Source organism: Streptomyces sp. NPDC048172 (assembly GCF_043202595.1).
Taxonomy (GTDB): domain Bacteria; phylum Actinomycetota; class Actinomycetes; order Streptomycetales; family Streptomycetaceae; genus Streptomyces.
Genome location: NZ_JBIDAT010000005.1, coordinates 736538 through 792104, shown reverse-complemented (window position 1 = coordinate 792104; position 55567 = coordinate 736538). Strand labels below are relative to the sequence as shown.

The 55567-nt window shown below is 73.6% G+C and carries 51 protein-coding genes (1 of these 51 only partly in view); 29 read left to right on the top strand and 22 right to left on the bottom strand.

The genetic code is table 11. The features are described 5' to 3' along the window. A protein-coding gene (locus ACGF3A_RS25315; RefSeq protein WP_393732565.1) for a cytochrome P450 crosses the window boundary here: on the bottom strand, positions 1-458 show its 5' end (the start). It extends 835 nt beyond the left edge of the window; only the first 458 of its 1293 coding nucleotides appear in the window; it begins with the start codon at positions 456-458; its stop codon lies beyond the left edge, outside the window. Between the two features lie 355 nt (positions 459-813). Between ACGF3A_RS25315 and ACGF3A_RS25310 the strand changes: the two genes are divergently transcribed. Continuing rightward, entirely contained in the window at positions 814-1512 is a 699-nt protein-coding gene (locus ACGF3A_RS25310) for a hypothetical protein (RefSeq protein WP_393732564.1), read from the top strand. Here ACGF3A_RS25310 and ACGF3A_RS25305 read toward each other — a convergent pair. Together ACGF3A_RS25305 and ACGF3A_RS25300 are read right to left on the bottom strand one after the other, a co-directional pair. Beyond that, entirely contained in the window at positions 1488-1928 is a 441-nt protein-coding gene (locus ACGF3A_RS25305; RefSeq protein WP_393732563.1) for a dihydrofolate reductase family protein, read from the bottom strand. The two genes, ACGF3A_RS25310 and ACGF3A_RS25305, sit on opposite strands and share 25 nt — an antisense overlap. Positions 1929-2009: 81 nt before the next feature. Next, complete coding sequence (locus ACGF3A_RS25300) at positions 2010-2432, bottom strand: hypothetical protein (protein WP_393732562.1); 423 nt, start codon at positions 2430-2432, stop codon at positions 2010-2012. A 317-nt stretch (positions 2433-2749) separates the two neighbouring features. Here ACGF3A_RS25300 and ACGF3A_RS25295 point away from each other — a divergent pair, with 317 nt between their 5' ends. Continuing rightward, entirely contained in the window at positions 2750-3292 is a 543-nt protein-coding gene (locus ACGF3A_RS25295) for a DUF6083 domain-containing protein (RefSeq protein ID WP_393732561.1), read from the top strand. A 94-nt stretch (positions 3293-3386) separates the two neighbouring features. On the opposite strand, the gene ACGF3A_RS25290 is transcribed toward ACGF3A_RS25295, so the two are convergent. The 3 genes from ACGF3A_RS25290 to ACGF3A_RS25280 all read right to left on the bottom strand — a co-directional run bounded on the left by ACGF3A_RS25290 (position 3387) and on the right by ACGF3A_RS25280 (position 6208). Next, positions 3387-4787, bottom strand: a complete 1401-nt coding sequence (locus ACGF3A_RS25290) for an NADP-dependent succinic semialdehyde dehydrogenase (RefSeq protein WP_393732560.1) — start codon at positions 4785-4787, stop codon at positions 3387-3389. 65 nt (positions 4788-4852) lie between these two features. Further along, positions 4853-5110 (bottom strand): DEAD/DEAH box helicase, encoded by a 258-nt coding sequence (locus tag ACGF3A_RS25285; RefSeq protein WP_393732559.1) that lies wholly within the window; start codon positions 5108-5110, stop codon positions 4853-4855. Positions 5111-5167: 57 nt separating this feature from the next. Next, positions 5168-6208, bottom strand: coding sequence for a hypothetical protein (locus ACGF3A_RS25280; protein WP_393732558.1), 1041 nt, complete (start codon positions 6206-6208; stop codon positions 5168-5170). 198 nt (positions 6209-6406) lie between these two features. Here ACGF3A_RS25280 and ACGF3A_RS25275 point away from each other — a divergent pair, with 198 nt between their 5' ends. After that, on the top strand, positions 6407-7195 hold the full coding sequence (locus tag ACGF3A_RS25275; protein ID WP_393732557.1) for an SAM-dependent methyltransferase: 789 nt from the start codon (positions 6407-6409) through the stop codon (positions 7193-7195). A gap of 132 nt (positions 7196-7327) precedes the next feature. On the opposite strand, the gene ACGF3A_RS25270 is transcribed toward ACGF3A_RS25275, so the two are convergent. After that, complete coding sequence (locus tag ACGF3A_RS25270) at positions 7328-8752, bottom strand: DHA2 family efflux MFS transporter permease subunit (RefSeq protein WP_393732556.1); 1425 nt, start codon at positions 8750-8752, stop codon at positions 7328-7330. 107 nt (positions 8753-8859) lie between these two features. Between ACGF3A_RS25270 and ACGF3A_RS25265 the strand changes: the two genes are divergently transcribed. Beyond that, positions 8860-9486: a TetR/AcrR family transcriptional regulator gene (locus ACGF3A_RS25265; RefSeq protein ID WP_393732555.1), complete on the top strand. Its 627-nt coding sequence runs from the start codon at positions 8860-8862 to the stop codon at positions 9484-9486. Here the strand turns inward: ACGF3A_RS25265 and ACGF3A_RS25260 are convergent. From ACGF3A_RS25260 to ACGF3A_RS25245, 4 genes are all read right to left on the bottom strand, one after another. Beyond that, the gene (locus tag ACGF3A_RS25260; RefSeq protein ID WP_393732553.1) at positions 9473-11293 is read right to left on the bottom strand and encodes a bifunctional metallophosphatase/5'-nucleotidase; all 1821 of its coding nucleotides are present in this window, start codon (positions 11291-11293) and stop codon (positions 9473-9475) included. The two genes, ACGF3A_RS25265 and ACGF3A_RS25260, sit on opposite strands and share 14 nt — an antisense overlap. A 142-nt stretch (positions 11294-11435) precedes the next feature. After that, positions 11436-12245 (bottom strand): SAM-dependent methyltransferase, encoded by an 810-nt coding sequence (locus tag ACGF3A_RS25255; RefSeq protein ID WP_393732552.1) that lies wholly within the window; start codon positions 12243-12245, stop codon positions 11436-11438. Beyond that, the gene (locus ACGF3A_RS25250; protein WP_393732551.1) at positions 12242-12532 is read right to left on the bottom strand and encodes a DUF397 domain-containing protein; all 291 of its coding nucleotides are present in this window, start codon (positions 12530-12532) and stop codon (positions 12242-12244) included. The genes ACGF3A_RS25255 and ACGF3A_RS25250 overlap by 4 nt, the downstream gene beginning before the upstream one ends. Then, positions 12529-13362 (bottom strand): helix-turn-helix domain-containing protein, encoded by an 834-nt coding sequence (locus tag ACGF3A_RS25245; RefSeq protein WP_393732658.1) that lies wholly within the window; start codon positions 13360-13362, stop codon positions 12529-12531. The genes ACGF3A_RS25250 and ACGF3A_RS25245 overlap by 4 nt, the downstream gene beginning before the upstream one ends. Positions 13363-13587: 225 nt before the next feature. On the opposite strand from ACGF3A_RS25245, the gene ACGF3A_RS25240 reads away from it, so the two are divergent. Next, complete coding sequence (locus ACGF3A_RS25240) at positions 13588-15123, top strand: alpha/beta hydrolase (protein WP_393732550.1); 1536 nt, start codon at positions 13588-13590, stop codon at positions 15121-15123. 411 nt (positions 15124-15534) lie between these two features. Here ACGF3A_RS25240 and ACGF3A_RS25235 read toward each other — a convergent pair whose 3' ends face one another. Beyond that, a complete protein-coding gene (locus ACGF3A_RS25235) occupies positions 15535-16470 on the bottom strand; it encodes a dihydrodipicolinate synthase family protein (protein ID WP_393732549.1) in 936 nt (311 codons plus the stop codon). Positions 16471-16597: 127 nt separating this feature from the next. Here ACGF3A_RS25235 and ACGF3A_RS25230 point away from each other — a divergent pair, with 127 nt between their 5' ends. After that, positions 16598-17518, top strand: coding sequence for a LysR family transcriptional regulator (locus tag ACGF3A_RS25230; protein WP_393732548.1), 921 nt, complete (start codon positions 16598-16600; stop codon positions 17516-17518). A gap of 124 nt (positions 17519-17642) precedes the next feature. On the opposite strand, the gene ACGF3A_RS25225 is transcribed toward ACGF3A_RS25230, so the two are convergent. Next, entirely contained in the window at positions 17643-17834 is a 192-nt protein-coding gene (locus tag ACGF3A_RS25225; RefSeq protein WP_393732547.1) for a hypothetical protein, read from the bottom strand. A 128-nt stretch (positions 17835-17962) separates the two neighbouring features. Here ACGF3A_RS25225 and ACGF3A_RS25220 point away from each other — a divergent pair, with 128 nt between their 5' ends. The 13 genes from ACGF3A_RS25220 (at position 17963) to ACGF3A_RS25160 (ending at position 31881) form a co-directional block, all read left to right on the top strand. Further along, complete coding sequence (locus tag ACGF3A_RS25220) at positions 17963-18784, top strand: Scr1 family TA system antitoxin-like transcriptional regulator (RefSeq protein WP_393732546.1); 822 nt, start codon at positions 17963-17965, stop codon at positions 18782-18784. Then, a complete protein-coding gene (locus ACGF3A_RS25215; protein ID WP_393732545.1) occupies positions 18781-18960 on the top strand; it encodes a DUF397 domain-containing protein in 180 nt (59 codons plus the stop codon). Before ACGF3A_RS25220 ends, ACGF3A_RS25215 begins: the two co-directional genes overlap by 4 nt. Before the next feature lie 124 nt (positions 18961-19084). After that, positions 19085-20488 carry an extracellular solute-binding protein gene (locus tag ACGF3A_RS25210; protein ID WP_393732544.1) on the top strand — a complete coding sequence of 468 codons (1404 nt, stop codon included), beginning with the start codon at positions 19085-19087 and terminating at the stop codon, positions 20486-20488. After that, positions 20463-21452 (top strand): carbohydrate ABC transporter permease, encoded by a 990-nt coding sequence (locus ACGF3A_RS25205; RefSeq protein ID WP_393732543.1) that lies wholly within the window; start codon positions 20463-20465, stop codon positions 21450-21452. The genes ACGF3A_RS25210 and ACGF3A_RS25205 overlap by 26 nt, the downstream gene beginning before the upstream one ends. Further along, positions 21449-22285 (top strand): carbohydrate ABC transporter permease, encoded by an 837-nt coding sequence (locus ACGF3A_RS25200; RefSeq protein WP_393732542.1) that lies wholly within the window; start codon positions 21449-21451, stop codon positions 22283-22285. Before ACGF3A_RS25205 ends, ACGF3A_RS25200 begins: the two co-directional genes overlap by 4 nt. Beyond that, positions 22285-23364, top strand: coding sequence for an ABC transporter ATP-binding protein (locus tag ACGF3A_RS25195; protein WP_393732541.1), 1080 nt, complete (start codon positions 22285-22287; stop codon positions 23362-23364). The genes ACGF3A_RS25200 and ACGF3A_RS25195 overlap by 1 nt, the downstream gene beginning before the upstream one ends. Further along, the gene (locus tag ACGF3A_RS25190; RefSeq protein WP_393732540.1) at positions 23361-24581 is read left to right on the top strand and encodes a CehA/McbA family metallohydrolase; all 1221 of its coding nucleotides are present in this window, start codon (positions 23361-23363) and stop codon (positions 24579-24581) included. Before ACGF3A_RS25195 ends, ACGF3A_RS25190 begins: the two co-directional genes overlap by 4 nt. A gap of 311 nt (positions 24582-24892) precedes the next feature. Next, positions 24893-25801, top strand: a complete 909-nt coding sequence (locus ACGF3A_RS25185) for a TIM barrel protein (RefSeq protein ID WP_393732539.1) — start codon at positions 24893-24895, stop codon at positions 25799-25801. After that, positions 25798-26952, top strand: coding sequence for a Gfo/Idh/MocA family protein (locus ACGF3A_RS25180; protein ID WP_393732538.1), 1155 nt, complete (start codon positions 25798-25800; stop codon positions 26950-26952). The genes ACGF3A_RS25185 and ACGF3A_RS25180 overlap by 4 nt, the downstream gene beginning before the upstream one ends. After that, positions 26949-29687, top strand: coding sequence for an alpha-mannosidase (locus ACGF3A_RS25175; RefSeq protein WP_393732537.1), 2739 nt, complete (start codon positions 26949-26951; stop codon positions 29685-29687). The genes ACGF3A_RS25180 and ACGF3A_RS25175 overlap by 4 nt, the downstream gene beginning before the upstream one ends. Positions 29688-29758: 71 nt before the next feature. Further along, positions 29759-30136, top strand: coding sequence for a hydroxyphenylacetyl-CoA thioesterase PaaI (paaI, locus tag ACGF3A_RS25170; RefSeq protein WP_393732536.1), 378 nt, complete (start codon positions 29759-29761; stop codon positions 30134-30136). 47 nt (positions 30137-30183) lie between these two features. Then, complete coding sequence (locus ACGF3A_RS25165; protein WP_393732535.1) at positions 30184-30999, top strand: maleylpyruvate isomerase family mycothiol-dependent enzyme; 816 nt, start codon at positions 30184-30186, stop codon at positions 30997-30999. Between the two features lie 78 nt (positions 31000-31077). Beyond that, positions 31078-31881, top strand: a complete 804-nt coding sequence (locus ACGF3A_RS25160; protein WP_393732534.1) for an SAM-dependent methyltransferase — start codon at positions 31078-31080, stop codon at positions 31879-31881. A gap of 341 nt (positions 31882-32222) precedes the next feature. On the opposite strand, the gene ACGF3A_RS25155 is transcribed toward ACGF3A_RS25160, so the two are convergent. Next, complete coding sequence (locus tag ACGF3A_RS25155) at positions 32223-33146, bottom strand: LysR family transcriptional regulator (protein WP_393732657.1); 924 nt, start codon at positions 33144-33146, stop codon at positions 32223-32225. Positions 33147-33251: 105 nt separating this feature from the next. Between ACGF3A_RS25155 and ACGF3A_RS25150 the strand changes: the two genes are divergently transcribed. The 3 genes from ACGF3A_RS25150 (at position 33252) to ACGF3A_RS25140 (ending at position 35252) form a co-directional block, all read left to right on the top strand. Then, a complete protein-coding gene (locus ACGF3A_RS25150; RefSeq protein ID WP_393732533.1) occupies positions 33252-34115 on the top strand; it encodes an alpha/beta hydrolase in 864 nt (287 codons plus the stop codon). 92 nt (positions 34116-34207) lie between these two features. Continuing rightward, positions 34208-35020 (top strand): SAM-dependent methyltransferase, encoded by an 813-nt coding sequence (locus ACGF3A_RS25145; protein ID WP_393732532.1) that lies wholly within the window; start codon positions 34208-34210, stop codon positions 35018-35020. A 10-nt stretch (positions 35021-35030) separates the two neighbouring features. Continuing rightward, positions 35031-35252: a hypothetical protein gene (locus ACGF3A_RS25140; protein WP_393732531.1), complete on the top strand. Its 222-nt coding sequence runs from the start codon at positions 35031-35033 to the stop codon at positions 35250-35252. A gap of 21 nt (positions 35253-35273) precedes the next feature. Here ACGF3A_RS25140 and galE read toward each other — a convergent pair whose 3' ends face one another. The 8 genes from galE to ACGF3A_RS25100 form a co-directional block, all read right to left on the bottom strand. Then, complete coding sequence (gene galE / locus ACGF3A_RS25135) at positions 35274-36278, bottom strand: UDP-glucose 4-epimerase GalE (RefSeq protein ID WP_393732530.1); 1005 nt, start codon at positions 36276-36278, stop codon at positions 35274-35276. Positions 36279-36374: 96 nt separating this feature from the next. Beyond that, complete coding sequence (locus tag ACGF3A_RS25130) at positions 36375-37565, bottom strand: hypothetical protein (RefSeq protein WP_393732529.1); 1191 nt, start codon at positions 37563-37565, stop codon at positions 36375-36377. A 31-nt stretch (positions 37566-37596) separates the two neighbouring features. Beyond that, positions 37597-37980, bottom strand: a complete 384-nt coding sequence (locus ACGF3A_RS25125; RefSeq protein WP_393732528.1) for a rhodanese-like domain-containing protein — start codon at positions 37978-37980, stop codon at positions 37597-37599. A gap of 2 nt (positions 37981-37982) precedes the next feature. Then, positions 37983-38492 carry a cysteine dioxygenase gene (locus ACGF3A_RS25120; RefSeq protein ID WP_393732527.1) on the bottom strand — a complete coding sequence of 170 codons (510 nt, stop codon included), beginning with the start codon at positions 38490-38492 and terminating at the stop codon, positions 37983-37985. Between the two features lie 81 nt (positions 38493-38573). After that, entirely contained in the window at positions 38574-38663 is a 90-nt protein-coding gene (locus ACGF3A_RS25115) for a putative leader peptide (RefSeq protein WP_393732526.1), read from the bottom strand. Between the two features lie 44 nt (positions 38664-38707). Further along, positions 38708-39088, bottom strand: coding sequence for a hypothetical protein (locus tag ACGF3A_RS25110; RefSeq protein ID WP_393732525.1), 381 nt, complete (start codon positions 39086-39088; stop codon positions 38708-38710). Continuing rightward, positions 39040-39627, bottom strand: coding sequence for a hypothetical protein (locus tag ACGF3A_RS25105; protein ID WP_393732524.1), 588 nt, complete (start codon positions 39625-39627; stop codon positions 39040-39042). The genes ACGF3A_RS25110 and ACGF3A_RS25105 overlap by 49 nt, the downstream gene beginning before the upstream one ends. Positions 39628-39928: 301 nt before the next feature. Then, positions 39929-40912, bottom strand: a complete 984-nt coding sequence (locus ACGF3A_RS25100; protein WP_393732523.1) for an acetylxylan esterase — start codon at positions 40910-40912, stop codon at positions 39929-39931. A gap of 360 nt (positions 40913-41272) precedes the next feature. Here ACGF3A_RS25100 and ACGF3A_RS25095 point away from each other — a divergent pair, with 360 nt between their 5' ends. The 7 genes from ACGF3A_RS25095 (at position 41273) to ACGF3A_RS25065 (ending at position 55372) form a co-directional block, all read left to right on the top strand. Continuing rightward, complete coding sequence (locus ACGF3A_RS25095; RefSeq protein WP_393732522.1) at positions 41273-42583, top strand: MFS transporter; 1311 nt, start codon at positions 41273-41275, stop codon at positions 42581-42583. Positions 42584-42707: 124 nt separating this feature from the next. Then, positions 42708-44084 carry a non-ribosomal peptide synthetase gene (locus ACGF3A_RS25090; protein WP_393732521.1) on the top strand — a complete coding sequence of 459 codons (1377 nt, stop codon included), beginning with the start codon at positions 42708-42710 and terminating at the stop codon, positions 44082-44084. A gap of 68 nt (positions 44085-44152) precedes the next feature. Continuing rightward, positions 44153-47332 carry an amino acid adenylation domain-containing protein gene (locus ACGF3A_RS25085; protein ID WP_393732520.1) on the top strand — a complete coding sequence of 1060 codons (3180 nt, stop codon included), beginning with the start codon at positions 44153-44155 and terminating at the stop codon, positions 47330-47332. Continuing rightward, positions 47329-48486, top strand: coding sequence for an acyl-CoA dehydrogenase family protein (locus ACGF3A_RS25080; RefSeq protein ID WP_393732519.1), 1158 nt, complete (start codon positions 47329-47331; stop codon positions 48484-48486). The genes ACGF3A_RS25085 and ACGF3A_RS25080 overlap by 4 nt, the downstream gene beginning before the upstream one ends. A 228-nt stretch (positions 48487-48714) precedes the next feature. After that, positions 48715-50592 (top strand): amino acid adenylation domain-containing protein, encoded by a 1878-nt coding sequence (locus tag ACGF3A_RS25075; RefSeq protein WP_393732518.1) that lies wholly within the window; start codon positions 48715-48717, stop codon positions 50590-50592. Next, positions 50589-52568, top strand: a complete 1980-nt coding sequence (locus tag ACGF3A_RS25070) for an amino acid adenylation domain-containing protein (RefSeq protein ID WP_393732517.1) — start codon at positions 50589-50591, stop codon at positions 52566-52568. The genes ACGF3A_RS25075 and ACGF3A_RS25070 overlap by 4 nt, the downstream gene beginning before the upstream one ends. Continuing rightward, positions 52565-55372, top strand: coding sequence for a condensation domain-containing protein (locus tag ACGF3A_RS25065; RefSeq protein ID WP_393732516.1), 2808 nt, complete (start codon positions 52565-52567; stop codon positions 55370-55372). The genes ACGF3A_RS25070 and ACGF3A_RS25065 overlap by 4 nt, the downstream gene beginning before the upstream one ends. Positions 55373-55567 lie beyond the last annotated feature (195 nt).

Here is a 55567-nt window from a genome sequence, read left to right as displayed (position 1 = left end):
ATCATCCGTTCCAGGTCGTCGACCGCGGCGCGGACCTCGCCCTGCCGGGCCCACCGGTCCGCGAGCTCCCCGGTCTGCTCCGCGAGCCACTGCCGGTGCTCGGTGAAGAGGTCGGTGGCCATGGCGGCCTGCATGCGCCGCCGTCCGTCCATCCACTCCTCAAGGACCGGATCCCCCTTCTGGGTCTCCATGTCCTCCAGCATGAGGTTGGCCGCGGTCAGGAAGTCCGTGTTGGTGCGCCGCAGCACTTCGTGGGCGGCGTTCGGCTCGGCCACGAGCACCGTGCCGGGGGAGAGTTCGACCACCGGACCGTGCTCCTCGAAGGCCGCGCGCAGATGGCCGAGTCGGTCGCGTTCGTACGCCTCCACCATGCGGGCGGGGGAGTGGCCGGTCGACGGCGGTCGCCGCGTCCGTGCCGCGCCGTCCGTCTCCACCTCGGTGCTTGTGCCGCTGCTCATGCCGTCACCTCTCCCGTTCCGCCCCGGCGCAGATCGTCGGGCCGGCTCGCGGACGAACCAGCCCGACGGCAAAGAGGTCCTACGTCACTTCTTCTCGGCCCAGGGCCACGGGTAGTACCCGCTGACACCCTTCTGAACGAAGCCGAGCTTGTGCGCGATGACGAAGTACGTGCGCTTAGCCATGACAAACCTCCTTATCCGTTGCCCTTGTGGGGCAGATGAGAGGGACGGGAAGAGTCTTGCCCAGAGGTGTGCACGGGGTCAACACTGCGTCATGCGCGGGTAGTTGGGGACGAGGCCCGTGTTGTGGGACGGACCGGACTTACGACCTGCACGAGCGACGGAGAGGGATCCCATGACCTGGGTCACCGGCAGCACCCTGATCAGGACCGCCGACGACATGCTGCCCGGCAGCGAGCTGGAGCGGCTGACGGAGGCCGTGCGCAGGGCGACGGAACCCGAGCGCGTCGCCGGGGGAAGCTCGTACCACACGACGTTCTGGTACGAGACGGGGAGCGAGCCCGGAAATGCCGTCGAGAACGTGATCGCCACCTTTCTCCGGCCACGGATCCCGGAATCCGTGGAATCCGCCCTGGTCGGCACCGAATGGTGGCTGGGGAGGCTCTCCGCGCCCTACAGCGAGAATTTCGAGTTCGGCGCGCACCACGACGTCGGCCGGAACCCGGATACCGGCGAGTTCGAGAACCCGCTGCTCAGCAGCGTCTTCTATCTGACCTCCGTCGACGACGGCGCGCTCGCGGTCTTCTCCGGCGAGCCGGATCTCGCGGCTCCGGACCGGGAATTCGTCTTTCCCCGGGCCAATATGTTCGCCATGTTCCCCGGGGCGCAGTGGCACGCCGTCGCCAGCCGCGACGACGTGCTGCGGGACGACACCCCGCACCCCTCGCCCTCACCCGGGGGAAGTGACGAACTCCGGCTGACGGTCACCGTCAACTGGTGGCATTTCCGCCCCGAATCCCACGCGGCCGGTCCCATGCTCCAGATCGCGGGCGACTACACGGGGGAGACCTACCCGGAACTCCTCGTCCGGTAGCGGGCGTAGATCAGGCCGCTGGCGAAGGAGCGCTCCTCGACCAGGTCGAGATCGAGGCGGACGCCGTCCGGGAAGAACCGCTTGCCGCCGCCGACCGCGCTCGTGGTGACGAACAGGTGGTACTCGTCCACCAGCCCGGCCGCGATGGCCTGCGCCGCGAGGTTCGGGCCGTCGACGGTGAGGTCGGACGCGGACTCGGCCTTGAGCTTGCGCACCGCGTCGGGGTCGAAGGTCCGCTCGATCCGGGTCTTCGCGCTGGACACCGACTCCAGCGTCGTGGAGTACACGACGGGGCGGAAGACGTCGTTGACGAAGGTGTGCACCTCGGAGTCCTCGGCCCCGGTGCCGAGACCGCCCTCCGCGGCCTCGGCGTAGCCGTCGAGCGAGGTGATCATCGAGTAGATGAGCTTGGCCATGAGTCTCCTCCGGGTCAGGGTCCTGTGTGGTCTGACCCCCGACAGCCCCGGAACTCAACGACGCGTACCCGGTGGCCGGGATCAACCGCAGTTGAGCCTGGCGGTGGGCCCCACCTTCCACGGGCTCACCTGGCCGTCGACGACGGCCCGCACGATGACCCTGTGATCGTGGACTCCGGCACAGGGCGCGGTGAGCCGACGCGATTGACTGCCGTACCACGTCTGCTGCGCATCGTCGGCCCAGCCCCACCAACGGGAGCTCTGGAGCTTGGCGTTCCACTTGACCCCCTGACCGCAGCCCCGGGTGACGACCGAGGCTGTCACCCCGGCGCCGCCCCTGGTCGGCGCGTTGAGCTCGACCACGCAGGCCAGAGCGCGTGTGGCGGAGTCCGTGTCCGGTTTCGCCGCCTGCGCGGGTCCCGCGGCGAGAAGACCGACGGCCAGCAGTGCGGAACTCGCGGTGGCCGCGGCGGTGACGCGCTTGAGCTGGTGCGCACTCTTCATGGTTCCCCTTCGCTCGTGTGCTCACGACTTCCTGACACGAGAGTCCATGCCAGGGGCCATGGCGTCGTTACGAGCGCGTGCACGGCCCTTCAGCCCGCGTGCACTGCCGGTCGTCGCCTCCTTCGGCAGCCCATGAGGTCTCGTCCGGCGGATGGCACCTGGCTCGGGAACGGCGACCGTAAGCCACCACCAGCGGTACATCTGGGCCGATACCCGCCCACCGGGTCGAGAGCAGGCCACGGCATCCCATCCTGCGCACCCGATGCGACCAGCACGCGCCCTACCGGGCACGCAGCCCGTGCCCGACCCTCACCCACATGGGCGACACCGCCGGACAACACCGCTGCGCGGACTGCGACACCCGAGGACCCGATGTCGTCGAACGCGGCGCCCCCTTCGGGCCGCTCTGCGGCACCTGCTGGGAGGGCGTGCAGAACCTCAGCGACAACGAAGACGCCCTCGCCGACGGCGCCGCCGCACCACCACTTGGTGCCGACCCCCGCTGCCGACACTGCAACAGGCTCCAAGCCCGCTACGAGACCCCCTACAACCGGTGGGTCCTCCTCGAACCCCGCATCCTCGTGCCCTGGCAGATCGTGCCCGTCGGCCACCGCTGGGTCGTCACCCCCGACGACAAGGCGATGAACACCCGCGAGCGGCCCCTGTCCTTGGACAAGACATGCCGCATCCGCATCCCCCACCATCTCGTCTGCCCCGCCGACGAACCACCCGCCGACACCCTCGACCCGTTCTTCCACGCCCTCTACGAGGAGAACCTGCGCAACTGGGACACGTGGGACCCGCCCGACGACTGCGACGGCCCGTATACGTTCGACCCGGACGGCGATGACCCGGACTGACAGCACGCGAAAGCCGGGCAGCGCCCTCGCCGCCCGGCTCCCGAGCAATCTCCTCCAGACGGGCCGACACGCACAAGATCTACCGGGGCAAGATCTAGTGGCGTACCGGGCCCCGCCACACCGTCGTCACGTTGCAGAACGCGCGGATGCCCTCGGCCGCCAGTTCGCGGCCGTAGCCCGAGCGTTTGACGCCGCCGAAGGGGAGGGCCGGGTGGGAGGCGGTCATGCCGTTGACGAAGACGCCGCCCGCCTCCAGGTCCCGGACGCAGCGCTCGACGTCGGCCTCGTCGCGGGTCCACACGTTGGAACTCAGGCCGAACGGCGTGTCGTTGGCCAGCGCGATTGCCGCCTCCAGGTCCGGGACGCGGTAGAGCGTGGCGACCGGGCCGAACGCCTCCTCGCGGTGGATGCGCATCGCGTCGGTGATGCCGGTGAGGACCGTCGGCGCGTAGTACCAGCCGTCCTCGAAGCCCTCGGGGCGCTGCGCCCCGCACAGTGGTTCGGCGCCCCGGCGCAGCGCGTCGTCGACCAGTTCCTCCAGGTCGGCGCGGCCCTGCTCGCTGGAGAGCGGCCCCACGTCCGTGGACTCGGCCATGGGGTCGCCGACGCGCAGTGCCCGCATCCCGTCGGTGAACTTCTCGGCGAAGGCGTCGTAGACGTCCTCGTGGACGATGAACCGCTTGGCGGCGATGCACGACTGGCCGTTGTTCTGCACCCGCGCCGTGACCGCCGTACGGGCCGCCGCGTCGACGTCCGCCGAGGGCAGCACCAGGTACGGGTCGCTGCCGCCCAGTTCCAGGACGGTGGGCTTGATCTCGTCACCGGCGATGGAGGCCACCGAGCGGCCCGCGGGCTCGCTGCCGGTGAGCGTGGCGGCGACGACGCGGCGGTCGCGCAGGATGCCCTCGATCGCGCCGGACGGCACCAGCAGCGTCTGGAAGCAGCCCTCGGGGAAGCCGGCGGAGCGGAACAGTTCCTCCAGGTAGAGCGCGGTCTGCGGCACGTTCGAGGCGTGCTTGAGCAGCCCCACGTTGCCCGCCATGAGCGCGGGCGCCGCGAACCGCACCACCTGCCACAGGGGGAAGTTCCAGGGCATGACGGCGAGCACCGGCCCCAGCGGCCGGTAGTGGACCTTCGCCGACTCGGCGCCCGAGTCCCGTACGTCGTCCTCGTCCGGCCGTTCGTCGGCGAGCAGCCGCTCGGCGTGCGCCGCGTACCAGCGCATCGCCTTCACGCACTTCGCCGCCTCTGCCTTCGCGGCGGCGAGGGGCTTGCCCATTTCGGTGGTCATGGTCCGCGCGATCGCGTCCGCGTCGCGCTCCAGCCGGTCGGCCGCCGCGTTCAGCAGCCGGGCCCGCTCCTCGAAGCCGGTCGTGCGGTAGGTGCGGAACGTCGCGTCGGCGGTGGCGAGGCGGTGTTCGATCTCCTTCTCGGAGAGGGGGTCGAACGTACGCAGCGTCCTGCCGTCCGCGGGGTTCACGGTGGCGATGGGCATGGTCGGACCTCCCGTAGCTGATTGCGGGTGCGCGTGCGCGTGCGGGTGCGCGTGCGCGTGCGCGGTCAGGGCCCGTAACGGGTCGGCGGGTACGGGCGCCGGGCGCGGCGGGCCTCCCACTGCTCGGGAGGCAGCACGCCCTCGGTGGCGCGGCCCGCCGGACCGAGGCCCGCGGTGCCGAGGCCCGCGGCGGCGCGCTCGGCCTCGGTCCTGCGGGCCAGCTCGTCGTCGTCCGGGCGCCTCGGCATGCCGCCGTGCTCGTGCCGTACCTCGGGGGCGTGGGACCGCTGCGGTTGGCGCTCCCTGTGCTCGTGCTTGGACATCGTTCCGCTCCTCGGGGTCCGTGACGCCCGGCCGTCACATGGGGAGTCACATGGGAGTCACATGGGGATCGGCGGGAACCGCAGGATCCCGGCGACGCCGTCGCCGACGCCCGTCCCGGCCGGGACGAGGGCGAACGACGCGTCCGTACGCGCCGCCGACCGCAGCAGTTCCCCCTCGTTCTTCGCCGCCGCGCCGTCCTCGAACAGCAGCGTCTCCAGCGCGCCCACCTCGGCGGCGTGCAGCGTGCCGGTGTGGCCGCTCACCCCGCGCTCGTGGGCCAGGCCCTCGGCCAGCCGCGCCGCGGCGTCCTCGGCGGCGCGGGTGGCGTGCTCGCCCGCGATCCGCAGCACCTCCTCGCAGAGCGTCTCCCAGGAGCCGCCCGGCTCGTCGCCGCCCCGGCCGGTCTCCACCAGCAGTCCGGCGGTCTCGGCGGGCAGTTGCTCGCGCAGGGCCGTGCGGCCCTGCACCTCGCCCGCCAGCACCAGCGCGTCCGGCGCGAACCGGTGCAGGGCCTCGCCGACGGCGGCGGCCGCCTCCTTCGCGTTCTGCGCGACGGCCTCGTCCGCGCGGCGCTGGATACGGCGGTGCGCCAGCGCGCCCTCCCGGATGTGCTGCGGGCTCTCCACCGCGCTGCCCTCGACGCGCTCGCGCGACAGCTCCGTGGGCTCGTGCTCCTCGGCGACCACCAGGCGGTGCAGGCGCGCGGACTCCTGGTCGGCGACGACCAGCAGCACGCGCACGGCGCGGGCCGCCTCGCGGACGAACGGGCCGAGCACCGGCAGCGGGTCCCAGTGCGCCGCGTCGCCGCGGCCGAGCGCCGCGTCCCAGGCGGCGTCGAAGACGACCCCGGCGTCCGCCGAGGTCACCAGCACACGGCCGGACGTCTGCTCCTCGCCGGGGCGCGGGCGGGAGAGGGCCTCCTCGGCCGCGTCCAGCGCCGCGGCGGGGGCGTGCTCGGCCTCCAGCCGTTCGCGCAGCGCGCGCCGCCTGAGCCTGGTCTGCTGCTCCGCGTCCTCCCCGGGGGACCTGCCCTCCAGGTAGACGGTGGCGAAGGGGCCCTCGCGGGCGTAGACGCGTTTGAGTGCGCTCAAGTCCATGACCTGCCCCAATCCATACGGGTCTGCCGGGCCCGCCCCCTCGGGGGCGGCGGTCACACCCCCCAGTGTCCCGGCCGTGCGCGGCCCGCGCCACGCCGGGCACCATGACCTCGTCCCGGCCGGTTACCCGGTAGTGCTCAGCTGAACCAGGAGGACTACGGTGTGTGCGGCCACATCCATGGCGGGGAGGGGACGGGGATGGACACGGGCGGCATCGACAGCTCCGTACCGCACTCGGCACGGATCTGGAACCACTGGCTCGGCGGCCGGGACAACTACGCCGTGGACCGTGTCGTCGGCGACGAGATCGCCGCCGCCAACCCGGGCATCGTCGACATCGCCCGTGTGCAGCGCGCTTTCCTGTGCCGTGCCGTGCGCTGCCTCGCGGAGGAGCACGGCGTACGGCAGTTCCTCGACGTCGGCACCGGCCTGCCCACCGTCGACAACACCCATGAGGTCGCACAGCGCGTCGTGCCCTCCGCGCGCATCGTCTACGTCGACCACGACCCCCTGGTCCTCACCCACGCGCGCGCCCTGCTGACCAGCACGCCGGAGGGCGTCACCCAGTATCTGGACGCCGATCTGCGGGAGCCCGAGACGATCCTGGAGGGCGCGGCCGGGACGCTGGACCTCGCGGAGCCCGTGGCGCTGATCCTGCTCGGCATCACCGCGCACATCACCGACGACAGCGCCTACGACCTGGTGGCACGGCTCCTCGACCCGCTGGCCCCGGGCAGCTTCCTGGTGCTGTGCGACGACACGGAGGTCGTCGACCCGGCGGCGATGAGCGAGATGATCCGGCAGTGGAACGACGCGGGCGACAACCCGCGCGTCAACCGTTCCCCCGCCGAACTCGCCCGCTTCTTCGACGGCCTGGAGATGCTGCCCCCCGGCCTCGTCTCCGTCTCCCGCTGGCGCCCGGAACCCTCCCCGTTCGGCGAACCCCCACTGATAGACGACTTCGGGGCCGTCGCCCGCAAGCCGTAGGCGCTGCCGCGCACGTTGGCCTTGGCCTCGTGCTTCGGTGTCGTCTCTTGGCGCGCTGCTGAGGGGCTGCCCCTTGCGGTGCGTTGCAGGGCGCGGCTCTCACCGTGGCTCGTCGCGCAGTTCCCCGCGCCCCTAGGCGGCACTCGTGCGGCGCGGCATCCAAACCGCCGCCACCACCGACGCCAGTGCCACCGTCACGCCCGAGGTCAGGTAGGCGAGTTGGTAGCCCCGTGCGCCGCCCACGCTGTCCGCGAGGGTGGAGAGCAGGGCGATGCCGAGGGCCGTGGCGATCTGGCGGGTGGTGTTGAGGAGGCCCGAGGCGAGGCCGGTCAGGGAGGGGTCGACGCCGCCTGTGGCGGCGACCGTCAGGGGCGTGAACGTGAACCCGGCGCCGAGGCCGAAGACCACCGACGGCAGCGCGATGTCCGGCACGAACGCGCTGTGCGCGTCGGCCGCCGCGAGCCACAGGAAGCCCGCCGCCGTGACCGCCGTGCCGACGACCGCCGCGCGCCGCGGGCCCCAGCGCGGGGTGAGCCGCCCGGCGGCCTGCGCGCCGAGCATCACCGCGAACGCGGCGGGCAGGAAGGCGAATCCGGCCCGCGTGGGGCTGTAGTGCAGGACGCGCTGGAGGTGGAGCGCGAGCAGCACGGGGCTGGCGAGATACGCGATGCCGAGCCCGAAGATCACCACGTTGGCGCTGCTCACCGCGCGGTACGTGAAGATCCGCAGCGGCATCAGCGGGGACCGCGCCCAGCGCCCCTGGTGCAGCACGAAGACGGCGAGCAGCACCACGGCCCCCGCGAGCGCGCCCAGCGCCGTGCCGAGCGCGCCGGGCGTACGGACCGTGACCACGCCGTAGACCAGCGCCGCCAGTCCGGACGTGACCAGCAGCGCGCCGAGGAGGTCGGGGGAGGAGCCGGACGCGGTGCGCGGCGCGCGCCTCGGCAGCAGCGCCCAGCCGCCGAGCGCGACCGCGAGGCCGACCGGGACCTTGACCCAGAACACCCAGCGCCAGCCGAGCGCGTCGGTGAGGACCCCGCCCGCGACCGTCCCGGCGGCGGCGCCGACCGCGCCGACCATGCTCCACAGGCCCAGCGCGCGGGTGCGCCGTACGGGATCCGCGTACGCCTGGTGGACGACGGTGAGCGTGGCGGGCATCAGCAGCGCGCCGCCGACCCCCTGGACCGCGCGGGCCACGATGAGCTGCGCGGGGTCCCCGGCGGCGCCGGACCAGAGGTTCGCGAGGGCGAAGACCGTGAGCCCCGAGACGAGCACGGCGCGCGTCCCGAAGAGGTCGGCGAGGCGCCCGCCGAGCAGCAGGAAGCCCGCGAACGTGAGGGTGTACGCGTTCACGACCCAGCCCAGCGCGCCGCCCGCGAGGCCGAGTTCGGCGCCGATGGCGGGCAGCGCCACGGAGACGATCGTGGCGTCGAGCACGACGAGGAACATCGCGCCGCAGGCCAGCAGGAGCAGCAGCCCCGGCGGTGACGAGGGCGCGGCGCTCCCACCCCGTACGCCCTCGGTCTCCGTCCTCGTTCCCGTCGCTTCCGTGGGCACGGCACACCTCTCCCCGGTCTCGGAGCTCTCCGGACACCCGCAAAGTAAGGTGAGCCTAACTCAATAGAGACCAGTGGTCACCAGTACGCCTGGGTAAAGTCCCGGGCATGACTCGTCCTGGCAAACGCCCCGGCCCGCCCGCGCGGCTGAGCCGGGAGGCGATCGTCGAGGCGGCGCTCGCCTCCGGAGACCTGGAGTCGCTCTCGATGCGGGAGCTGGCCGGGCGCCTCGGCGTGGCGCACTCGGCGCTCTACCGCTGGGTGAAAGGGCGCGAGGGCGTCATCGACCTGATCAGCGAGGCGATGATCGACCGCATCGTCCCGGCCGACCCGCCCACCCCGGAGAACTGGCGCGAATGGCTGGCCCGGCTCTCCTGGGCCGCGCACGACGAGTTCCTCGCCTGCCCCGGCTACGCCACCCGGATCTCCCGCCCCCACCGCCACACCCGGGGCTTCGGGAAGATGCGGGACGCCGTCGTCTCCGCGTTCACGGCGGGCGGCGCGGCGCCGGAGGCCGCCGAGCAGAGCTGGTACGTCTTCGGGACCTCCCTCGTCACCTGGCTCGGCGCCCAGGAGCAGCGTCTCCTCGGCGACGCGCCGGTCCGCTTCGACCTCTTCCTCGACACGATGCTGCGCGGCCTGCCCGCCGAGGAGGTCCCGACGTACGGAGCCCGCCCCGCCCGGGTGCCGGGCGGAGCGGGCTCCTCGCGTGACGCGGGGTTCAGCGGAAGGTGATCCGGTTCGCCTCGGGCCGGGCGAGCGGGTTCGCCGGTGACGTGTTCTTCTTGAGGTAGTCCACGAACGCGCCCAGGTCACGGCCGGAGTTCACGCGCTCGGTGCCCTCCCGCAGCGTCGGGAAGCCGTTGCCGCCCTGCGCCAGGAAGTCGTTCACCGTGACCCGGTACTTCCCGTCCGGGTCCACCGGCTTCCCCTTCACCCGCACCGTGCCGGAGAGCAGCCGGTCGGCGCCCTTGCGGGAGAGGTCCGCCTCGTAGCGCAGCGCGTCGGAGAGCTGGAGCACCTGCGGATACGTCGAGTTCTCGTTCGTGCCCGAGAACTGCTCGCGCAGCACCTGGACGAGCTGCTCGCCCGTCAGCGTCATGGTGACCAGGGGATTGTCGAAGGGCTGCACCTGGAACGCCTCGCCGTACGTGACGACCCCCTCGCCCTCCTTCCCCGACGCCTTGTGGACCAGGTCGGCGCGCATCCCGCCCCAGTTGAGCAGCGCCAGATCGGCGCCCGCGCCGCGCGTGGCCTCCACCTGGCCGTCGGTGAGCACGTCGCCGAGCGGCGTCTCCACCGCGTCCGAGCCGCGCCCGGGGATGTCCGCCGAGACATGGCCGACCGGCTCGTTCGCCATCTTCGCCGAGCGGTCGCGCCACTTCTCCACCACGCGCGAGACGGCGGGCTGCTCCGGGGTGTCCCGGGTGACGACGTGGTTCCGGGCCGAGACGGAGCGGCGCACGACCTCGCCGCCCGGGTCCAGCGAGAGGCGCAGATCGGTGTACGTACGGCCGAACGAGGCGGCCTGCGTGACCTTGCGGGGCTGCCCCGCCGGGTCCTTGACCGTGCACACGTACGGCTCGTGGGAGTGCCCGCTCACGAACAGGTCCACCTTCGGGCTGGCCTTGCTCGCGATGCCCTTGATGCGGCCCGTCAGCTCGCTGGCCGGGCCCTTGGCGTCGCAGTCCGCGTCGAACTCCTTGCCCGCGCGGTCGCCGCCCTCGTGCAGCAGCGTCACCACGGCCTTGACGCCCTTGCGGTCCAGGGCCTCCGCGTAACGGTCGATGGTGCGGACCTCGTCCTCGAAGGAGAGGTCCTCCGTCATCGAGCGGGACACGGCGCTCGGCGTGTCCTTGGTCGTCAGGCCGATGAAGCCGATCCGCTCGCCGTTGGGCAGCTTCTTCACCCAGTACGGCGGCAGCAGCGGCTTCCGCGCCGACTCCTTCTTGCGGTGCACGTTCGCCGCGAGATACGGGAAGGACGTGCCGTCGTACCGCTTCCCCTCCACCGCGCAGCCGTCCTTGGGGTGGCAGCCGCCCCGCTTCATGCGCAGCAGCTCGTCCGGGCCCTCGTCGAACTCGTGGTTGCCGACGGAGGAGACGTCGAGGCCCATCGTCTCCAGCGCCTCGACGGTCGGCTCGTCGTGGAACGCCGCCGACAGCAGCGGGCTGCCGCCGATCATGTCCCCCGCCGCGACCGTCAGCGACTGCGTGCCGCGGGACGTGGCGCGCGCGTCGGCGCGCGAGCGGTCGAGCAGCGTGGCGAGCCGGGGCACGCCGCCTGCCTGCACCGTCTCCGGCTTGCCGTCGGGCCCGGTACGGGTGACGCTGCCCGCGGGGCCCTCCACCGCGTCGAGATTGCCGTGCAGATCGTTGACGGCGAGGAGTTGGACGGGCGTCGCCCCGCCGCCCCCCGGTGCCGCGGGCGCCGAGGGCGCCGCGGCGGCCGAGGTGAGGGCGGGGACGAGGGCGAACGCCGCGCCGATCCCGAGGGCGGCGAGGCCGCGCCGGGAACGGGGGCGTGGTGAGGCTCCGTGCACGGGAGTCCTTTCACGGTCGACAGAAGCGTGCGGCCGGAGCGTATGGAGAAAACGCCCGCCGACCGGACCTGTGACCACGGAAAGCCCGAAGATCCACTCGCAGGAGTGGATCTCCGGCCGCCCCGCACGGGGCTCACGGGACTCACGCCTTGCGGGCGACCCCCGCGTAGAACGACGACTCGGCCGGAGTCAGCACCGTCGTGTCCGGATCGGGCCGCCACTCGTGCGGCATCACCAGACCCGGCTCGATCAGCTCGAAGTCACCGAAGAGGCGCCGCACTTGGTCCCCGTCGCGCACCTGCGTCCGCATGCCCCGCTCGTGGTACACGCGCACGGCCCGCTCCATCGCCGCCGCGTCCATGTCCGCCGTGCAGTGGGAGAGGACGAGGAAACTGCCGGGCGGCAGCGCGTCCCGGAGCCGCTCGACGATCTCGTACGGCCCGTCCTCGTCCGGCAGGAAGTGCAGCAGCGCCAGCAGCGACAGCGCCACCGGGCGCCCCAGGTCCAGCACCTCGGCGACCTCGGGGGAACGCAGGATCCGCTCCGGCTCGCGCACATCGGCCGAGAGATAGGCGGTACGGCCCTGCGGCGTGCCCCGCATCAGCGCCTTGGCGTGCTCCAGCACGATCGGGTCGTTGTCCGCGTAGACCACCCGCGCGTCGGGCGCCTCGCGCTGCGCGACCTGGTGCAGATTGGGCTCGGTGGGGATGCCGGTGCCGATGTCGAGGAACTGCCGCACCCCGTACTCGGCCGCGAGCGTACGCGTCGCGCGCGCCATGAAGTCCCGGTTGGTGCGGGTGACCGAGCGCGCCGTGGGCAGCACCGACAGCAGATCGGAGCCCGCCGCCTCGTCCACCGCGAACCAGGTCTTGCCGCCCAGCAGATAGTCGTAGACCCGGGCCCCGTGCGGGCGGGTGGTGTCGATACGGGTCGGGGGGCCGGTCGTCGTCATCGCGTGCTTTCGGTGGGGGCGGGGGCGGGGGTGTGCGTGGGGGCCGACGGCGGGGTCAGCAGGAAGTCGGCCTGGCCGTCCTTCACGGCCTCCAGGAACGCGGCGAAGCCGTCCAGCGGACAGATCAGCGCCGGACCCGTCGCGTCGGCGGACTGCCGCAGCGCCACCCGCCGCCCCGGCAGCCTCTTGGCCTCCAGGCACGTGCCGCCGTTGGGTCCGCTCCAGTTGTGCCAGCCCGTACGGCCGAGAGCCTCGGCGGGCATGCCGTTCGTCACGTGCGGCGTCATGCGTTCTCGTACTCCTTGCGCAGGTGGTGCAGCCACTGCCGGAGGTCCGGCAGGGCCTCGGACGCCATCGCCGCCATGCTGGTGTGGGCGTCCAGGTACGGCTCGATGTCGGAGCGCTCCTGGAAGTACTGGGCGCTGGAGAGGCTCTCGACGTACACCGTGTCGGGGATCTCCGGTTCGGCGAAGCGGAGATAGCTGTAGTGGCCGCCGGTGCCCGGGTGCGGGCCGACGGAGAAGGGGACGACGCGCAGCGCGACGTGCTCGCGGTCCATGGCGTCCAGCAGCGCGTCGATCTGCCGCCGCATCACCTCGGGCCCGCCGACGACCCGGCGCAGCGCCGTCTCGTCGAGCACCAGCCACAGCGTGGGCGGATTCTCGCGCTCCAGGATCCGCTGCCGCCGCATCCGCAGCTCCACGCGCCGGTCGAGCTGCTCGTCCGACTCGTACGGGAAGCCGACGCGGAGCGTCGCCCGCGCGTACTCCGGGGTCTGCACCAGGCCCGAGACGTAGTGGGGCTCGTAAGCGGCGATCAGCCGCGCCTCGCTCTCCAGGCTCAGGTAGACCCCGAACCAGTCGGGGAGCGCCTCCCGGAACGCGTTCCACCACCCCGGCTCCTCGGCCTGCTTGGCCAGCCGGACGAACTCCTCGATCTCGTCGTCCGACGCCTCGTAGTGCCGCAGCAGCTCCTTGAGATAGAGCGTGCGCAGACTCGTCTTGGCGCCCTCCATCCGCCAGACCGTCGCGAAGCTCACGTCGAGAGCCTCGGCGGCCTCCTCCTGCGACACCCCCGCCTGCTCGCGCCGCTCGCGCAACCGCTTGGCGAGGACCATGCGCAGCACGGACGGAGTGCTGCCGGGACCGGACTGGACCGGACGCCCCACGAGAACGTCACCTCCCTGACTGTCACTCAAAGCCCAGAGTGTGTCAGGGAATTGATGCTGACAACAGGGTGAAGATCGCCGAGTGAAAATTTCACGCCACCCAGCCAGCTCTACCCCCGGCCCGGGTGCTGGCCGGATGGTGGCGCGGAGCGCCGCCCGGGAGCCTGGTGACTCATGACCATGACCATGACCAGGGCCGGAGCGAGGGCGGCGGTGGCCGGGGCGCTCGCCGCCGCTGCCGCGTTCGCCGTCCTCCCCGGGCCCGCGAGGGCCTCAGCGCCCAACGAATCCACTGAACATCCCCTCCAGCGCTTCACCGAGCAGAGCCCGCGCTGGGAGAAGTGCGGGCACAAGGAGCTCGACAAGGCCGGTGCCCGCTGTGCCACGATCAAGGTGCCGCTGGACTACCGCGATCCGGAGGGCCGCACCCTCACTATCGGCTTCTCCCGCATCAAGGCCAAGGACACCGCGCGCCGCATCGGCCTCCTGATGCACAACTCCGGCGGCCCCGGCGGCATCTCCCTCGACATGCCGCTCATGGATGAGCCCGCGATGGGCAAGAAGCTCGCCGCCCGCTTCGACCTCATCGGCATGGACCCGCGCGGCGTCGGCCGCAGCAGCCCGCTGCACTGCCGCACCAGCACCCACTGGCTCCGCTCCGCCGGGTACGACGGGGCCGGATTCCGCGCCCACGCCCGCACCCAGCGGGAGCTCGTACGGGGCTGCCAGCGCGCCTACGGCCGCAAGGTGCCGTACCTGCGGCACTTCACCACCCGCAACACCGCCCGCGACATGGACCTGCTGCGGGCCGTGCTGGGGGAGCGGAAGACGTCGTACTTCGGGATCTCCTACGGCACCTACCTCGGCGCCGCCTACGCGAAGATGTTCCCCTCGCGCGTCGACCGGCTCCTGCTCGACAGCGCGATCGACCCGCGCAGGTGGCACGTCCAGTCCTTCCGCGACCCGGACGTCGCGAACGAGCGCGTGCTGGACGCCTGGGCGGCCTGGGCCGCGCGCCGGCACGCCACCTATGGCCTCGGCCGTACGGCCGCGAAGGTGCGCGCCACCGTCGAGGGCATCGCCCGGCAGGCCGCGCGCGAGCCGTTCCGGGTCGGCCCGTACACCGCCGACGGGCAGAAGGTGCCGCTGGCGCTGGCCGCGCTCCTCTCCGACGACCGCGAGTTCGCGAACACGGCGAAGAACGTCCGCCTCCTGCGGGACGCCGCGCGTGGCCGCGACGTCGAGCCGACCGAGGAACTGCGGTACGCGTTCGGGCCGCCGGACGACGAGTCCGACGTCCAGAACTCCCTGCAGCTCGCCCTGATCTGCGGCGACGGCGCCGCGCCGCGCGACCTGTCCTGGTACCGGCGCAACGTCGAGGAGAGCCGCGCCCGCGCCCCGCTCTTCGGCCCGGTCTTCAACGCCACGAGCCCGTGCGCGTTCTGGCCGAACGAGCCGGTCGAGGCGCCGGTCCGTACGGGCAACGACGTGCCGGGCCTCATCGTCCAGGCCACGGGTGACCCTCGCACGACCTATGCCAACGGCGTCGGTCTCCACCGCGAGATGCCGCGCTCTCGCCTCATCACCCTCAAGGCCCAGGTGCACGGGGTCTACGGCATGTACGGAAACGCCTGCGTGGACCGTCAGGTCAACGCCTACCTGAACACGGGCCGCCTCCCGAAGAAGAACACGACCTGCGAGAAGGACTGACGGGGCACGTCTGCGCTTCTCCCTCCCGCGAAGCTTGGGAAGTCTGCGCTTCACTTCTCCCTCCGCCCCCTGCGGAGCTTGGGAAGTCTGCGCAAGGCGCAGGGTTGGCAAGCGCAGCCCCCTGCGCCGGGTGCCCTGCGTACAGGGCCGGGTTCGGGGTGCCCCGGGCTGTGCTTCGCGGGCTGCGAGCGCGTCGTGGCTTGGCGCGCAGTTCCCCGCGCCCCTGGAGGGGCAAGCCCCGACGTCTTGGGCCCGGAGCGCCCCGCGGCGGAGCCGCAAGACAAACACAGCCCCGCGCCCCTGAGGGAGAAGGGGCAAGCCCCGACGTCTTGGACCCGTCGCGCCCACGCGGCGGAGCCGCAAATAGATACAGCCCCGCGCCCCTGAGGGAGAAGGGGCAAGCTCTGGTGTTCAGGGTAGGGGGGCCGGGGGGCGGAGGGACTCGGTTGAGTTGAGGCGGGTCAGGGCGGTTGCCGTGGCGGTGGGGGTCGCCGCCAAGAGGGGGAGCCGGACCGCCGGGGTCGGGATGAGGCCCCTCGCGTGGAGGACCGCCTTCGTCACCGCAGGGTTCGGCTCCGCGAAGAGGGAGGCCGCCAAGGGCGCGAGAAGGCGGCCCGCCGCACGGGCACGCACGGCGTCACCGTCCCGCCAGGCGGCGGCCAGTTCGGCCCACAGCCCGGTGCACAGGTGCGCGGAGGCGAGGATGCCGCCCGCCGCGCCGAGCGCCATCATCGGCGAGGCGTACAGATCGTCGCCGCCCAGCACCGTGAAGTCCGGCGGCGGATCGGCCAGCAGGTCCACGCTCGTCGCGTCGAGCGAGCCGACCGCGCGCTTCGTCCCGGCGACGCCGGGCAGCGCGGCCAGCCGCCGCAGCGTGGCGGGGGAGAGGGCGAGCCCGGTGCGGTACGGGATGTCGTACACGAGCATCGGCAGCGGGCTGTGCGCGGAGAGATGGGTGAAGTGCGCGACGACGCCGTCCTCCGAGGGCCGGGTGTACGGCGGCACGGGCACCAGCGCGAACCCGGCGTCCGGCGTGGAGTCGTGCAGGGCGCGCAGTTCCTCGGCGGTGCCCCGCGTGTCGTTCGAGCCCGCACCGACGGTGAGCGTCGCGCCGCGCTCGCGGCAGACGGTGGCGCAGACCTCGACGACCTCGCGCCGTTCCCCGGCGGTGAGGACGGAGGGTTCGCCGGTGGTGCCGAGTGCCACCAGGCCGACGGCGCCCGCGTCGAGGACGGAGCGGGCGAGAGCCGCGAGCGCGTCCACCGCCACGCGGTCGTCGGAGGTGAACGGGGTGATGAGGGGGACGTGGATGCCTTCGGGAGGCCCCAGCGGTGCCGAAGTCGTCATACCTGTCGTCATACGGGCAGCGTGCCGCCGCCCCGCTGGCCGGGTCCAGTTCACGTTTCCACGCCCGAGCGTAAGCAGAGCCGATGCTCGGCGGCATCCGCCCCCGGAACGACCGTACGCTGGAGCGATGCTCGACATACGACGCCTGCGCCTGCTGCGCGAGCTGGCCCTGCGCGGCACCATCGCCGCCGTCGCCGAGGCGCTCGCGTTCTCCCCGTCCGCCGTCTCGCAGCAGCTCGCGGTGCTGGAACGGGAGGCGGGCGTACCGCTCCTGGAGCGCACCGGCCGCCGCGTCACGCTGACGCCCGCCGGGCAGGGGCTCGCGCGGCACGCCGAGGCGCTGCTCGAACGGCTGGAGCGGGCCTCGGCCGAACTCGCCGCCACCCGCGAGGGCCTGGCGGGGCCGCTGCTCATCGGCGCGTTCCCGACGGCGGCGCGGGCGCTGCTGCCCGCCGCGCTGACGACCCTCGCCCGGGTCTGGCCCGATCTGGAGCCGACGGTCGAGGAGATCGACGCCGCCGACGTCCCCGAGGCGCTGCGCGCCGGGGACCTGGACGTGGTGCTGGTGCACGAGTACGACCTCGTGCCGGGCGATCCGCTGCCGGGACTGGAGACCGAGGCGGTGATGGAGGAGCAGGTCTATCTCGCCGAGCTGGACCGCAAGCCCGCGCCGCCCGGCCGCGATCCGCTCCTCGCCCGCCGCGACGCGCCCTGGATCATGGGCAAGCGGGGCACGCTCTGCCACTCGATGGCGGTGCGGGCCTGCGAGGCGGCCGGGTTCCGGCCCCGGGTGAGGCACCTGGTCGACGAGTACCCGACGGTCCTCGCGCTCGTCGCCGCGGGCCAGGGCGTCGCGCTGGTGCCCCGCCTCGGGGTGATCGACCTGCCGGAGGAGGTGCGGCTGACGCCGGTGCGGCTGCGCCGCCGGATCTCCGTCGCGTACCGCAGCGGCGGCGGCCGGCACCCGGCGGTCGCGGCCTTCACCACGGCCCTGAAGCGAGCCGCTCGACCTCAGCCCCCGGAGCGGCCCGGCCCGGCTCGCCCCTGACGGCGGCGCGCGCGAGTCGAACGCGGGCGCGTACGGGGCCCGGAACGCCTCCCCTCCAGCGCGTCCCGGGCCCCGTGGACCAGTGCCTCCCGCTCGGCCTCCACCGGCTCCGTACGCCGGTCCCTCACCGCTGCTCGCTCTTGCCGCACGAGAACAGGGCGTGGAGCACGAACCCCGCCACTCCCGTGCTGGCCGCGGCCACGGCGATGTCCCGGATGACGAACAGCAGCACCGAGACGACGAGCGCCCCGGCGAGCAGTGCGGCGCTGAGCACGCCGGGGTGCACCCCGCGCCGGCGGGGCTCGTTGTCATGCATGGGCGTTCCTCGGCGCTTTCCGGTGTGGCTGCTCCGCGTCGTACCGGTTACAAGCTTCCGAGGAGGGCTCTAGGCTCACCAGTAGCGACTGTTTGAATGTTGAAATCGGGAATTGGGGCTTGGGGACTGTGCCAGCGCCGCGAAAGCTCGATCCGACCGCGTCCGTCGCCTCGCTGCTGGGTTCCAAGGTGCGGCGGCTGAGAGAGGCCGAGGGATGGACGCAGGCGGAACTGGGAGCCACGGTCCACGCGTCGAACACGCGCATCGCGAAGATCGAGCTCGGCACCGATCCGCCCACCCCCGTGATGGCCGCGGCGCTGGACGAGGTGCTCCAGGCGGACGGCGAACTCACCGAACTGCTGCCCTTTCTCGAACAGCAGCCGTACGAGGACTGGGCCTCGACGTTCCTGCGCAGGCAGGCGGAGGCGAGCGCGATCCACGAGTGCGGCCAGGCCGTCCCGGGTCTCCTGCAGACCGAGGAGTACGCCAGGGCCATGCTCTCCGCCGGTCAGGTGCTGCACGAGCGGGACGTCGACTCGGCGCTGCGGGCCCGGACGGAGCGGCAGTCGGTCCTCGACCTGGAGCGGCCGCCGTGGCTGTGGGTCGTCCTCGGCGAGGCCGCCATCCGGAACGTCATCGGCGGCGCGGACGTGATGCGCGCGCAGTTGCTCCGGCTGCTGGAAGTCGGATCATTTGAACGGGTCCACGTTCAAATGCTGCCTTTCACGAACGCCGACCCCGCCGTTCTGGGCGGAAGCATGACACTCCTCTCGTTCCGCAACGGCGAGAAGGTCGCGTACACCGAAGGAATCCACTCCGGCAAATACATGGAGGAGCCGGAGGAGGTTGCGCGATACTCGGCGCTCTACGATCGGCTGCAGGCCAACGCGTTGGATCCCTCGACGTCGGCGGCCCTGATTCGGCAGGTACTAGAGGAGCACTACCCGTGAACGAGCCGAACTGGCACAAGTCCAGTCACAGCGCGTCGAGCGACAATACGTGCGTCGAGGTGGCGGACATCTTTCCGGTCGTCCTAGTCCGAGACACCAAGGACCACGGCAGGGGAATTCTGACGGTTTCCCAAGAGGCCTGGGCGAACTTCCTGGACCATACCAAGACCCCCTAATTCGCGTACGGGGAGCGGCTCTCCCGGCCCCGGCCGTGATGCAAATGTAAGGACAACAGCTCTTTACGTCATCCCGTCCGCGTGTCAATCTCTGCGCACGATCTCTGGCGCAAGGAGGGGCCGGATGGGAGCCATCGCGCGGCGGACCACGCTGTCCGCTGCTGTCTTCGGGGCTGGATCCGCGGTGCTCGCTGGGTGCGGGACACCGCTGGATCCGCGCGGGGACGAGGGTGGGGACGGCGAGATCTCGCTGACCGTCGCCACCAACGCCGTCTCGGGCGGCAAGAACGCCGACGAGGCGGACTGGATCGAGGACTGGGTGATCCCCCGCTTCGTCAAGGAGCAGCGGGCCAAGGGCGTACGCGTACGGGTGGAGTTCGTGCCCAGCGGCGTGGACGACGAGCAGTACAAGACGAAGCTGGCGCTCGACCTCAAGGCCCAGGCCGGGCCCGACATCATGTCGCTGGACGGCATCTGGGTCGGGGAGTTCGCGCAGGCCCGGTACATCGAGCCGCTCTTCGACGTCGCGGGCGCCACCGCCGAACGGTGGGAGGGCTGGCGGCAGATCAGCAAGCAGGTCCGCTCCCTCGCCCGCTTCGAGGGGAAGCTCTACGGCATCCCCGCGGGCACCGACGCGCGCGTGCTCTTCTACTACAAGCCGCTCTTCCGCAAGGCCGGGCTGCCGGGCGACTGGCAGCCCAGGAGCTGGCAGGACGTCCTCGACGCCGCCCGGAAGCTCAAGCGCCTCGACGGCGTCACCCCGCTGCAGATCAACGCCGGTACGCCGATGGGCGAGGCGACCACCATGCAGGGCGTGCTGCCCCTGCTCGCGGGCGCGGGCGGGCACGTCAACAAGGGCGAGCGCTGGTACGGCGACACCGCCGAACTCCGCGCCGTCCTCGGCTTCTACCGCGACGTGTACGGAAAGGGCCTCGGCGACCCCAAGCTCCAGCAGGAGGCGAAGGGGCGCGACAAGTCCTTCGAGCAGTTCGCCGCGGGGAAGCTGGGCGTCCTCGCCGAGGGCGACTACTTCTGGCGCGACGTGCTCGCCCCGAAGACCGGGACCTCTCCGATGAAGACGCGTGACAACGATGTCGGCTACGCGCTCTTCCCCGCCCGCGCCCGCGGCGAGGGCACCGGGGGACGGGACTTCGTCAGCCTCTCCGGCGGCGCCGTCCACGTGCTCAACCCGCACACCCGGCACCCCAAGCAGGCGTTCGAGCTGCTGGCCGCGCTGCACTCGGCGCCCGCGCTGCGGGCCCGGCTCGGCGACCGCGCGCAGATCACCGAGCGGGACGACGTCAACGACGAGGTCCTCGACAAGGACCCGATGCTCCGGTTCGCCGCCGACAAGGCGCTCCCGGTGACCACCTTCCGGCCCGGCCTCGCCGCCTACCCGGAGATCTCGCTCGCCCTCCAGGAGGCCACCGCGCAGGTCGTCTCCGGCAAGGACCCCAAGCAGGCAGCGGCCGTCTACCGCAAGGAGCTGGAGGAGGTGCTCGGTGGCAGCGACCACATCGTCGGCTGAGTCCCGCGAGGCGGAGCCCGCAGAGACCGCCGGGGAGACGACGGAACTCCCCGAGGCGCCCGAGCGCGACGCGGCCGGGCTCGGCAAGCGCCGCGCCGCCGGGTTCGTCGCGCCCGCGCTGATCCTCATCGCGCTCTTCCTGGTGCTGCCCGCCGTCTGGACGCTCTACCTCGGCGCCACCGACTACCGGCTCACCGGCATCCCCGCGATCGACCCCAGCTTCGTCGGGCTCGACAACGTCACCAAGGCGCTCGGCGACAGCGGCTTCCTCGACTCGCTCTGGCTCACCCTGCTCTTCGTGCTCGGCTCCGCCGTCATCGGCCAGGCCGGTCTCGGCTTCGCGCTCGCCTGGTGGATGCGCGACCGCAAGGGCTGGGTCAAGGGCCTGCTCGAAGCGCTGGTCATGCTCTCGTGGATCCTGCCCAGCTCGGTCGTCGCGTTCCTGTGGATCGCGTTCCTCGACCGGGACGGCGGCACGCTCAACGAACTGCTGCGGACCCCCGGCACGGCCTGGCTGCTCGACCACCCGATGCTGTCGATCATCATCTACAACGTCTGGCGCGGCAGCGCCTTCTCGATGATGCTCTACGCCGCCGCGCTCGGGAACGTCCCCGCCTCCCACCTGGAGACCGCGCGGCTCGCGGGCGCCAGCGGCTGGCAGATGCTCCGGGACGTCGTCTTCCCCCGCATCCGCGGCCACGTGCTGACCAATCTGCTGCTGATCAGCCTCTGGACGTTCAACGACTTCACGCCGTTCCTCATCACCGCGGGCGGCCCCGACGGCAAGACCGAGACGCTGCCCGTCTACATCTACAAGACGGCGCTCGGCAGCGGCCAGCTCGGCTACGGCGCGGCGATCTCCTTCCTCATGCTGCTGATCAACCTGATCGTCGCCGTCGTCTACCTCCGGCTGCTGGGCCAGAAGAAGAAGTCCCGGAAGACCGCGAAGGAGGCGGCCGTATGAACCGGTCCCACGACCCCGTACGCACCCTGCTGCGCGGCGTCGGCGCCTACGTCCTCGTCGCGCTCGCGCTCGCCTTCTTCGCGCTGCCCCTGCTCTGGCTCGCCAGCGCGCCCTTCGACAAGCACCCCGGCATCACGGCCTCGCTCCCGGAGTTCACGCTCGACAACTTCCGGCGGCTGTGGGACAACCCCAACGCCGTCAACTCCCTCGCGAGCTCCGTGATCCTCGCCGTCGGCAGCGCGATCCTCGTCGTCGGCCTCTCGGCCCTCGCCGCGTACGCGCTCAGCCGCGTGCGGATACGCGGCCGGGACGGCCTGCTCTACGCGCTGCTGCTGCTCTCCTCCATCGTCACCGGTACGGCCGCGATGGTGCCGATCTTCCTGCTCGCCGCCGAACTGAACCTCGTCGACTCCTACCTCGGCGTGATCCTGGTCCTCACCGGCGGACTGCTGCCCGCCGCGATCTTCATCCTCAAGGACTTCATGGACACCACGCCGCGCTCCTACGAGGAGTCGGCGCGGGTCTTCGGCGCCTCGCCGCTGCGCGTGATGTGGGACGTCGTCGTCCCGGTCGTACGGCCGGGCCTGGCGACCGTCGGCGTCTGGTCCGTGGCGCAGGTGTGGGGCAACTTCCTCATTCCGTTCCTGCTCCTGCGCTCGCCCGACAAGTCCCCGGCCGCCGTGGTCATGTACACCTTCTACACCGAGGGCGGCCAGCCCGACCTGGCGCTCATCTCCACGTTCTCGCTGCTCTACTCCCTGCCGGTCGTGCTGATGTTCCTCTTCGTCAGCCGCCGCTACGGATTCCGCTTCCACGGAGGGATCAAGGCCTGATGGCAGACATCACCCTCGACCGGCTCGCCAAGGTCTACCCCGGCGGCGTACGGGCGCTCAACGACCTCGGACTGACCGTGCAGGACGGCGAGTTCTTCGCCCTCCTCGGCCCCTCCGGCTGCGGCAAGTCCACCCTGCTGCGCACCATCGCGGGCCTGGAGGCCGCCAGCGGCGGCACCATCCGCATCGGCGACCGCGACGTCACCGGGCTCCAGCCCGGCGAACGGGACATCGCGATGGTCTTCCAGGACTACGCCCTCTTCCCGCACATGACCGTCAACGAGAACATCGCCTACCCCCTCAAGATCAAGAAGGTCGGCAAGGACGAACGCGCCAAGAAGGCCCAGGAGACCGCGGAGGAACTGGGCCTCGGCCACCTCGCCGAACGCCGTCCAGGGCAGCTCTCCGGCGGCCAGCAGCAGCGTGCGGCGCTCGCCCGCGCCATGGCCTGCCACCCGGAGGTCTTCCTCTTCGACGAGCCGCTCTCCAACCTCGACGCGCGGATGCGCCTGGAGGCGCGGACGTTCCTGAAGAAGCTCCAGCGCGAACTGGGCGTGACGACGGTCTTCGTCACCCACGACCAGGCCGAGGCCCTCGCCATGGCCGACCGCATCGCCGTCATGGAGGGCGGCGAGCTGCGCCAGGTCGGCACGCCGACAGAGGTCTTCCGCCGCCCGGCGAGCACCTTCGTGGCCTCCTTCATCGGCTCCACCCCCATGAACCTCCTCGACGGCGAGGCGACGGCCGACGCGACGGTCCGTGTCTGCGGCGCGGAACTCCCCGTACCGGAGGAGGCGGCGCCGTCCGTGAAGGACGGCGAGAAGGTCGTCTACGGCATCCGCCCCGAATACCTCCGCTGGACCGACGAGGCCGCGCCGGGCGCCCTGGAGGGCACCGTCTCCGTCGTGGAGAACCTGGGCAGCGCCCAGCTCGTCACGCTGGAGTGCGCGGGCGGCACCAGCGTCCAGGTCGTCGTCGACGAGGACCACGAGCCGGTCATCGGCGGTACGGGCCGCGCCCTGCCCCGCGCCGACCGTGCCCTCCTCTACCGCGACGGGAACCTGGTGACGGCCGGATGACGGGTCCCGACACGGTGCACCGGGGCGCCTGGACCATGGAGGACCGCGCGGAGGACGTGCTGCGGTCCCTCCCTGTGGACGTACCGCCGGGCACGGCGGCCCTGGACGTCACCCTGGCGTACGCGGGAGAGGGCGGCGGCGTCCTGGACCTCGGACTCCTCGGCCCCGAGGGCGAGTTCCGGGGCTGGTCCGGCGGGGCGCGCGACCGCTTCACGGTGACGGAGAAGTGGGCCACGCCCGGCTATCTCCCCGGCCCCCTCGCCCCCGGCACCTGGCAGGTCCTGCTCCGGCTGCACCGGGTCCCGCCGGAGGGCGTGCCGTACGAGGCCCGTGCCCGTACGTCCGTCCGTACCCCCGACGAGCCGTCGCGCGCGTACCCTCCGCCGCTCCCGGCCGACGGGCGGCGCCGGCTCCGCGAACTGCCCGCCGCCGACGGCATGCGCTGGTACGCCGGCGACCTGCACGCTCACACCGAGCACAGCGACGGCGCGCTGTCGATCGACGCCCTCGCCCGGCACGCGGCGGCCGAGGGCCTCGACTTCCTCGCCGTCACCGACCACAACACCGTCAGCCACCACCCCTGGCTCGCGGCGGCGGGCGCCCGCCAGGGCATCACCCTCCTCCCCGGCCAGGAGGTCACCACCGACCTCGGCCACGCCAACGTCTTCGGCGACACCGGCTGGATCGACTTCCGCACGGGCGCGGGCTCATGGCTGTCCCAGGCCGAGTCGGGCGGCGGCTTCCTCTCCGTCAACCACCCCCTGGCCGACGACTGCGCCTGGGAACTGGACTTCGGGGCTCGCCGCCCCCGCCACGCGGAGATCTGGCACCACACCTGGGCCGACCGCCGTCACGGTGCGCCCCTCGCGTGGGCGAGGGCCTGGCGCCCCGACGTCATCCCGCTGGGCGGCAGCGACTTCCACGCGCCGCACCAGGGCCGCCCCCTGGGCGCGCCCACGACGTGGGTACTGGCGGAAGAGGGCCAGCTCCTCTCCGGGCTGTCCGCCGGCCGCACGGCGATCTCGGCGTCCCCCGACGCGCCCCTTCTTCTCCGGTACGGAGATGAATTGCTGGCCGTCGAAGCAGAGGGCACGGTCCTTGTCCGCCCGGACGGGTCCCGCACGGTGATCCGGACCGACCGGGCATGGCTCCCCGCCGCCAAGGGCCTCCACCGCCTGGAGGCATACGACTGCGAAGTGATCGCCCTATGTCCGTAACCGCGGCTTGCCCCTGTTCCCTCAGGGGCGCGGGCCTGTGTTTGATCTGCGGCTCCGCCGCGTGGGCGCGCCGGGTCACGACACCTCGGGGCTTGCCCCTTCTCCCTAGGGGCGCGGGGAACTGCGCGACAAGCCACGACGCACTCGCAGTCCGCGAAGCACAGCCCGGGGCTCCCCGGGCGCGGCCCTGTACGCGGGGCACCCGGCGTAGGGGGCTGCGCTTGCCAACCCTGCGCCTTGCGCAGACTTCCCAAGCTCAGCAGGGGGCGGGGGAGAAGCAGGGGTAACCCCTTCTCGTTCGAAAGGAACTCATGAGCACGAGCAATATCCGTGTCGGCAACGCTCCCGTGTCGTACGGGATCTACGCTCCCGACAAGGCACCCCTCGGCCCCGATGAGATGCTCGCGGGGTTCGAGGCGGCCGGGTATGAGGGGACCGACTGCGGGCCCCTGGGGTATCTCGGGGCAGGGGAAGAGCTGAGCGTACGGCTCAAGACGTACCGGCAGGGGCTGGCCGGAGGGTGGGTGGATCTGCGGTACGGGGACCCGGAAGGGTTCGGCACCGACCTCCACGCGCTCGACGCCGCGCTGGACGTCTTCGCGGCCGTACCCCTCGACGACCCCGCGTTCGCGCCACGGCCCACCCTCGCCTGCCCCGCCGACCCGGCGCGGTTCGCCGCCCCCGGCGTACCCGTCGATCCGGAACTCCAGCTCAGGGAAGAGGAGTGGGGGGCGTTCGCCGCCGACGTGCAGCGCGCTGCCGACCGTTGTCGCGCGCGTGGGCTCGAACCCGTCTTCCATCACCACCTCGGGACCGCCGTAGAGAGCCCCGACGAGACGCGGCGGCTGCTGGAGCTGACCGACGTGTCGCTCTGCCTGGACACCGGGCACTGGTGGCTCGCCGGGGGCGACCCCGTCGAGGCCGTACGGGAGTTCGGGGCGCGGATCAAGCAGGTCCATCTCAAGGATGCCGACCGCACCGCGCACGCCCGCGTGCGCGAGGCGGGCGGCGACCTGTGGCGCGTCGTGGGCGAGGGCGGGTTCCAGCCGCTCGGAGCCGGTGAGATCGACCTCCCCGAGGTCCTGGCGGCGCTGCGCGCCCACCGTTACCACGGCTGGCTCGTGGTGGAGCAGGACGCGCTCCCGACCGGCCAGGACCTGGCGCGGATCGACGCCGACCAGCGGGCCAACCGGGAGTTCCTGCGCGGGGAGGGGCTGTGACCGTGCTGCGCGTCGCCGTCGCCGGGCTGGGCGCCATCGCCCGCACCGCGCATCTGCCGCTGCTGGAGCGCCGTGGCGACCTGTTCGAGATCGCCGCGCTCTGCGACCTCTCGCCCGGCACGCTCGCCGAGCTGGGCGGGCGGTACGGGGTGCCCGCACAGCACCGGTACACCTCCGTCGAGGACCTGCTCGACGGGGCCCGCTGCGACGCGGTGCTGCTGCTCACCTCCGGTTCGCACGGCGCCGACGCCGAGGCCGCGCTCCGTGCCGGGTACGCGGTGCTCTGCGAGAAGCCCCTCGCGTTCACCCGCGCCGAGGCGGCCCGCGTCGCCGCCGCCGAGCGCGAACAGGGCGGCCAGGGCGGCGGCCCCCGCCTGATGGTGGGGTACATGAAGCAGTACGACCCGGCCGCCGTCCGTCTCGCGCGGCTCCTGGAGGAGGCGGGCGGCCCCGCGGCCGTACGGTCGGTCGAGGTCGTCGTGCTGCACCCGACCGGGCCCGACCAGCTCGCCTTCGCGCGCCTCCCGGCCCCGCCCGCCGACGTCGACGGCGGCGCGCTCGCCGCGCTCCGCGCCCGTGACGCGGCGCTCACCGACGCCGCGCTCGGCAAGGAGGCCACGGCCCGCGCCCGTTCGCTCTTCCACATCGTCAACGGCTCGGTCTGCCACGACCTGTCGCTGCTCCGTATGACGACCGGCTCCCCGGCGACCGTGGACCTCGCCGCGATGTGGCCCGGGGACACCGATCCCGGCTCCGTCGAGCTGACCGGCGCGCTCCCCGGCGCGCGCGCCCGGTACTCCGTGCGCTGGCACTACCTGCCGGGGCACGCCGCCTACCGCGAGACCTTCGCCGTCCACCACGAGGGCGGCACGCTGGAACTCGCGTTCCCCTCGCCGTACCTGATGAACGCGCCGACCGTGCTCACCGCCACCACCAACGACGGCGGCACCGAGTCCCGTACCGCGTTCCGGTCCGTCACCGAGGCGTTCGAGGAGGAGCTCGTCGCCTTCCACTCCATGGTCACCGAGGGCACCCCGCCCCGTACGGGCGTCGCCGGGGCCACCGAGGATCTGATCACCGCGCAGCGGGCCGTCGCCCGTTTCGCCGCCCAGCACCAGCTCCCCTGCGAAGGAGAGGCCGCGACCTCATGAACACCCCGGACACCCCCGACGAGCTCGTCATCGTCCCGCACACCCACTGGGACCGCGAGTGGTACCTGCCCTTCCAGCAGTTCAGGCTCCAGCTCATCGGGCTGCTGGACGAGGTGCTGGAGCGGATGGAGAACGACCCGCGCCAGCGCTTCACCCTCGACGGGCAGGCCGTCGCCGTCGACGACTACCTGGAGGTGCGGCCCGAGCAGCGCGAGCGGCTGACCGCGCTCGTCAAGGAGGGCCGCCTCGCGGTCGGGCCCTGGCAGATCCTGCTGGACGAGTTCCTCTGCTCCGGCGAGAACATCGTCCGCAACCTCGAACTCGGGCTGCGCCGCAGCGAGGACATGGGCGGCGCGATGCGCGTCGGCTACCTCCCCGACATGTTCGGCCACGCCGCGCAGATGCCGCAGATCCTGCGCGGCGCCGGGATCGAGCACGCCTGCGTGTGGCGCGGCGTGCCCGCCGAGGTCGACAGCCACGTCTTCGCCTGGACGGCACCCGACGGCACGGCCGTCCGCACCGAGTACCTCGCGGCGGGCGGCTACGGCAGCGCCGCCGGGCTCTTCGACGACCCGGACCAGGTGGACGAGCGGGCCGCCGCCGTCGCCGCCAAGCTGCGCGCCTGGCGCCCGGACGGCTCGCCCATCCTCGCGATGTACGGCTCGGACCACACCGCGCCCGCCGCCGACCTCGCCGATCTGCTGGAGCGGCACAACGCCCGGCAGGACGGGAACGGCGTCACCATGCGGCTCGCGACCATGGCCGAGTACTTCGCCGCGCAGCCCACCGGCACCGAGGGCCTGCGCGCGGTCCGGGGCGAACTCCGCAGCCACGCCCGCGCCAACATCCTCCCCGGCGTCTTCTCCGTCCGCGCCCCGCTCAAGCAGGCCATGGCCCGCGCCGAGCGCGCCGTCGAGCGGTACGCCGAACCCCTCTCCGCTCTCTGGCTCGACGCGCCCGCCCAGCGCTTCCTGGACATGGCCTGGCACCGGCTGATCGAGGTCTCCTGCCACGACTCCGTCACCGGCTGCGGCTGCGACGAGACAGCCCAGCAGGTCGCCGCCCGCATCGCCGAGGCCGAGCAACTGGGCCTCGCCGTGCGCGACATGACCGCCAAGCAGCTCGCGGCCCGCGTGCCGCACGACGCCCACCTGGTCATGAACCCGACGCCGGACGCGCGTACGGCGCTGGTCGAGCTGGACGTGCCGGGCTCCCCGGCGGACGGGCCGGTCCACCTGACCGACGCCGAGGGGCGTACGTACCCCGCGCAGCACCTCTCCTCCGCGCCCACCCTCCTCGCGGACGACACCGTCCCCGCCGACCGGCTGCCCACGGTCCTCGCCCGCGTCCACGGCATCGAGCTGTACGGCCGCGAGATCACCGGCTGGAACGCCGACACGGACGCGCGCGAGCTGCGCTTCACGGTCGCCCGCCGCAGCGAACTCCGCTTCGACGTCGCCGAGGTGAAGGCCGCGCTCGCGGGGGCGGAGGGGGACTGGCGGGTGGTGATCGAGGCCGAGCCCCGGCAGCGCGTCGCCGCGCTCGTGGCGGCCCCGGCGCTCGGCCACACCGCCGTTCGCGCGGTCCAGGGCGAGGTCCCCGGGCCGGAGCACGCCGCGCACGCCTCCGACGGCACCCTCGCCAACGGGCTGCTCACCGTGGAGATCGCCGAGGACGGCACGTTCGCCGCCCGTACACCCGACGGCACCGCGCTCACCGGCGCGGGCCGGATCGTGGACGGCGGCGACCTGGGCGACACGTACAACTACGCGCCGCCCGCGCACGACGTGCTCGTGGACGCGCCCACCGAGGTCACCGTGCGGCGCGTCGCCGAGGGCCCGCTGCTCGCCGCGTACGAGATCGAGCGGCGCTACGACTGGCCGGAGGCGGGCGACTTCACCGCCGACCGGCGCACCCGCGCCACCGAGCCGACGACGGTGACCACGCGCGTCGAACTCCGCGCGGGCGAGCGCTTCGTACGGCTCGCCGTCGCCTTCGACAACCGCAGCGACGACCACCGCGTCCGGCTGCACGTGCCGCTGCCGCGCCGCGCGGAGACCTCGTACGGCGAGGGCCAGTTCGCGGTCGCCGAGCGCGGGCTGACCTCCGAGGGCGGCTTCGGCGAGGAGCCGGTGCCGACGTTCCCGGCCTCCGCGTTCGTCGCCGCGGGCGGCGCGGCCGTCCTGCTGGAGCACGCCACCGAGTACGAGCTCGTCGGCGACGGCGCCGAGCTGGCCCTCACCCTGCTGCGGCCCACGGGCCAGATGTCCCGCAACCGGCACGTGTGGCGCGACGAGCCCGCGGGCGGCGAGTTCGCCACCCCGCAGGCCCAGTGCCGCGGGCTGCGCGAGGTCACCCTCGCCCTGTTCCCGTACGCGGGAGAGTGGCACGAGGCGGACCTCCCCGCCGAGGCCGAGACCTTCCGGCACCCGCTGGCCACGCTGCCCGGCGCAGCCCCCGCCGACGAGCCGCTGCCGGGCGCCGGGGAGGGGCTGAGCGTCACCGGCGACGGCGTCGTGCTCTCCTCGGTCCGCGAGCGCGGGGGCCGCCTGGAGACGCGCGTCGTCGCCCTCACACCCCGCCCCACCGCCGTCCGACTGGCCCTCCCGGGCCTGTCCGACGCCGCCCGCTGCGACCTGCTGGGCGCGCGGGGCGAGCCCGTGGACGTACGGGACGGCGCCGCGACGGTGGAGCTGCGGCCCTGGGAGATCGCCACGTTCCAGCTCGAACGCTGAGCCGGAGCCCCCGAGGGGCGGGAGACGCGGCCTTGACAGGCGAACTGACGTGCTGGATTACTGAGTCCCTCATGACAGAGACGATGTTCGCCGCCGACCACGCCTCCCGCTCCCTCGGGATAGAGCTGCTCACCTGCGAGGAGGGAGTGGCGACCCTCCGTATGACCGTCACGGCCGCGATGGTCAACGGGCACGGCATCGCGCACGGCGGCTATCTCTTCCTGCTCGCCGACACCGCGTTCGCCTGCGCCTGCAACAGCTACGGGCCCGTGACCGTCGCCGCCGGGGCCGACATCACCTTCGTCGCGCCCGCCCGCGAGGGCGACGTGCTGCACGCGACGGCCACCGAGCGCGTCACCTACGGCCGCAGCGGCGTCTACGACGTGACGGTGGTGCGCGGCGAGGAGGTCATCGCCGAGTTCCGCGGCAGGAGCCGCACCGTACGTTGACGTGAGTGCGCGTATCCGTGGCGCCGGGGGAGTGGCATCGTCGGCCCATGGACTACGTCGCGCACATGCACCGCGAACTCGTGGACTTCCAGGCCGCCGTCGCCCGTGCCGCCGAGCAGGGGGACGTGGCGCCGCTCGTGCCGTCCTGTCCGGGCTGGAGCGTGTCCGACCTCGTCGGCCACCTGGGAGGGGTGCACCGCTACGTGGGCCGCGTCGTACGCGACCGGCTCCTGGAGCCCCCGGACCCGGACGACCTCCGGCTCTACGACCTGCCCGACGACCTGGCGGGCTGGCCCATGCCCGAGACCGCGCCGAACCGGGGCCCGGTCACCCCGGCGCTGACCACCTGGTTCGCGGAGGGCGCCGAGACGGTGGTCGCGCTGCTGCGCGAGCGGGACCCGGCGGAGAAGGTGTGGACGTGGTCGCGCGAGCAGAGCGTCGGATTCTGGCGCCGGATGCAGGCCATCGAGGCGGCCGTGCACCGCTGGGACGCCCAGTGCGCCGTCGAGGCGCCCGCGCCGCTCGACCCCGAACTCGCCCGCGACGCCGTCACCCAGACCTTCGAGGTCATGGCACCCCGGCGCCGCGCCTCCCAAGAGGCCCCGCCCGGCAGCGGCGAGTGCTACCGCTTCCGGCGCACGGACGGGCCCGAGGTGTGGACGGTGCGCTTCGAGGACGACGACGTACGCCTCAGCGTCGGCGAGGCCGAAGCTGACGCGGACGCCGACGCCGACGCCGAACTGCGGGGCCCGGCCTCGGAGCTGGCGCTCTTCCTCTGGCACCGGATGCCCGCGCGGCGTCTGACGATGACGGGCGATCCGAGCCTGTTCGAACGGTACTTCGTGCTCGTACCACCTGTGTGATTCCTGGGACGTTGGCTAAGTTGTGTGGCAGCACGCACCACCACGTCACCACCTCAGGCACGAAGCGCGGAGTTCTCCATGGCAGATGAGCCGATCCACCCCGAGCAGCAGGTCTCGATCAACAGCTCCGTGCCCCACTCGGCGCGGATCTGGAACTACTGGCTCGGCGGCAAGGACAACTACCAGGCCGACCGCGAGGCGGGGGAGCGGTTCCAGGAGGCGTTTCCGGCCATCGTCGACAACGCGCGCTCCTTCCGTGCCTTCCTCTCCCGCGGGATCCACCACCTGGCCGCCGAGGCGGGCGTCCGGCAGTTCCTCGACGTCGGCACGGGGCTGCCCACGTTCGACAACACGCACGAGGTCGCGCAGCGCGCGGCACCGACGTCCCGGATCGTCTACGTCGACAACGACCCGCTCGTCCTCGTCCACGCCCACGCGCTGCTGACCAGCCACCCCGACGGCGTCACCGACTACGTCCACGCGGACCTGCGCGACCCCGCCGCCATCCACGAGCACGCCGCCAGGACCCTCGACTTCACCCAGCCGGTCGCGCTGATCCTCAGCGGCATCCTCGGCCATGTCGCCGACTACGAGGAGGCGCGGGGGATCGTCGGAGACCTCCTCAAGCCGCTGCCCTCCGGCAGCTACCTGCTCCTCTGCGACGGCACCGCGACCAACGTCGAGCTGCAGGCCGCGCAGGACAAGCACAACGAGGACGGCGACGTCCTCTACCACCTGCGCACCCCCGAGCAGATGGAGGGCTTCTTCTCCGGCCTCGAACTCGTCGAGCCCGGCGTCGTCCCCTGCCCCTCCTGGCGCCCCGACGCCGACACGCCCACGGTCGAGGTCGACGCGTACGGCGGCGTCGGCCGCAAGCCGTAACCCCACGGGGCGCGCCGTAACGTCGGGGCCCCTGCTCCGCCCTCCACTCCTCGGAGCTTGGGGTCTCTGCGCTTCTCCCTCCGCCCCTGCGAAGCTTGGGAAGTCTGCGCAAGGCGCAGGGTTGGCAAGCGCAGCCCCCTTCTCCGGGTGCCCCGCGTACAGGGCCGGGTTCGGGGTGCCCCGGGCTGTGGTTCGCGGGGTGCGAGTGCGTCGGGGCTGGGCGCGCAGTTCCCCGCGCCCCTGATCGGGCAAGCCCAAGAGTCTTGAACCGGTCGCGCCCCGCGGCGGAGCCGCAAGACGAGCACAGGCCCGCGCCCCTGAGGGCAAAGCAAGGCGCTCCCTCAGGATTCGTGGAGGTTCAGGGCCGCTCGTACCACCGGGCACTGGGCGCGGACCGTGGCGAGGAAGGCGTCGAGGACCGGGGAGCGGGTGTCCCCCGCGAAGGAGAGGACCAGGTCGGGCAAGGGCGTACGGGGGGTCACGTCGCAGATCCAGGTGGCCGGGCGTGGGGCCTCGCGCATGCGAGAGGGGCCGAGGCCGACGCCCACGCCCGACGCCGCGAGCCCGACGATGGTGTGGACGTCCCGCGCGACGGTCGCGCCCGCCAGCGCCGCCGAGTCCTCGCCCAGCAGCTCCCGCAGCCGGGCGAGGACGGCGGGCTCGTCCTGGCCCTGCGAGACGATCAACCGCTGCTGCCGCAACTGGTCGACGCTCACCGTCCGTTGCCCCGCGTAGGGGTGCGCCGCGCTCACGACGGCGACCAGGTGCGCGTGCCCGACCGGGACGGAGATCAGCCGTTCGGCCCCGGCGCCGCGCGGCGGTCCCAGGGTGATCGCCACGTCCAGGTCACCGGCGAGGAGCGCGGCGGTGCTGCGGCTCGTCGCCATCTCGTGCAGCTCCAGCCGTACGTCGGGCCGTTCGCGCCCGAAGCGGCGCAGGACGCCCGGCAGCGGATCGAGCAGGGCCGAGGCGATGAAGCCCAGCCGCAGCCGCCCCGTCTCGCCCCGCGCGGCACGGCCCGCGTCGACCGCGGCGGCGGCGAACTCGTCGAGCGCCCTGCGCGCCCGCGCGAGGAACGCCTCGCCCGCGGCCGTGGGGAACACCCCGCCGGGCGTACGTGCGAACAGCCGGGCCCCCACCTCGCGTTCGAGATCACCGATCTGCTTGGAGAGCGGGGGCTGCGCGATGCCCAGCGACGCGGCCGCCCGCCCGAAGTGCGCGTGCTCGGCGAGCGCCAGCGCGTACCGCAGATGCCGCGCCTCCACGACAGCTCCACCGCCTTCCCTGCCGCCCATATCTCAGAAGTATCGCGGGCCAGCTTGTCAGATCTTCGATTGGATGACGCGGGCGCGGTCGTGTGGGATGCGGGCATGAACGATCCCGCCCTTCCGAACGGCCCGAGCCCCCTCTTCGTCCTCGTGCACGGCGCCTGGCACAGCTCCGCGCAGTGGGCGCCGACGCAGCGCGCGCTCGCCGCGCTCGGCGCCGCGAGCGTCGCCGTGGACCTGCCGGGCCACGGCTTCGACGCCCCGCTGCCCGGCGGATATCTCCTCCCCGACCAGCCCGGCCTGGCGACGGAGAAGTCCCCGCTCGCCGACGTGGCGATGGACGACTGCGCGGAGGCGGTACTCGACACGCTGCAGCGGGTACGGGCCCACGCCCGCGCGGTCGTGCTCGTCGCGCACAGCGCGGGCGGCGGCCCCGCCTCGCTCGCGGCCGAACGGGCGCCCGGACTCGTCGACCGGATCGTCTACCTCTCCGCGTTCGTCCCCGCCGGACGTCCCCGCTTCGCCGACTACCTCGGCGCCCCCGAGAACGCCGAGGCCCAGGGCAAGGGCCTCCCGCTCGGCGACCCGGAGGCGCTGGGCGCCGTGCGGATCAACCCGCTGTCGCCGGACCCCGGTTACGTCGAGGAGCTGTGGAGCACCCACTACCACGACACGCCCCGCGACCGCTTCGACCGCTGGCGCACCGCGCTCAGCCCCGACCTGCCGCTCGCGATCCCGGCGACGCCGGTCACGGTGACCCCTGAACGGTGGGGGCGGATTCCCCGCACCTTCGTCCGCTGCGCCGACGACCGCGCGCTGGCACCGGCCGCGCAGGACCTGATGATCGCGGAGGCCGACCGGGCCGTGCCGGGCGAGCCGTTCACCGTACGGACGCTCCCGGGCAGCCACAGCCCGTTCGCCGCACGTCCCGGCGCGCTCGCGGAGGCCCTGGTCCCACGCGTGTGACGCGTCTGCGCCGCCCGGCGGGCCCCCTGCACCGTAAGTGACCTGCGGCCGTAGGGTGTTGGTACAAGATCCACGGAACGGTTGGTGCACAGATGAGGGAATCGGGCTACTCCCCGGAGGAGATCAACACCGGCGAAGCGCACTCCGCGCGCGTCTACGACTACATCCTGCGCGGCAAGAGCCACTACGAGGTCGACAGAGCTGCCGGGGACGCCATGGTCGAGGTGTGGCCCGCGCTGCCGGTCCACATGCGTGCGAACAGGGGGTTCATGCACCGTGCCGCGCGCTTCCTGGCCCGCGAGAAGGGCATCCGCCAGTTCCTCGACATCGGCACCGGCCTCCCCACCAGCCCCAACCTCCACCAGGTCGTCCAGGAGGCCGAGCCCACCTCCCGCGTCGTCTACGTCGACAACGACCCCATCGTCCTCACCTACGCCGAGGCCCTCCTCGGCAGCACCCCCGAGGGCCGCACCACGTACGTCGACGGGGACATGCGCGACCCCGACGCGATCCTCGGCTCGCGCGCCTTCCGCGAGACGCTGAGCCTGGACGAGCCCGTCGCGCTCATGGTCATCGGCATGCTGCACTTCATCCAGCCGTCCGACGACGACCACGGCCTCGTGCAGCGCCTGCTCGACCCTCTCCCCGCCGGAAGCTGTCTCGCCGCCACCATCGGCACCGCCGACTTCGACCCCGAGGGCGTGGGACGCGTGTCCGAGCAGTACGCACGCGCCGGCATGCCGATGACGCTGCGCACGCGCACGGAGGCCGCCGCGTTCTTCGACGGCCTCGACCTCGTCGAACCCGGCGTCGTCCAGGTGCACCGCTGGCACCCGGACCCGGACGACGAGACCGTGGACGACCGCGACATCGCGATGTACGGCGCCGTCGCCCGCAAGGGCTAGGGTCGGCCGCATGGCGCACAACACCGTGGATCCGGCGACGATCACGCTGGAGATGGCCCAGCGGATTCGCGGGTGGCGGGTGGACGAGGACTTCACCTGGCGCGCCGTGGCCCGGGCCGCGTCCGATCTGTGGGGCTCCGCGTACGGCAGCAACCAGATCTACGGCGAGGACCTCTGCGCGGTCGCGGCGACGATGCTGGGGGAGGACCCCCACCGGGAACCGTGGAACTGACGGCGGTGGTGGGGCCGGAGTTCAGTCCTTCAGCAGCTCGTCGCGTACCGGCAGCCAGTCCAGCGCCGACCGGATGCCGTCCGCCAGGGACAGTTTCGGCGTCCACCCCAGCAGCTCGGCCGCCCGGTCGCTCTTCGTGTAGCCCCCGGCGACGTCGCCGGGCCGCCGGCCGGTGTCGACGGTCTCCAGGGGCGTGCTGACGACCTCGTTGAACGCGGCGCACAGCTCCCGGACCGTGGTCCCCGAGCCGGTGCCGAGATTGACCGCGAGCGAACGCTTCGACTCCGGCCGCCCCGTGAGGACCGAGTCGAAGCGCTCGATCGCCGCGATGTGGGCCGCCGCGAGGTCCCAGACGTGGACGTAGTCCCGGATGCCCGTACCGTCGCGCGTCGGGTAGTCCATCCCCGTCACCGGGAAGGGACGGCCTTCCTCGTGCGCCTGGATGAGCACCCCCAGCGCATGACTGGGCCGCTTGAGCTGGAGCCCGGTCCGCAGCTCCGGGTCGGCCCCGACCGGGTTGAAGTACCGCAGGGACAGCACGCGCGGCCCCGCCACGGCGATGTCGGCGAACATCTCCTCGCACACGGCCTTCGTCCGCGCGTACGGGCTCTGCGGCGCCAGCGGCGAGCTCTCGTCGACGGGCGAGCCGTCCTCGGCCCGGTAGACGGCTGCCGAGCTGCTGAAGATGATCCGGTCGCAGCCGTTGCGGTGCAGATGGCCGACGAAGGCCAGGCTCTTCGCGACGTTGGCCTCGTAGTAGCCGATCGGGTCCGCGACGGACTCGGGCACCACGATCAGCGCCGCGCAGTGCACCACCGCGGAGATGTCCGGGTGCTCCGCGAAGACCCGGTCGACCAGCGCCCCGTCCGCGATGTCGCCCTCGTAGAAGACCCGTCCCCGGGTGAACTCGCGGCGGCCCCGCACCAGACTGTCGAGGAGCACAGGCGTGATGCCCGCGTCCAGACAGGCCGAGGCGACCGTACTGCCGATGTAACCGGCTCCTCCGGCGATCAGGACCTTCCCCACGAAGTCACCTTCCCGGCCACGTCACAGCCCCTGTTGGCGGTCGTCGCCAGCCTGCCACATCCCGGCGGACATCTGCCGTCCCCTCAGGGGGTCTCCTCAGGGGGTCTCCTCCGGGCGGGCCCTTCGCCATGCCTCCTCGAAGGCGGCGGAGGGGATCTCGATCTCCACCAGGTCCGGGTCGTAGAGGTCGAGCGGGGGGTTGATCGGCCAGTCGTCGGACGAGGAGCGGACGTGCGGGCCCTCGGGGGGCTGCTCGACCTGGCGGAGCCAGCGGCCGTCCGGGCCGAGTTCCAGGAGGTACGTCGGGTCGTCGGCCCCGGCGTCCTCCTCGCGCCAGCGGAGCCATACGCGGTCCCGGCCCGCGAGGGCGCCGAAGGCGGGGTGGCCGCGCTGGGCGCTGCGGCGGTCGCGGAAGTCGGAGAGGGGAGAGCCGGGGGCCGGGGTGTCGATGTCGAGCTCCTCCAGGCCGTTCGGGCCGTCCAGACCGGGGCGGTCTTCGGCGAGCGGGACGACCTCGACCTCCGCGTACGTCTCGACGATCTCCCGCGCGGAGGGCGCCCACATCCACCAGAGCAGCGCGCCCATCCCGTAGTCGTGCTGGACGAGGTGGCGGCGCCAGCTCAGGAAGGTGCCCAGCGGTTCCGTGCGGGGGCTGTGCGGGCCCTCGCAGAGCCAGCTCGCGGCGTCCGCGTCGTACGTCCAACGCGCCGCGCCCCACGTCGGGTGGCCGCCGAGGAGCTGCCGGGCGAGGGGTTCGCCGCTCTCCTCCGGGGCGCCGCGTGCGGTCAGGGCCGTGGCGACCGCCGCGACCGCTTCCCGCGAGGCGGGCGCGGCCGTGTCGCCGAGCAGCGGGAGCAGGAGCAGCAGCCGGTCGTGGGGGTCGAGGGCGCCCGTCGTGGCGGACTCCGGCGGGTGGCGCAGTGCGTCCAGTTCGGGCCAGCACAGGCCCGGTCCGATGCGGTCCTGGTCGTCGCTGGCGAGGACCAGCCACTCGTCGCGGCCGGGGCGGGTGAGGACGTGGTCGGTGGTGCTGTGCGCCTCGCCGTTGTTGCGGTGCGCGAGGATCGCGCCGCCGCCGTCGAGCGGCACCGTGAACACCGGCCAGGCGGCGGGGTCGTCCAGCCGCTCCAGCGCGTCCCCCGCGTCGGCGGGGTCCGCGCCGAAGGCGCCGGGCGGGAACTCCCCGGCCAGGTCGGCGAGGTACGCCGCCCAGAACCCGGGCTCCTCCAGCAACGGGCCCCCGTCCACGACGGGGGCCGATGCGTACCACTGCCGCGTCATCACCATCCGGCGATTCTCGCGCACCCCGCCGGTCGCTCTACGGGGGCGTCGGGGGAGTCACCGGGAGGCCCGCCGCGCGCCATGCCTGGAAGCCGCCGACGAGGTCGGTGGCGTTCAGCCCGAGCGTACGGAGGGAGGCGGCGGCCAGCGAGGACGCGTAGCCCTCGTCGCAGAGGACGATCCAGCGCACGTCCCTGTCCGCCGCCTCGGGCAGCGCGCCCTCGCTGGAGGGGTCGCAGCGCCACTCCAGGTGGTTGCGCTCGATGAGGAGTGCGTCCGGGATCGTGCCCGAGGCGCGGCGCTGGAACTCCGGCCTGGTGTCCACCAGATACGCGCCTCCGGCCGCCTCCGCGGCGGCCTCGTGCGGCTCCACGCGGCGCAGCGTGCCGCGCACCTGGGCGAGATGGGAGTCGATGCCCATGGTCAGTCCTCCACCGGGTCGGTGCGGTCGAGCGCGATGCGGCCGTCGGCCGTCTCGCGGTAGTACGACATGGCGGCGAGCACGGGGGAGTAGGCGTGCACGCTGACGGCGGGCGCGGTGCCCCGGTTGGCCACCTCGTGGATGTACCGGGGCCCGAAGGAGCGGGTGCCGCCCTCGCGCAGCTCCCGGGCGCGGGCGACGGGCGGCTGCCTGCGGAAGGACCGCTCGGTCAGTACGCCCTCGACCACGCTGAACGCGCCCGAGGCGCCCCCGTGGTCGTGGACCTCGGTGCCCTGGCCCGGCAGCCAGGTCAGCAGCCAGACCTCGTGCTCCGGGGTCTGTGCGAGCCGGGCGTGCCAGCGTTCCTCCGCGACGAAGCGGACCTGAGGGCGCCACAGCTCGGGGCGTGCCGCGAAGGAGTCGGCGATGCGGGCGAGCCGGGCGGGGGTGAGCTGGGCAGGGGTGAGTGCGGGCGCGGTCGCGGGCGCGACGGCGCTGAGCCGTGTGGGCATGGAACCTCGTTCGGTGTCGTACGGCGGGCGGGATCACTGATCACAGGGAGCCGCGCCCGCGGCTGACACCGGGCGCGACCGTCAGGAGCGACGGCCGCGGTGACACAGCGCGCTGGCCACGCGGACGAGGTCCACGTGGTGCCGTACGAAGAAGCGCTGGCCGGTGGGCATGGGAGCAAGATTGACAGGGAACGCCCGCCCGCGCAATCGACCTCTCACCCGTCGAGACGCGGCGCGGGGCCCGAGGGGTCCGGCCAGGTCAGGGTCTCCGCCAGCGGCAGGCCCGTACGCTCCGCCGCGCCCCGTCGCGCGCGCAGGGCCGCGCGGGTGCGGGGGCGGTAGCGGGGCTCGCGGGAACAGCCGCAGGCCGACCGGCCCTCGTACCGCAGCCCCTCGTCGAGCACCGCGGCGACCACGGACCATGCCCGCGCGTCCCGCCGGGGCGGCGCGGCGAAGTCGCGCCCCGCCCACCGCAGCGCTTCACCGCACCGGGCGCAGGGCTGGGGCCGCCCGGGGGTGTTGTGCCGCTTGAAGCTGACGCGGCACGTCACGCAGACGTAATGCGTCTTGTAGTGGACGAAGGCGTACAGGCACATGGCGTGACCCTAGCCCGGTTCTTCGCGATGTTCCGGATCTTTCTGGTGCGGCCCGAACCGGCGAGCAGGGCGAGTAGCGGCGCCGACGTCGAGTGCTCGGCGAGGAGGCGCTGCATCCAGTTCGTGACCGGCGCCAGTTCGGCCGCGGTCGGCACGTGGCCGTCCTCGACGGACAGCCGGAAGAGCCAGTCGTCGACGCGGCGGCGGATGAACTCGCGGTGCCCTTCCCCTTCGAACCGCTCGATCTCCGGCAGCAGTCCGTCCGCCCACTCCCGGAACTCGGCGGGACCGGTCATCTTCCGCGCGATCGCGTCCACGAGGGCGACCACGGCCGTCCTGGACCCGTTCTCGTAGGGGTCGCGCAGGATCGTGGCGACGAGCGCGCGGTCCTGGTCACGGCCGTGCGAGGCGGCGGCCACCTGGACGACGCGGAGGTACGCGGACGTACGGACGTGCTCGTCCTCCAGCGCCTCGTCGACGTCCACGTCGATGAGGCCCGCCTCCGCCAGCAGCGCGTCGAGATCAGTACGCAAGGTCATCTCTTCCTGCCCCGCCTAGTCGTTCTGGCCGTGTCCGGCGGATCTTGGTTGTCCTGTGCCGTGCGCTGTGGCTGCTGGGCAGGGGTTGCCCCGCCTGCTGTGTCGCAGACTGCGGCCGTCGTCGTGGCTTGTCGCGCAGTTCCCCGCGCCCCTGACGGGGCGCTCCGGGGAGCGCCCCGTACTTCCAGGGGCGCGGGGAACTGCGCGAACAACCACCCACCACCCGCAGTCTGCAATGCACAGCACGGGGCAGCCCCTGCCCAGCCCTCACGCGAAGGCAACCATGATCTGCCGGGCACGGCTAGGCGTTCCGGCCGGGTCCGGCCAGTACCTCGCGTACCCAGCGCAGCGCGGTCTCCTCGTGCTGGACCCCGCCGCCCTCGTGGCCGTTGTAGGGGAAGACCTCGATCCGCTTCTCGCCCGCGTAGGCGTTGTACGCGGCGAAGACCGTCGAGGGCGGGCACGAGGTGTCCATCAGTGCGACGGAGAAGAGCGCGGGGGCCGTGGCGCGGGCGGCGAAGGTGGCGCCGTCGAAGTGGGAGAGGGTGCGCAGCACGTTCTCCTCGGCGCCCCTGTGCATCCGCAGATACGCGACCAGCTCGGGGTACGGGCCCGTGTGCGCGAGGGACATCGCGCGCTCGAAGTGGCAGAGGAACGGGACGTCGACGCAGGTCGCGGCGAGGTCGGGGACGAGCGCTCCCACCGCGAGGGAGATGCCGCCGCCCTGGCTGCCGCCGACGACGACGGTGCGCGAGGCGTCGGCGAGTTCATGCGTGCGGGCCGCCTCCAGGCCGCGCACGGCGTCGGCGTGGACGCGCCGGTAGAAGTACGTCGCCGGGTCCTCGATGCCGCGGGTCATGAACCCGGGGGAGGAGGGGCCGGAGCCGACGGGGTCCGGGGTGTGGCCCAGTTCGCCGCCGCTGCCCTGGCCCCGTACGTCCATCACGAAGTGCGCGTACCCGGCCAGCGGCCACAGGCCCCAGGAGTGCGGGAGGCCGCGTCCGCCGCCGTAGCCGTGGTACTGGACGACGAGGGGGAGCGGGCCCGTCGCGGCCGCGGGCGCGGTGAACCAGCCCTTGACGGGGTGGCCGTCGTACCCGGCGAACGTCACGTCCCAGGTGCGGATCCCCGTCAGCGGCGTCTCGTACGGCTCGAAGGAGACGGCGGGGTCGTGCTCGCGGGTCGCGGCGAGGGTCTTCTCCCAGAACGCGTCGAAGTCGTCCGGCACGGCTATCGCGGGGCGGTAGGCGCGGAGCTCGTCGAGCGGCAGATCGAAGTGCTTCATGCAGACGTGCCTTTCACGCGGGTCAGGGCGGGGCGGAGCGTCGTGCTGAAGCACATTCTGGGTCAGGGCCGCAGGGCATGTACGCGACAGGTGTGATTAAGGTTTTTACTAATTACACAAGGACGTTGCATAAATCACAGCGGCAGAAGTTGCGCAACTGGCCCCAATCCTAGGAGTGTTTGGAGAGTCCAGGCGGACACCGGGGACCGAATATCGGACAACCGTCGATACTGTCTGTCCTGGGTTATGGGGGGAGAACTGCACGGTGAACCACAGCCCACGGTTATGTAATGGCGAAATATCGCCCTTAAGGCCCCTAGGGCAGGCGAGTCATGCGACGGGCCCACGTTGGGGGCCCTCGTGACAACGCCCCACAGACCCGGCCCGCCTCCCAGCGGCGGGATCCTCGCTCAGTACGACTTCCGGCAGCTCTTCCACGCGGCGGCCGTCAGTCACTTCGGCACCCACGTCACGCTCGTGGCCCTGCCTCTCATCGCCACCCTTCAACTCGACGCCTCCGCCTTCGAGGTGGGCCTGCTCACCGCGGTCGAGACGGTCGCGTTCCTGCTCATCGGGCTGCCCGCCGGGGCGTGGGTGGACCGTGCACGCAAGCTGCCCGTCCTGCTCCGCGCCGACCTCGTGCGCGCCGTCGCGATGGGCAGCGTGCCGGTGGCCGCCGTCTGCGACGCGCTCACCATGGCGCAGCTCTACGCGGTCGCGCTCGTCACCGGCTTCGGCACGGTCTTCTTCGACGTCGCCTACCAGAGCTACCTGCCCTGGCTGCTGCCCCGTTCGCGGCTCGTCGCGGGCAACGGGGCGCTGGAGAGCGCCCGTTCGGCCGCGCAGGTCGCGGGGCCCGGGCTCGGCGGCGGACTCGTCCAGGCGCTCGGCGCGCCGCTCGCGCTGCTCGTCGACGCCCTCAGCTATCTCGTCTCGGCGTTCTTCCTGCGCCGTATCCGCGTACGGGAGGAGGCACCCGTCCCCGAACCGGGGGTCTCGCTCGGGGCGCAGGTCAAGGAGGGGCTGGCGTTCGTGCTCCGGCACCCCGTGCTGCGGCTGATCGCGGCCACGACGGGCATCGCCAACTTCTTCGCCGCGCTGCAGACCGCCGTCCAGACCGTCTTCCTGGTCCGCGTCCTCGACCTGCCCGCGGGCGGCGTCGGGCTGACGCTCTCCGCCTCCGCCGTCGGCGGTCTGCTCGGCGCGGCCTGCGCCGGGCGGCTCGCCCGCTGGTGCGGACAGATCCGGCTCATCTGGCTCGCGCCCGTGGTCACGGGGCCGTTCGCCGTGCTCTGGCCGCTCTCCGGCAAGGGCTTCGGCGCCGTCTGGTTCGCGGTCGCCTCCGGCGCGGTCTACTTCGGGGCCGTCGTCTACAACGTCGCCCAGGTCAGCTACCGCCAGGCCGTCTGCCCTGAGGCCCTGCTCGGCCGCATGAACGCCACGCTCCGCTTCATGGTCTGGGGCAGCATGCCGCTCGGTGCCCTGGCGGGCGGTGCCCTCGCCTCGGCGGCGGGCCCTCGTACCGCCCTCTGGCTCTGCGCGGCCGGTTTCCTCCTGGTGCCGCTGCCGCTCCTCCCGCTCCGCCGCAAGTCCCTGCGGGACGCGATGGACGGTGCCCTCGACGCGGACTCCGGGGACGAGTACGCCCGTGACGTCGCGGGCGACCGCTGACTCCTCCCTCTCCTACGACTCCTGTCTGACGACTCCTGTTCTACGACTCCTGTCTTACGACGCGGCGCCCCCCACGGTGCCGCGCCCACCCCGCGCCATGGGACGGCGCGAGAGAAAGGCCGACGTGCACACCAGGACCGATGACTCCATCACCGCGCAGTACCTCGACCGATACCGGAGGGCCGCGGAGGCCGCGGGGGAGCCGGACGGGCTGCTGCCCGTGACCGGCGCGCAGCGGCGGTTCGTCGTCGCGCGGTATCTGGACGCGGGGCGCCGCCCCGACCTCGTACCGCTGTTCTTCGCGTTCCCGCGCGGCTCCGTGGATCCGGAGCGGCTGCGCGAGGCGGCGGGGCATCTGGCCGCCGCCCACCCGGCGTTGCGGACGCGGGCGCAGGTCGTGCGGGGAGTGCCCGTGCAGCGGCTGACGGCGCCGGAGGCGTATGTGAGCCGGGTGGCGGCGCGTCCCGGGGAGGGGGCCGCCGACGCGCTGCGGCGCGCGCTCGCCGCGTGGCCGGGGGACGGGCCGCCGCTGCGGCTGCTGCTCACCGACGCGGGGGCCGCCGAGACGGACGGCGGGACGGACGGCGAGGGCCCGATGGAGATCCTCGCGCTCGCGCTCGACCACGCCGTCTGCGACGAGCAGTCGCTCGGCCAGCTCTCCGCCGACCTCGCCGACGCCTACCGGCACCGGCTCGGCCCCCAGGACGTGCCCGCCGCGCGCGCCGAGGCCGACGCCGCCGCCTACGCCGAGGCGGTCGCCCTCCAGCTGGAGGCCGAGCGGCGCGCGTCGGCGCCCGAGGCCCTGGCGTACTGGACGCGCCGTCTCGACCTGGGGCACGCGACGGGGCGTGCCGCGTTCGTGCCGGACACCGTGCGCCCCGCGGGGGCCGTACGGGCGCGGCTGGCGCTGCCCGCCGGGCACGCCCGCGCCGTCGCGTTCCCCGCGCTCCTCGACGCCTGCGGCACCGCGGCCCGCGCCCTGACCGGCGGCGCCGGTGCCGGGGACGGCGGCGAGGAGCACGTACCGCTCCTCGGCTACCCGTGGGGCGGGCGGCCCGCGAAGGCCGCGCCCGTGCTGGGCTGCTTCCTCAACACCGTCGTCCACCCCGCCGTCCCGCGCCGCGACGCCTCACCGGCCGCCGCCGACGAGGCCGCCACCACCTGGTGGGACGACCTCGACCACGCGGACGCGCCGTACGACGAGGTCGTACGGGCCGCGCGCGCCGCCGGAGTGCCCTGGACCGGCAGCCTCGACGGGCTGCTGACCTTCGAGGACCTGCACCGCCGGCCGCCGCTGCGGCTCGGCGAGGCGGAGGGCCGCGAGATCCACATCGACGGGCGCCCGCTCCAGGCGCCGTTCACCGTCGCCGTCTCCTACGGGACCGATCTGCTCGTCCGTATGGCATGGGACAGGGGAGCCCTGCCGGACGCGCGCGCCGAGGCCGCCTTCGACCTGCTGATCACCGCGCTGCACGCGCACCTGAGACCGCACGCCGGGTGAGCCGCACGGCCCCGGCACGACCCGTGACACCGCGCACCGAAGCGCACCACCGCACTACGGGAGGAACCATGTTCGGACTGTCTCCGTCGCAGGAGATCGTCTGGCTGCACGAACAGATGCTGCCCGGCAGCCGTGCGTACAACTTCACCGCGACCGTCGACCTGTGGGGGACGCTGGACGAGGACGCGCTGCGCCACGCGCTGGGCTTCGCGCTGGACCGCCACCCGGGCCTGCGCCTCGAACTCGTCGCCCGCGAGGGCCAGGTGCCCGCGCAGCGCGTACGGGAGGACTGCCCGCCCCGGATCCGCGCCCTGGACCTGACAGGGGAGGCCGACCCGGAGGGCGCGTTCGACGACGTGCTGCGCGCCGAGGCCGAGGCGCCCCTGGACACCTTCGAGGCGCCGCTGCTGCGCTGGTGCCTCGTACGGCTCGGGGAGCGGCACCACCGGCTCGTCCACGTCGAGCACCATCTCGTGCACGACGGACGGTCGTTCGCGATCCTGCTGCACGACGTCTTCGCCGCCTACCGCGCCCGTGTGCTCGACGAGACCCTGGAACTGCCCGAGGCGCCCTCGTACGAGGAGCACGCGCGCGCCGCCCACGACCCGGAGCGCCGCGCGGCCAGCCTCGCGTACTGGGAACGGGAGCTGGGCGACGCCGCGTTCGACGTCCCGCTGCCCGGCCTCGCGCGCCCCGGCGTGCGCAGGCGGCACGCGGGCGGCCAGCTCCGCCAGGCCATCGGCGCCGACCTCGCGGAGAAGCTCCGCGCGCACGGCAAGCGGAGCGGGCACACCCCGTTCTCCACGCTGCTCACCCTCTTCACCGAGCTGCTGCGCCGCCACAGCGGGCGCGCCGACCTCGTCGTCGGCACCGCCGTCGGCAACCGGCCCGAGGGGTACGAGGACACCGTCGGGATGTTCGTCAACACCATCCCGCTCCGGCTCGGCCTGGAGGCGGAGAGCGAGGCCGTCGAGGCCGTGGACGAGGTGACCGACTCCCTCTTCCGCTCCCTGCCGCACCAGGACGTGCCCGTGCAGGAGCTGACGCGCGCGCTCGGCCTGCACACCAGCGGCGCCGACAACCCGCTGTTCAGCGTGATGTTCAGCGCCCACGACGCGCGGCTGCCCGAGATCGACGTGCCGGGCCTGGAGGTCTCCCTCTTCGAGGGCTTCAACACCGGCACCACCCGCTTCGACCTCGACTTGGTCCTCATCCCCGACGACCGCCGCGTCATCGGCCCGCGTGGCGGCGCCGCCGGGATGACGTTCGTCTGGGACTACGACCGCGACCTGTTCGCCGAGGACACGGCGCGGCTCCTCGCCGCCCGCTTCCTCGACCTGCTGCGCGCCTACCTCGACACGCCCACCGCCCCGCTCGCGTCCCTCGCGCCGGGGGACACGGACACCGCGACGGAGCCGGACACCGCGACGGAGCCGGAGGCCGCCGGGCCCGCGCCGTTCGACGCCCTCGACCCCCTCGCCCGGCACGACGCCGCCGCGCCCGCGTTCGTCAGCGGGCCCCGCACGCTCACCTACGGGCAGCTCGACCAGCGCGTCGAGGAGCTGGCCGGGCGGCTGCGCGCCGCGGGCGTCGGCCCGGGGCAGCCCGTCGCGGCCGTACTGCCGCGCGGCGAGGACTCCGTCGTCGCGCTCCTGGCCTGCCTGCGCGTCGGCGCCGCGCACTGCCCGCTCTCGCCCAACGACCCGCGCAAGCGCCTGGAGGCCCTGCTCGGCCGCCTCGGCCCCGCGCTGGTGCTCGCCACCCGCGAGAGCGCCCTCGCGCTGCCCGCCGAGGGGCTGCCGCTGGCGCTGCTGGACGGGGGCGCCTTCCCCCGGGTGGCGGGGGACCCGGTGCCGGAGCTGGCGGGTGCCGCGTACGTGATCCACACGTCCGGCTCCACCGGGCTGCCCAAGCCCGTCGTCGTCGGCCGCGAGGCGCTCGCCCGCTACGTGCGGGGGATCGCCGAACGGTACGCGCTGGCCGGACCGGAGGACGGGCAGGACCGCGTACTCCTCTTCGCGCAGCCCTCGTTCGACGTGGCGCTGGAGGAGGTGCTGCCCTCGCTGCACGCCGGGGCCTGCCTCGTCGCGCCGCAGCGCGAGGTGCCCACGGGCGCGGAGCTGACGGCCGTCCTCGCGGCCCGCCGGATCACCGTCGCCAACCTGCCCACGAGCTATCTCCTCGCCGTGCGCGACGAGCTGGGCGAGGCGCTGCGCGACGGGCGCTGGAAGCCCCGCCTGCTCGTCCTCGGCGGCGAACGGCTCCCCGTCTCCTCGCTGCGCCCCGTCCTGGACGCCTGCGCCGAGGCGGGCACGACCGTGCTCAACGCCTACGGGCTCACCGAGGCCACCGTCACCAGCACCGTCCAGGAGGTCAACGCCGACGAGCTGGACGGCGGCGCCGAGGTGCCGCTCGGCACCGAACTGCCGGGTACCCGTATGCACGTCCTCGACGCCGGGCTGCGCCCGCTGCCCGCCGGGGCCGTCGGCGAACTCGCCGTCACCGGCACCGCCCTCGCCGACGGCTACCTGGGCAACCCGGAGGCCACGGCGGCCCGCTTCGTGACCGTCGACGCGCTGGGCGGCGCCCGCGCCTACCTCACCGGCGACCTCGGCTACCGCGACACCGCGGGCCGCGTCTGCTTCCTCGGCCGCCGCGACAACCAGGTCAAACTGCGCGGCTACCGCATCGAACTGGAGGAGATCGAGGCCGCCGCCGCGACCGTCGCCGGGACCCTGTGCGCCGTCGTGCACGAGCCCGGCGCCGAGGGCGGGCCCCGGCTCACCGGCTTCCTGGAGTCCGACGAGGAGCCGGACCAGCTCGCGCTGCACCAGGCGCTCTCCGGGCGCCTCCCCGCGCCGCTCGTCCCCGCCCGCTGGGTCGCGCTCAAGGAGATGCCGACCCTGCGCGGCGGCAAACCGGACCGCGCCGCGCTCGCCCGTACGGCCGCCGAACTCCCCGAGGGCTTCGAGGAGTCCGCCGACCGGACCCCCGGCGGCGACGCGGACTGGCTGCGGGACGCCGACCCGGCGCTCGCGCTGCTCGCCGAGGGCTGGCGCGAGGTGCTCGGCCACGGCGACTTCACCCCGGACTCGCACTTCTTCCAGGCGGGCGGCCACTCGCTGCTTGCCGCGCAGCTCGCCGCCTGGCTGGAGGAGCGCACGGGCCACCGGCCGCCGCTGCGGCTGCTGTTCCAGAACCCGGTACTGGCCGAGCAGGCCGCGGCGCTGGAAGGAGCGCAGGCATGAGCACCCCCTCCTCCGTTCTGGAGAACGAGCACCGCGAACTCATCGACTCCTTCGAGTCGTTCGTCCGCAGGGAACTCGTCCCGCTCGCCGCCGAGATCCCCGAGAGCGGCGAGCTGCCGCCCGACGACATGCGCGCGTACGCCCGCTCCCGCTCCGCGGAACTCGGCTTCTACGCGGGCGACTACCCCGAGGAGCTGGGCGGCTCCGGGATGCCGTTCACCGCCGTCGTCCTGCTGCACCACGCGGCGGGCCGCAGCGGCTGCCCCCTCGCGCCGTACGCGCTCGCCGGGTCCGACGGGCCCAGCCCGCTGCTGCGCACCGGCACGCCCGAGCAGATCAAGCGGTACCTGCTGCCGCTCGTACGGGGCGAGGCCTCGCGCTGCCTGGCGCTCACCGAACCCCAGGCCGGTTCCGACGCGTTCAGCCTCACGACGACCGCGACGCGCGACGCCGGGACGGGCGAGTGGGTGCTGCGGGGCCGCAAGACGTTCGTCAGCGGCGCCGACAAGGCCGACTTCACGCTCGTCATCGCGGCGGTGGACGGCCAGCCCACGGCCTTCGTCGTCGAGGCGGCCAACCCCGGCCTGCGCCTGGGGCAGCGCTACGACGGCATGTCCGGCGAGCCCGTCTTCGAGGTCCTCCTCGACGAGGCCCGCGTCCCGGCCGACGCCGTCATCGGCGGCGAGGCGGGTGTCGGCAACGCGCTCGGCAACGGCATGGACAACCTCTCCCGGGGACGGCTCGTCGTCGCCGCGATGTGCGACGGCATCGCCGAGTACGCCCTCGCGCAGGGCGTCGAGTACGCCCGCGAACGCCGCGCCTTCGGCGAGCGCATCGGCGCCTACCAGCACGTCCAGGAGCACCTCGTCAGCTCCCGCGCGGAGATCGAGGCCGCGAAGCTCCTGACGCTGGCCTGCGCGCGGCTGGTCGACGCCGGGACCGAGTCCCCGGAGAACGCGGCCCTCGCGAAGCTGACCTCGTCCGAGACGGCGGTCCGCGTCGTGGACCGCTCCCTGCGCGTCCACGGCGCGACCGGCTGGGTCCGGGGCCATCCCCTCGAATTCCTCTACCGGTACGTCCGGATGATGACGGTCATCGAGGGCACGTCCGAGATCCAGAAAGTCATCATCGCCCGCTCCATGGGCCTGGGCTGACGCTCCGCTCCGCGCGGTGCCGTGCCGTTCCGCGCGGTACCGAACCGGCCCCGCGAGGCACGGCACCCGCAAGGAGTGGCACCCCGCGAGGTGTGCCGCACCCGTCAGGTGCGTGGCATCCGCGCTCGTGCGCGTCGAGGTGCGCACGAGCGCCGCGCCCTCCGTACTTCGGGCTCGTGCGCGCGCCACGCGCCGCGCCCTCCATACGACGTGAACCACCGAGGAGACATGAACGACTCCGCTGTACCGCACGCAGAGACACCCGCATCCGCATCCGTGCCCGGAAGCGCGACGCCGAGCGTCGTGCACGCCGCCCCGCACCCCGGGGCCCAGGACGGCGGCGTCCTGGACAGATACGCACGGTGGGTCAGAGCCTCCCCTGAGGCCCCGGCTGTCGAGGACGGCGAACTCACCTGGACCTACGCCGAGATCGACACGCACGCGTCCCGCGTGGCCGAGGCGTTGCGGCCGCACGTCGGGGCCGGAGACGTCGTGGCCGTCTGCCTCGACCGTTCGGCCGCGCTCGTGGCCACGGCCGTCGCCGTCGCCCGGCTCGGCGCCGTGTACCTGCCGCTCGGGCCGCGCCCCGGCGCGCGCAGGCTCGCCGTCGTCACCGAACGGCTCGGCGTGCGCTGCCTCGTCGGCGACCCCGCGCTGCTGCCCGGCGACGACGGGCGCGAACACCTTCCGCTGCCGCTGCCGGAGGGCGGGGCCAACGCCGCGCCGCGTACGGTCGCCGCGCTCGGCGGCCGTACGAGCGGGAACATGGCCTCCGTACCGGAGGGTACGCACTACGTGGTGCTGACCTCCGGCTCGACGGGGGAGCCGAAGGCCGTCGCCGTCGGCGGCGCGTCGCTGGCCGCGCTGACCGCCTGGTACGGCGCGTACGTCGGCGCGGGGCCCGGCGAGCGGCACAGTCTGCTCGTCGGCGTCGCCTTCGACCCGCACGTCAAGGAGCTGTGGACGGCGCTGACCACCGGCGCGGCGCTCAGCGTCCCGCCGGAGGAGGTCCGCTGGGACCCCGAGGCGCTCACCGGCTGGTGGCGCAAGGCCGGGGTCACCTCCGCCGTGCTGCCGACGCCCCTGGCCGAACTGGTCCTGGGCCGGCCCTGGCCCGAACTCCCCGCGCTGCGCCATCTGACGGTCGGCGGCGACCGGCTGCGCACCTGGCCGGGCGGCGACGTGACGGCGCGGGTGCACAACGCGTACGGGCCCGCCGAGGCCACCGTCATGACCACCGTCCACGCCCTCGACGCGGACGGCGACGCCGACACCACCGAGCCGCCCCCGATCGGCTCGCCCGTCGGCGGCGCGCTGGTCTGCGTGACCGACGACGAGGGCCGCGCCGTCCCCCGGGGCGAGCCCGGCGAACTCCGCGTCGGCGGCGACCTCCTCGCGCTCGGGTACGCCGACGCCGAGCTGACGGCCCGCCGCTTCGTCGCCCCGCCGCCCGGCGTGACCGGGACCGACCGCGTCTACCGGACAGGTGACCGGGTGCGGATGCGCGCGGACGGCGTCCTGGAGTTCCTGGGACGGCTCGACAACCAGGTCAAGATCAGCGGCGTACGGGTCGAACTCGCCGAGGTCGAGGCCGCGTTCGAGCGCGACCCGCGCGTACGCCGTACGACCGTGGCCGCGCGCGAGTCGGCGGCGGGCAAGGCGCTCGTCGCCTTCGTGGAAGCCGAGGCACAGGTCGAGGTCACCGAGCTGCTGCGCGGCGTCCGCGAGTGGCTGCCCGAACAGGCCGTCCCGGCCGTGGTCCGCTTCGTCGACGCCTTCCCGCTCGACGCCAACGGCAAGGTCGACCGCGCGGCGCTGCTCGCGGCGGAGGAGGCGGACCGTACCCCGGCCGCCGGGGCGGGGGACGGCCCCGCCGGTCTCGTCCTCACCGTCTGCCGCGAGCTGCTGGAGGCCCCGGCGCTCACCCCCGACGACAACTTCATGGAATCCGGCGGCACCTCGCTGCTCGCCGCGCGGCTGCTCGCCGTGCTGGAGGAGCGCTGCGGGGTCCGGCTGCGCGCGCCCGAGGTGCTGCGCCAGCCCGACCTGCGGGCACTGGCCGCGCTGGTCGAGAAGAAGCAGTCCCAGCAGGGAGGACACTCATGACCACTAGGAACCAGGACACGACGCCCCCGCCGGGGCTGCCCGCCCGCGTCGCCGCGCACGCGCGCCGTACGCCCGCCGCGCTGGCCGTGCTCGACGGCGACACCGCGCTCACCTACGGCCAGCTGGCCGCCTCGGCGCGCGTCCTCGCGGAGGGGCTGCGGGAACGCGGCGTGCGCGAGGGCAGCGCCGTGGGGCTGCTGCTGCCGCACGCGGCCCGTACGGTCGTCGCGCAGCTCGCCGTCTGGTGGGCGGGCGGCCACTACGTACCCCTCGACCCGGGCTTCCCGGCGACCCGCCTGCGCGCCATGCTGGCAGGCGCCGGTGCCGCCTTGACGCTCGGCGAGAAGGGCCCGCTGGAGGAGCTGGGCATCCCGGACGAGGAGGCGTTCGTCCTCCCGGAGGGCTGGGAACCGCACGCGCTGCCGTCGGCGGACCGGCCACCGGAGCCGCCCACGACGGCCGGAACGTTCTCGGGGCCCGGGGCGTCCGCGATGCCTGCGACGACCGGGTCGCCCGCGGCGGCCGCGGCCGACGGGGCGTTCGCAACCTCCCCGACGGCTACCGCGGCCGACAGGCCGGACGCGCTTGCGTACGTGATGTACACCTCCGGGTCGACGGGGAAGCCCAAGGCCGTCGGGTTGACTCAGCGGGGGATCGCGGGGCTCGTCTCCGATCCCGCGTTTCTCACGGTGACGTCGAGGGACCGGGTGCTGTTCCACTCGCCGCTCGCCTTCGACGCCTCGCCGTTCGAGGCGTGGGTCGCGTTGGCGAACGGTGCGGCCGTCGCCGTCTCCACCGCCGACCGGCTCTCGATGGACGGCCTCGCGCGGGACGCCGAACGCCTCGGCGCCACCGTCGCCTTCCTCACCACCGCCCTCTTCCACCAGCTCGCCGACCGCCGCTCGTCGCTGTTCGGGCTGCTGCGTACGGTCGTCGTCGGCGGCGAGGCGATGTCGGCGCGGCACGCGCGCACGGTGCTGCGCGCGCACCCGTGGCTGGAGCTGGTCAACGGCTACGGGCCGACCGAGACCACCACCTTCGCCACGGCGCACCGCGTCACGGACGCCGACTGCGACGGGCCCGTGCCCATCGGCCGTCCGATCGCGGGCGCCGAGGCGCTGCTCCTCGACGAGGACGGGGCGCCCGTGCCGGACGGGGAGACCGGTGAGCTGTGGGTCGGCGGGCCCCGCGTGGCCGTCGGCTACCTCGGCCAGCCGGAGCTCACCGCCGAGCGCTTCGTCGACAAGGGGGAGGCGGGGCGGCTCTACCGCACCGGTGACCTCGCCTCCCGGGGGCCCGACGGCGTGCTGCGTTTCCACGGCAGGGCCGACGACCAGGTGAAGGTCCGGGGCTACCGCATCGAGCCCGGCGAGATCGAGCACGCGCTGCGGCGGCACCCGAGGGTCGCCGACGCCGCCGTGGTCGTACGCCGTCCCACGCCCGACGACGCGCGGCTGTCCGCGTTCGTGGTGCCCGAGGACGGCACCGTCACGCCGTTCCCCGACGAGCTGCGCGAGCACCTCGGGGCCGAACTGCCGCCGCACATGGTGCCGAACACCTGGTTCACGGTGGACGCGCTGCCGCTCACCGGCACCGGCAAGGTCGACCGCAGGGCGCTCGCCGAGCAGCCGGTCGCCTCCGACGCCGCCTCGGCGGTCCCCGAGCGGCCCGCGCCGGGCCCCGGCGCGCTCTCGCCGCTCCAGGAGGTCGTCGCCGAGGCGTGGGCCCGGGCGCTGGGCGAGCCGGTGACCACGCCCGGGGCCGACTTCATCGCGCTGGGCGGGCACTCCCTGCTCGCCCTCGCGGTGGTGGAGGACCTGCGGGAGGACCTGGACGTGGAGCTGTCCCTGGCCGACTTCTTCGCGGCGCCGACCGTCGCGGACCAGGCCACGCTGCTGCAGCGGGCCCTCGCCGCCGAGACGGAGGGGACGGACGGCCACGGCTCGCTGTCCGTGCCCGAGGGGGCGGGACGATGACGACCGCACAGGACGCCTCCCGCGAGGAGGAGCTGCTCCGCCGCGCCCGGCGCCGCCGCGCCGAGAAGGGCGAGCCGGGGGCGCCCGGCCCCGGGGATGGCGGCTCCGCGCCGCTCTCGTACGCGCAGCGCCGGATGTGGCTGATGGACCGGCTCGGCGAGGACGGCACCGCCTACCACGTGCCGTTCGCCACCCGGCTGCGCGGCCCGCTGGACGTGGCCGCGCTGGGCCGCGCGTTCGCCGCGCTGACCCGCCGTCACGAGGTGCTGCGCACCCGGTACGAGGAGCACGAGGGGGAGCCCCGTCAGCGCACCGTGGACGCCGGGCCGCCGCTCGCGCCGCGCCTGGTGGAGGAGCCCTGGCCCGCCACGCGGACGCTGCGCGAGGAGGCCGCGCGCCCCTTCGACCTGGCGGCGGGCCCGCTGCCGCGCGCCCTGGTCGTACGGCACGGGCCCGAGGACCACACCGTGCTGCTGACGTTCCATCACATCGCGGTGGACGGGACCTCGCTGGGCGTGCTGGGCCGGGAGCTGGCCGAGCTGTACGGCGCCGAGCTCGCGGGGCGTACGCCCGAACTGCCCGTCGACGTCCCGCGGTACGCGGACTTCGCGCGCCGCGAGCAGTCCCGCGTCCCCGAGCTGGAGGCGGGCCTCGAACACTGGCTGACCCGGCTGGCGGGGGCCCGCCCCGTGCCGCTGCCGCCCCCGTCGAACGGCGGGCCCGCCGAGGGCGTACGGGTGTTGCGCAGGCCCCTGCCCGAGGGGGCGCTCGACGGGCTGCGCGCGACGGGCGTACGGCACCGGACCACGCCGTTCGCCGTCGTACTGGCCGCCGCGTACGCCGCGCTGCTGCGCACCACGGGGCACGAGGACCTGGTCATCGGCTGCGCCGCCGACCACCGCGACGGCACGCGCACCCGCGACCTGGTCGGGCTCTGCGTCAACACCCTCCCGCTGCGCGTCCACACGGGCGGCGCGGAGGACCTCGACGCGCTGGTCGGCCTGGTGCGGGACGCGCTGCTGGAGGCGCTGGGCCACCGCGACGTGCCGTTCGACATGATCGTGGAACGGCTGGGCGGCGGCGCGCGCGACAGCAAGGGCAACCCGCTGCTCAGCGTCACCGCCGACCTGCTGCCGGAGCCTGCCGCGCTCAGCCTGCCGGGCACGCGCGGTGAGCCGGTCGAAGTCGACCTGGGCACGGCCAAGTTCGGCCTGTCGCTCTGCGTCGAGGACGTCCCGGGCGGCGCCCGCTGCCTGGTGCAGTACGACGCCGCGCGGCTGGACGACGGGACGGCACGGCGGCTGCTCGACGCCTTCGATGACGCGCTGCGCGCGGCGGCCGGTACCGGACGGCTCGTGCTGGAGCGGCCCGGAGCGGAGCCCGGGCACTCCGCGCACCCCGCCCTCGCGCTGCTGCGGGAGCGCCCCGAGGTCGCGGACGCGGTGCTCGTGGAGCGCGAAGGACAGCCGCCCCTCGCGTTCGTCGTGCCCGACCCCCGGGGGCCCGGGCGAGGCGCCTCACCGACGGCGCTGCGCGCCGCCCTGCGCGCGCGCCTGGAGCCCCGGCTCGTCCCCGAGCGCGTGACGCTGGTCGACGCGCTGCCCCGTACGGGCGGCGGCGAGGCGGACACCGCGCAACTGCCGGGCCTGGAGCCGGGCCTCGACTCCCCGGCGGCGGGCACGCGCGCCCCGTTCACGGGACCGCGCGCACGCACCGTACTGGCCGCGTTCGGGGAACTGCTGGGCGACGAACCGGGCCCGGACGCCGACTTCTTCCTGCTCGGCGGGCACTCGCTGCTCGCGGTCCAGCTCGCCGAACGGCTCCGCGAGCGGCTGCGGCTGCCGCTGACCGGGCTCGACGTGATGGAGCACCGCACGCCGCGCGCCCTCGTCGCGCTGCTCGACGAGCGGGCCCGCGCCCGCGCGTCGGCGACGACGGCGAGGGCGTCGAGCGCCGCGCAGGGCACGCGCACGGTCCTCGTCACCGGGGCGACGGGCGGCGTCGGCGCCTTCGTCGTGCGCGAGCTGGCGGCACGCGGATTCGCCGTACGGGCCCTGGCGCGGCCCGAGTCGGCGCACCTGGCGGAGCCGGGTACCGAGGTCGTCGAGGGGAACCTGCGTGACCTGGACGGGCTGCGCCGCGCCGCCGAGGGCGCCGACGCGATCGTCCACGCGGCGTGCACCTTCACCGACCACGAGGCGGACCGCGCCGCGATGCGCGCGCTGCTGGACGGCTGGCGCCGGGGCCCGTTCGTCTTCGTCAGCAGTACGGACGCGCACGGCGAGGCGGAGACGCTCAGCGCGTACGGCCGCGCCAAGCGCGACTGCGAGCGGATGCTGCTGGAGGCGGACCGCCGGGAGGGCGCGAGCGCGCTGCGCGCGCCGATCGTGTGGGGCGGCCACGACCGCTTCCGCGACCAGCTGCGCTGGGGCGCGACCGGCGAGTTCTACCAGGCGGTCAGGAACGGCGGCAGCGTCGCGCTGCCCGGCCCCGAGGCGGGCTGGTACGGCGCGCCATGGGTGCACGCGGCGGCGCTCGCGCGCGCGGTGGCGCGCTGCGTGGAGCGGCCGACCGGTGGTGTGCTGGACGCGGTCGGGGGCCATGTGGGGTGGGCCGATTTCGTGACCGAGCTGGGACGGCTCGCCGGCGACGGTGCGGGCGTGAGCGTCACGCCCCTGGACGGCGAGCCGGATCCGCGCCACCGCCACCGCTTCACGCCGGAGCCCGAGCTCGCGGAGGAGCTGGCCGAACGCCCGGGCGAGGACTGGCGCTCGGCACTCACGGAGATGCTCTCCGCCGAGTAAAGCCCCCGAGCGGACTGCGCCGGTCATGCTTGTTCCAGGGGCGCGGGGAACTGCGCGCCCGGCCGTCGCTTACGCGCGCTCTGCGACGTGCGGCCGGGGGCAGCCCGGTTGCAGCCCCATTGGGCCCCGGGTCGGCTGCGCCGGGCACGCTTGTTCCAGGGGCGCGGGGAACTGCGCGCCCGGCCGTCGCGTACG

Excerpts from the sequence above, each read along its gene's own strand:
- ACGF3A_RS25225 (WP_393732547.1), bottom strand. The coding sequence starts at position 17,834 with ATGCATGACAACGAGCCCCGCCGGCGCGGGGTGCACCCCGGCGTGCTC.
- ACGF3A_RS25290 (WP_393732560.1), bottom strand. The coding sequence starts at position 4,787 with ATGCCCATCGCCACCGTGAACCCCGCGGACGGCAGGACGCTGCGTACG.
- ACGF3A_RS25150 (WP_393732533.1), top strand. The coding sequence starts at position 33,252 with ATGAACGATCCCGCCCTTCCGAACGGCCCGAGCCCCCTCTTCGTCCTC.
- ACGF3A_RS25115 (WP_393732526.1), bottom strand. The coding sequence starts at position 38,663 with ATGCCCACCGGCCAGCGCTTCTTCGTACGGCACCACGTGGACCTCGTC.
- ACGF3A_RS25075 (WP_393732518.1), top strand. The coding sequence starts at position 48,715 with ATGAACGACTCCGCTGTACCGCACGCAGAGACACCCGCATCCGCATCC.
- ACGF3A_RS25175 (WP_393732537.1), top strand. The coding sequence starts at position 26,949 with ATGAACACCCCGGACACCCCCGACGAGCTCGTCATCGTCCCGCACACC.
- ACGF3A_RS25300 (WP_393732562.1), bottom strand. The coding sequence starts at position 2,432 with ATGAAGAGTGCGCACCAGCTCAAGCGCGTCACCGCCGCGGCCACCGCG.
- ACGF3A_RS25285 (WP_393732559.1), bottom strand. The coding sequence starts at position 5,110 with ATGTCCAAGCACGAGCACAGGGAGCGCCAACCGCAGCGGTCCCACGCC.
- ACGF3A_RS25160 (WP_393732534.1), top strand. The coding sequence starts at position 31,078 with ATGGCAGATGAGCCGATCCACCCCGAGCAGCAGGTCTCGATCAACAGC.
- ACGF3A_RS25210 (WP_393732544.1), top strand. The coding sequence starts at position 19,085 with ATGGGAGCCATCGCGCGGCGGACCACGCTGTCCGCTGCTGTCTTCGGG.
- ACGF3A_RS25190 (WP_393732540.1), top strand. The coding sequence starts at position 23,361 with ATGACGGGTCCCGACACGGTGCACCGGGGCGCCTGGACCATGGAGGAC.
- ACGF3A_RS25250 (WP_393732551.1), bottom strand. The coding sequence starts at position 12,532 with ATGACGCCGCACGTGACGAACGGCATGCCCGCCGAGGCTCTCGGCCGT.
- ACGF3A_RS25070 (WP_393732517.1), top strand. The coding sequence starts at position 50,589 with ATGACCACTAGGAACCAGGACACGACGCCCCCGCCGGGGCTGCCCGCC.
- ACGF3A_RS25110 (WP_393732525.1), bottom strand. The coding sequence starts at position 39,088 with ATGTGCCTGTACGCCTTCGTCCACTACAAGACGCATTACGTCTGCGTG.
- ACGF3A_RS25120 (WP_393732527.1), bottom strand. The coding sequence starts at position 38,492 with ATGCCCACACGGCTCAGCGCCGTCGCGCCCGCGACCGCGCCCGCACTC.
- ACGF3A_RS25100 (WP_393732523.1), bottom strand. The coding sequence starts at position 40,912 with ATGAAGCACTTCGATCTGCCGCTCGACGAGCTCCGCGCCTACCGCCCC.
- ACGF3A_RS25245 (WP_393732658.1), bottom strand. The coding sequence starts at position 13,362 with ATGGTCCTCGCCAAGCGGTTGCGCGAGCGGCGCGAGCAGGCGGGGGTG.
- ACGF3A_RS25235 (WP_393732549.1), bottom strand. The coding sequence starts at position 16,470 with ATGACGACTTCGGCACCGCTGGGGCCTCCCGAAGGCATCCACGTCCCC.
- ACGF3A_RS25230 (WP_393732548.1), top strand. The coding sequence starts at position 16,598 with ATGCTCGACATACGACGCCTGCGCCTGCTGCGCGAGCTGGCCCTGCGC.
- ACGF3A_RS25305 (WP_393732563.1), bottom strand. The coding sequence starts at position 1,928 with ATGGCCAAGCTCATCTACTCGATGATCACCTCGCTCGACGGCTACGCC.
- ACGF3A_RS25185 (WP_393732539.1), top strand. The coding sequence starts at position 24,893 with ATGAGCACGAGCAATATCCGTGTCGGCAACGCTCCCGTGTCGTACGGG.
- ACGF3A_RS25085 (WP_393732520.1), top strand. The coding sequence starts at position 44,153 with ATGTTCGGACTGTCTCCGTCGCAGGAGATCGTCTGGCTGCACGAACAG.
- paaI (WP_393732536.1), top strand. The coding sequence starts at position 29,759 with ATGACAGAGACGATGTTCGCCGCCGACCACGCCTCCCGCTCCCTCGGG.
- ACGF3A_RS25295 (WP_393732561.1), top strand. The coding sequence starts at position 2,750 with ATGGGCGACACCGCCGGACAACACCGCTGCGCGGACTGCGACACCCGA.
- ACGF3A_RS25240 (WP_393732550.1), top strand. The coding sequence starts at position 13,588 with ATGACCATGACCATGACCAGGGCCGGAGCGAGGGCGGCGGTGGCCGGG.
- ACGF3A_RS25165 (WP_393732535.1), top strand. The coding sequence starts at position 30,184 with ATGGACTACGTCGCGCACATGCACCGCGAACTCGTGGACTTCCAGGCC.
- ACGF3A_RS25065 (WP_393732516.1), top strand. The coding sequence starts at position 52,565 with ATGACGACCGCACAGGACGCCTCCCGCGAGGAGGAGCTGCTCCGCCGC.
- ACGF3A_RS25145 (WP_393732532.1), top strand. The coding sequence starts at position 34,208 with ATGAGGGAATCGGGCTACTCCCCGGAGGAGATCAACACCGGCGAAGCG.
- ACGF3A_RS25275 (WP_393732557.1), top strand. The coding sequence starts at position 6,407 with ATGGACACGGGCGGCATCGACAGCTCCGTACCGCACTCGGCACGGATC.
- ACGF3A_RS25195 (WP_393732541.1), top strand. The coding sequence starts at position 22,285 with ATGGCAGACATCACCCTCGACCGGCTCGCCAAGGTCTACCCCGGCGGC.
- ACGF3A_RS25310 (WP_393732564.1), top strand. The coding sequence starts at position 814 with ATGACCTGGGTCACCGGCAGCACCCTGATCAGGACCGCCGACGACATG.
- ACGF3A_RS25280 (WP_393732558.1), bottom strand. The coding sequence starts at position 6,208 with ATGGACTTGAGCGCACTCAAACGCGTCTACGCCCGCGAGGGCCCCTTC.
- ACGF3A_RS25140 (WP_393732531.1), top strand. The coding sequence starts at position 35,031 with ATGGCGCACAACACCGTGGATCCGGCGACGATCACGCTGGAGATGGCC.
- ACGF3A_RS25255 (WP_393732552.1), bottom strand. The coding sequence starts at position 12,245 with ATGACGACGACCGGCCCCCCGACCCGTATCGACACCACCCGCCCGCAC.
- ACGF3A_RS25130 (WP_393732529.1), bottom strand. The coding sequence starts at position 37,565 with ATGGTGATGACGCGGCAGTGGTACGCATCGGCCCCCGTCGTGGACGGG.
- ACGF3A_RS25105 (WP_393732524.1), bottom strand. The coding sequence starts at position 39,627 with ATGACCTTGCGTACTGATCTCGACGCGCTGCTGGCGGAGGCGGGCCTC.
- ACGF3A_RS25200 (WP_393732542.1), top strand. The coding sequence starts at position 21,449 with ATGAACCGGTCCCACGACCCCGTACGCACCCTGCTGCGCGGCGTCGGC.
- ACGF3A_RS25125 (WP_393732528.1), bottom strand. The coding sequence starts at position 37,980 with ATGGGCATCGACTCCCATCTCGCCCAGGTGCGCGGCACGCTGCGCCGC.
- ACGF3A_RS25080 (WP_393732519.1), top strand. The coding sequence starts at position 47,329 with ATGAGCACCCCCTCCTCCGTTCTGGAGAACGAGCACCGCGAACTCATC.
- ACGF3A_RS25265 (WP_393732555.1), top strand. The coding sequence starts at position 8,860 with ATGACTCGTCCTGGCAAACGCCCCGGCCCGCCCGCGCGGCTGAGCCGG.